The sequence below is a fragment of the Terriglobia bacterium genome (genome assembly GCA_036496425.1).
In the GTDB taxonomy this organism is placed as follows: domain Bacteria; phylum Acidobacteriota; class Terriglobia; order 20CM-2-55-15; family 20CM-2-55-15; genus 20CM-2-55-15.
Genome location: DASXLG010000159.1, coordinates 1 through 42,640, shown reverse-complemented (window position 1 = coordinate 42,640; position 42,640 = coordinate 1). Strand labels below are relative to the sequence as shown.

Below are 42,640 nucleotides of genomic sequence, written 5' to 3'. Positions count from 1 at the left end.
AATCCGCCGGCTTTTCTCCTCGTCAGCGGAAACCCCAATTTCAGGGCGGAGTCCGTCGTCAGTTACGAGATGGGATACCGGCGATTTCTGACCTCGGCGCTCTATCTCGACGTCACGCCGTTTTCCAGCCATTATCGGCGGCTGCAAAGTTTCGGCGTGCCGGTTGTCAGCCTCGAGATCACGCCGCCTCCGCCTCATATGTTGATAACGACCCCGTACCAGAATTCGATTGCCGGTTCAGCGAATGGTTTCGAGATCGCGCCCGTTCTGCAGGCCGCTTCCTGGTGGCGCATTGCGGGATCCTATTCGTTTGTAAATATCGACGTGCATGCCAACGGACCCTCATCCGACATCAGTGCCACGGGCTCCGTCCGGACATATGAAGGGTCGACGCCGCGGCATCACCTTGAAATGCACTCCTTCGTCAATCTTTCAAAGAAATTCGAATTCGATCAAATGGTCCGGTACGCGAGCGCTCTTCCGGCTCAAAACGTCAAGGCTTACGAAACCGCAGACCTTCGCCTGGGCTGGAATCCCAGGCCTAATATTCAAATTTCCCTGTTTGGAGGCAACCTGCTCCAGCCCCACCATCCCGAATGGGGAACCGGCGACCCCACTCAGGCGCCCCTCGAAGTCCGCCGCACAGCCTACATAAAACTCACTTTGATGCAATGAGGATGTAAGACGGTGCTTCCTGTGTTCCTTTCCCTTTTCTCACTATCTCGCGAGATCGTAACGTATCGCCTGCCGCTGGACAGGGCCGCTGTCGCTGATTTTTATGGAAACCGATTGAATCACGTCAAGCGTTGATGCCAGGCTGCCGATGTTGTCGGAAAAGAATGCGGAGTAGTTCGCCTGGTCCGAAAGATCGAGCATCCGCATCATCTTCAGATAGGGAGCAAGCTCGGCGCTGTGCGTATAACGCGCAAGGTAAGTTGCCGCCTGGTTGCCTGTGTTGGCGGGGGTGTTTAGAGCGGAACCCAGCAAGCCGGCGGTTCTTCCGATCCACAAAGTTTGACCATCAACATAGATGGTCAATGGGATGAGCCCGTCCCACTGCGACAACATACGGCTTCCCGACGTAACATTCCGCCACTGCAAACCGATGTTGTTCACGGTCTGATATGAAGCTGCGGCTGCCGTCAGGGCCGATCGGACATCGGCAGGGTTCCAGGACTTGGATGCGCGAAGCGCAAGGACCGCGTCGGTTCGAACGAACGTGGTGTCGTCCGCAGGCAGACTGGATTCCAGCTGCAGTACCGCCTGGATGCCACCAGACTCCACCAGTGCGCGCATCGGTTGCAGGGTCAAAGCTCCGGCAAGAGACGGTTTCGGCGCTTGATCGATCCGGGTCTGAAAATCACCTTCGGAGTTTGCGGAAGCATCCGGACTTATAGCCGGCGCAAAGCGCCTTTCATCCGCTTGCCGCGGTCCCGCGGCGAAGAACTTCTCGCGGATGAGATCCATCGCGAAATCCGTTGAGGTTGTGTCCCACAACCGGATGAGGCCCGCGTTGCCCGGCATAAATCGTTGGAGTTCGATCGTGGCTGCATCATGTGAGGCGGCGGAAGCCGCGGCGGCACGCACCAGTACGCGATCCTCTTGAAGTACACCGTTTTGCCGGGTCAGTTGCGATAACAAGGCGGAGTAGGGGCGGAGATCCGCGGTGTTTCTCTGTATCCAGTACGACCGGAAATACGGCGTCTTGATCACCGTGGGCAGGTCCATGACCAGCCGAAGCGCGACGCGATTGCCGGCATCCGGCCCCATGGCGCGAACCGCGTCCTGATACCAGGTTTCGTTGCTGATAGATCCAGTGGTGGTGTTGCCTTGAATGAGTTCGAGCGCTTCGGACAGCAAATCCTCACGCGTGCTGACAATGACGTAGTCGCCGTTAATCGCAAACGCCGCCGTTCGACTGCCGGACTGCCGGACGAAATACGATTGGCCGGCGACCGTTCTCGCCTGGTAACCGGGACGAACGCGAGTGAGCGCATTCTGAGCCAGTTGGGCGGCGGGCAGCCGCGATATATATATAAGGTCCAGCTTGCCGATGTCGTACACCGCGAGCGCCGTATCCGTCCCGGCAAAAGTTTCGAGCGCCGTCAGATCCGGCGGAAACCCGGCCGCGGCGGCAAACTCGCCGTAAGCATCGGTGAGCTTGAGCGCAAGCCGCGTGGTCAGGAACTGCTCATGGTTCTTGCTCGCGAGCCATCGCGTTTTCACTTCCGAGCGATCCCAATCCTGTAGTTGCGTGGCGAAATCGGCAGACTCCAGGTAGAACAGCGCGCCTCCCGGCATCCAGCGGGAAAGCGGTTGGGGAGAGGGCTGGACCTGGGCGACCGTCCACACACCGGCGGCGACAGCTGCGACTGCGGTAAGAAGGAAGAGCTTAAATCGAAGACGTTTCATGGCAGCCTCCTTCCGACGACGTTGGGTTGATCGAAGTCTGCCCGCATCACAGGCCGGCGGCGTTCGTTTTCGATCTTGCGGTCGTTTGCCGCCTGAGCTTCTTTTTCTTTTGCTTCCAGAGCCTGCCGCCGTCCTGCGTCTTTTTCCTGCACTGCGGCCATTTTGTAGAACCGGACGGCCTGGTCGAATTCCCCGATTTGCTGGTGAGCTTCGGCCACGCCTGCCGCCATTTCGGGATCCTGCGGATACCGGGCGGAGTCTACGGCGAGTGCCACACGATATTGCCGCGCGGCCATTGCAGCGGAGAACAGCGAGCGTTGAACGGTCATGTCATCCGGCCGTTCGGCGATCGCGTTGAGCAGCAATTGCACTTTCACGTTCGGATCGTTGCTCTGTTCCGCCGCTGCGAGCCTGGCCGCGAAGAAGAATGGAGCATCCGTATTGGCAGCTGTCCTTGGAGTTCTGTTGGAGAGGACGTCCAGCTCTCGGCTGCCCGTCGAATCCGCCGGCGCCGTGCCGTTTTTCGCCTGTTCCTGCGCCGCCTGAGTTCGAATGTCGTATGGAGCGGCGGACGCGCTCACGATCTTTTGCAGGTCATCCATTGCGAGAGTGAGCTGGTTCAGCGCTGCTTCCACCTTTGCCAATTCCAGCCGGGCCTCATAATCCCACGGTACGGCTTGAACTCGGACCTTCAGAAATGGCTGTGCTTCTGAGGGATGGGCGTTTTCTGAAAACACTCGGGCCGATGCGATGAGATGATCGAATGGTACGGCGTCGATCTGGCTGAGCGTTGTCAGTAAATCCGTTGCCTGATCGAGATGGCCCCGCTTCACGCGGATTTCCGCAAGGCCCAGATAAGCTGCCGGATTGGCGGAGCTCTCAATCTGCCGGGTGTACAGGAACTCCAGAACCTGTTGACTTGCATCCGTCATTCCGAGATGGATGAGAATTTCCGCAGTTTGTTGCAGCGCCGAATCCGCAGGCGCTTCCGCCGGGCTTTGCGTGTAGCCCGCGAGGACATCGGCCAGCTTGTTCTCTATCGCCGCCAGGCGGAGTTCGGCGACTTGCACGGTATCGACTCGCTTTTCTGCGTCGCTGAAAGAATCGAGAACCTTCCTGGCGCCAGCCGCATCGTCGTGGTCCAGCAGATATCCCAGATACTGCGCGCGTATTTGCTGGTACTGGAATCGTTCAAGCGGAGACGTAGCCAGCAGGTTCATCGATGTTTCGAACACCAGCTTCTGCTGGGTCTCAGAGAGCCATGGAGTCGAGGGATTGAGATTCAGCAAGGTCATCAACAACTGGCTCGGCGCGCGTGAAGACTGGATAATATCCACGAGTTCCTGATTGTCTGTTGAACCTTCGAAGGCAGCCTGAAGCAGCGGCGGAAATTCCCAGGCTTGCAGCCCGCGTGCCGCGGCGCGGAGGGCTTTGTCGATCTCGGGGTGCAGTACACTTTCCTGCTGCCGCGATCGAATATCGCTGAGGATGCGGGCGCCGTCTCCCGCATTGGGCCGGTTGGCCAGCTGGTCCAAAGCGCTTTTCCATTCCACCAGCGCTTCGTTGTGGCGGCCTGCATCCCATTCGACGAGCGCGATCTCAGAATGAACCGCCGGCTGATTCGGATTCAACTCCAGGGCATGGCCGAACTCGGTGATCGCACGCTCGGACGCTGCCGTTTGCCGGTAATATCTCGCGATCTGCAGGTACGCTTGCGGATCGCCCGGCCGGGCTTCCAGCTCCGACCACAGATAGTCGTCTGCCGCCTGCGGCTGATTTTCGCTGCGCAGGTACTCGCCGAACCGTTGTCCGTAATAGAACCAGATGCTCCCCGCCAGCTGGCTGTTGCGATCGACGGATTTGCCAAGGCGGTCTTGAATCAGAGGCAAGCCCAGCGCTTTCTGGAAAGCTGCCGGCACTTCCGGGGAGTTCAAGCCGAAATACACGCCGGTCAGACCGGTATAGGCGCTCGTCCAGACAGGACTTCTTCTTTGCCGCTCGATCGACTGAATGGCGCGAGACGAATCTCCGGCCGCAATCAACGCTTGGGTTGCCATCAGGCTGGACGTATCGGGACCTGAGCGGGCGGCGGCATTCAGGAGTTCATCCGGCCGCTGTTCCGCCAGAAGTCCATAGTAGCGCTGCTGGGCGTTGACTTGAAGTTCGGGATGTCTTTCAAAAAATTGAAGCTCGTCCGCCGTTGCGCCAATTCTTTCATACGACCGCATTGCGGACATCAGCAAGTTCAGCCTCACCTCGACGGCGGACCGCCCCGCCACGTCCTCGAGTTGGCGCGCCAGCTCCGCAAAGCGCATGCGGCGTTCCTGCAGGACTTCAAAGGTGCCGCCAAATCCGGGATTTTCATCCATCCGTAATGCAACCTCGAGATCATAGAGCCGCGCAGCGCTCGCAATATTGATCAGGAGCGCGCGCTGTGCCTGATTGGCTCTTTGCCGTCTTGGCTCCAGACGAGCGGAGAATGTCTGTCTTTCCTCAGGTGTGAAGTAGGTGGCGACCGTCTCTCCAAGAATGCGCGCGGCATTAATATCCTGGTTGTCGAAAACGCGTTGAATCGCGTCGTCGTACCTTCGTGCTTTCGCCATGATCCGCACATAGCCTTCACTGGCTTCGGACTGCCGCTGGATGAAATCCACGGCATTGTCGATCATGCCGGCTTCCTCCAGGATCGTCGCGACTTTTCCGTATTGCCGCTCCGGTTCCGGCCTGTTATCGATATAGGCACGTTGTAGGGTATTGATTGCTTCGCGATTCTGGCCGAGTCTCGCCTGAAGCTTTGCGACGTGTTCGAGCCAGATTGGATTTCTGTGGCTCAGCTCATAAACGCGGTTGTAGGTATTGATGGCATCCGCGAATCGCAGCGTGCGTTCTTCGAGGTCCGCCCGGGCAAGGGGCAGATCCTGCCTTTCGGGGCGCGCGGTAATGGCCTTTGCGTACGAATCGATCGCTGCAGGGTAATCCCGGAATTGGGTCTGAAGACGCGCGAGCACAATGAACCAACGCGGGTCTTTCGGCGAGTTCACAGACGTCTTCGTGTAGTAATCGATCAGCTGGGCCCGCAAATCGTGCTGCGTGGCAAAGCGTCCGGCCTCCGCCAGAAGATTCGTATCGTCGGGGAAGCGATTGATAATCTCGACGTACTGATCGATGGCTTCCAGGAATTTATTTTCGCGCGTTAACACCGGAATCAAACCGCGGCGCATGGCGGCAATGCGATCGGTTTTGTCTTCCGCCGCGATTTGGGCTTGCTGGATTTCCGAAATCTTCGACGTGTAGAGTTGTTGAATCTCCGCCTGCCTGCCGCCTGCCGACAGGGCGTCGGCCATCAACGCCACAAACTGTCCATCGATCGGATCGATCCGGAGAAGCTGCTGCGCCGCCTGAACAGCTTCGGCCGCCTCGCCGGCCTCGATCGATTTATGAATCGTTTCGACGAGGTAATCTTTCTTGAGAGCCGGGTGCGCGTGGTCTGCAGCCGTGGACAGCACACGAATCGCCCGTGGTTTGTCGTGCCTCCAGTAGTAGTCCACCGTGGCGCGCACGACTCCGGCGATGAGTGTATTCGCCCGATAAACAGAGTCGAGCTGCGCCTGGCCGGCAGCAAGATCACCGCCGGCTTCCAGGAGCCGGGCGAGCTCGATCCCCAGGCGCAATTTCTCCTTGGGATCCGTTTCGAGTTGGATTTCGCGGCGGAATATGGTGGCTTGAACGGTCTTCAAGCTGGATTCGTCTGCGACCTTCCGGACATATTGCAGCAGTTCGCGTGATGACGTGTGGGCGGCCGCCTGTGCCAGCAGGGGCTCGATTTCGGAATTGCGTTTCTGGGTACGGAGCACACTGAGACGCAGTTCGAGCACACCCGGATTTGCCGGTGATGCATCGAGCCTCCGTTTCGTCTGCTCATCAACCAGAGTCTTATAGTTTGGGCGCGGCGCAAGCGCAATCAGGCGGGATCGGGAGCGGTTATCGGAACCGCTCAGCGCCCCCTGCATGTATTCAGCGACGGCCTCCCGACGGAGATCTTCCGACTCGAGGATGGCGCCGACCTCGTACGACCACAGCGTTGGATTCTTCAGTTGCACGCGTCCGTGGCGGAGCCAATCGAGCGCATCGGAGGGTCGGAGGTAATCCCAGAAGACGGTAGCGGTTTCGAGATAGCCGTCCGGTTTGCCGGGTTCGATCGCGGGAATCCGTTTCCATGCCGTCGCAGCCGCTCCGGGCATGTCATGGTCGGCGTAAATCTCTCCGATGCGCGTCAACCGCTGCCGGTCTCGCGGTTCCGCGCGCGACAGATCTTCCGCGATCGCTACGGCAACCGCCGTGAGGTTTTTGTCGTAATCCGCCAGCGATCGATACAACTCCGAGGTACGTCCCGCAAATTGGACGTCGGACGGGTATGCCGCCGCCACGGCCTGCATGATGGTTGCTGCGCTCTCAAAGTGCGACTGCCAGGCCGTACCTTCTCCGATGAACCGCGTGATGAGCGGGTTTGCCGCTTCTGCGTCGCGCCAGTTGATCGCGCTTGCGGGCGGCAGCAGATTCGCTGCAGTTCGCAAGACAGTGTCGAGCGAGCCCGCCGCTGCCAGACGCTCGAAATACATCCGCCGGATGCTCTCATCGTCATACCAGTGCTCTCCGAGCAGCCGCATGAGCGCGGTGGGGTTCGCCGTTGCATCGCCGGAATAGAGTGAAACGAGGTTGTGGACGAATCTCAGATCGTGAGGAAAGCGGTTCAGCGCATACAGGTTGATGTCGACCTGAAGGCGGCGTTCCAGATCTCGATCCGCGATGACGTCGGACATATACGCTTCGACGTCGCTGCCGGCGAACGTGTCGATCATCTGATGGGATAGTGTCTGAAGCTCGCTGGTCATCCGGTTGCGCAGATAGAACCTCGCCAGCTTCTGACGCCACGACCGGTCTTGAAAACGTTGCATCGCCAGCCGGTAAACCTGCTCGACTTGGCCCGCTCTCTGGTGCGCTCCCAGAAAGCCTGCGAGTCCATCGTACAAACCCGGATCGTTGGGATTCCGATCGATTTCGGCGCGGTAAAGCGCAAGGGCTTCAGGTATCCGATTCAATTGGCTGAGCCGCGAGAGATACCGCTGTAGAACCTGGGCATATTCGGGAGAGCGCGGCTGCTGGCCGCTGCCGAGCGGAACCTGCCGGGCTTTCGCCGCAAGTTCGCGCAGCAGGCGGTCGTAAATGCCGAGTTCGTCGGCCACTTGCTTCCGCCGGGCATACGCATCCGCTACCTGGAGCGCAACCTTTGTCCGCTGTTCCGCGTTGGGGAACTCGGAGATAAAAGCGTTCCCTTGCCGGATGATGGCTTCATCCTCTCCATATCCGGCATAGCTTTCGATGAGCCGTGAGAGGAGTTCGGAACGCTGTGATGCGTTCGGAAAGCGATCCGACAGTAACTTATAGAGCTCGGCTGCTTTTGCCCGATGAAAGTAAGTTTCGCTTTTCCTTTCTTGTGTCCTGAACTGAGCGTCCGGGTACTGCGAATTGAAAACCAGGGAAAGGATGCCGTTGAGGAAGCCCGGAGACGAGTCGATCGTCGCGATGTCATGGTAGAAGGACAAGTCCCCTCGTCCGAATCGGATCGGCTGGTCCGGAGCCTTCAGCAGCACACCGATGATCTCAACGACCGCGGCTTCGGCGGAGGCGTTGTCGCTTCCCGGCAGCGAATACAAGGCGTAGGCATAGCGGATGGTTTCGTCGTAGTCATTCACCGAGTCGGACAGCCTGGCGAGGATGTTCAGTTCCGGCGCTTTCCACTGGGCTTTCGCCGCTTCTTTCCGCGCGCGGAATTCCGAGAGTTCCCGGCGCGCCGCGTTCATGTCACCCTGCCTTCGGAAGTAGTGAAACAAGCGTGTCGCCGGGTTCAGATCCAGCGGCCGGCTGATCGCGGCGCGGCGGGCGTTCTGGTAGAACTCGAAGGATCGATGTGAATCGTCGAGCAGCTTGAAATAGTCGTTGAGCAGGTCCTCGGGCCAGAGGGCGTCGTATGCGGTGTCGTAAACGGCAATCGCACCTCCCTTGGTGCCCCGCTTTTCGGCAAGTCGTGCCCGTTCGTGAACGATCGAGGACCGGTCATTGGGGAAGGCGTTCTCGTATTGTTTCAGGACCTCTTCGGCTTTGGCGATCATGCCGCTGCTCAACAGAAATTCGAAGTACCGGCGCTGCAGGGCTTCTGCGGCCGGATACTTTGCAATCCAGGATTCATAGTCCTGGATTGCGCTGACGGCGGGCATGGCTTCCGCCTGGATCAACTGCTGTGCGCGTTCGTGCAATTTCCAGGCGCGCTGCTCCGTTTCGGCCTTCAGCGGGTCATCGGTCGCAGGAGAAAGCATTTCTGCAGATGTCAGCGCCTGCAGTTCCGGTTCGGGTTGCAGGCGGCGATGGTAGTAATCGGCCAATTGGATCTGATTACCAGCTCGATCCGGAGAGACGGAGTCCAGCAGCTTCCAACGGGCTTCGGCATTGCTGAAATCGAGTTGAGCTTCATACTCCCGCGCCGAGAGCGCGATGACTTCGGTATCGGACGGATTTCTCAGGCCGATCAGCGCAAGTTGAGCCGCGGTTTCAGCGGGCGGGCGCCGCACCGGTACCGGTCCTGCGAGTGAGGGAACCATACGGTAGAGAATGGCCATGGCAGGCGAGCTTGCCGGCAGCCACTGGACCCAGGAGGGGGCTTCGGCGTATGCGGTGAGGGCGAGCAGCGCGATCAGCGCGGATACCCGAACAATCGATCTCGACATGGCGTGTGAGCGACCCCCTGCCGCTTCGCGACTGTCCCCCTTTCCAAGGGGGACAGTCAAGCGACTCTCCCCCTGATACAGGGGGAGAGCCAGCCGCGAAGCGGCGGGCAGGGGGTCGCTCACGACGACTTTTTGTGTGAAGCCTATCTTAAGGAAGGACCACAAGGTTCACCTCCTGGGTTCCGATATTGTGAGCAAAGTCCTCAGCCGAGACAGTCAGCGTGTATTGGCCGGCCGGCAGCGTATCCGGGATTCGAAATTCTCCGGTGTTGGACCGCGCTTCGGCGTTCCAGGTCAGCCGGACCGGCGCGACTCCATACACTCTCGCCACGATCGTGCGTGTCGTTGCTGAAGCGCTGACCTGCAACCGCACCCCTTCGCCCCGTCTGTAGCTCGCGCGGTCCAGCTTTGCCCGGACGATCGGAGGCTTGCTTGCGATAATGAAGCTCTTCTGTTCGCGGTATGCATTGCCGCGCGTGTCCCGCAGCACAAGCTCCACCGCGTGCGTTCCGTCCGGCGTGTCGGGAGGCGCCAGAAATCGCGTCTGCCAGATATCCTCATCCTTCAGGTACTTCAGCGGTTTCACCAACCCGAACGGAAAAACCGCCACCACCGATTGGATCGACGGATCCGTCTTCACCCGGAGGACCGGATCGCCGGGCCGGATCAATCGCGGCCGCAACAGCGATCGCGGTGCGGCGAGAAATGATGTGTATGGCGTGACGAACTTGTACTTCCGCGATAGGCGAATGATTTCATCTATAGATGCCTTGTCTTCGCCGTTTTGATTGATCTTTTCCAACAGGGCATCGACGCGCGCCTTTTGCCCAGGTCCGGGGAAGCAAGTCGTGATCGGTCGCATCCGCCGGCAGCGGCGCATTCGCGGTAAGCGTCAGGTTCTTGCCGTCCCGCTGCCCGCTTGCGGTGAACTTCGCGGACGACACCGGCTTTTTATACTCTCCGATCCATACCTGCTGGGAGCCGCCGAACACGGAAGGCTCGAGCGCATAAACCATATCGGTATCCGAAGCAGGCGCGACCGAAAGGCGCAGCGACGAGATCGGATACCGGCCGATCTTGGCAATAAATTGCTGGATCTTGAAATCAATCGGCTCGGAGCTTCGAGCCCATTCGAAAACCCCGTTATCGCTGCCCAGTTGCTTCAATAGCGGCAGATTCGCGTCATCGCCGACGGCGAACACGAACATGCGCGGCCGCTGAGTGGCCGGAACCTTGTTCCACTGCGCGTTAAATGCCGAAAGCAGCCTGGAATTCCGGATGGAACCCTGGGTCGCGCCGCCGTCGGTGAAGAGCACCACGTAGGAGTTCGGGCCTGCCTGCCCCAGCGCCCGTTCCAGCGCTGTTCCGAGATTCGTGCCGCCGCGCAGGCGGCTTTGCTTTACAAACGCGAGGGCATGTTCGATTTGATCCGCCGTCGCCGGCTGAAGCGAGGTCGCGAACAGCGATACATCGGAATTAAACAGGACCACGTTGAATTGATCCTGAGGGCGAAGAGCATGCAGCACCGTCTCGAACGCCTGAAAGCTGCTGTCGAGTTTGTTCCACTGCATCGAGAGCGACGAATCGAAAGCGAGGACGACCGTGCGGGGATTGGAATTTGCCGCATCCGGAGCATTTGCGCCGGAGCCGAAGAGTGAGGAGACCTGGAAAAACCCGGTCGCAGGCATATCCGAAGGATTCCGGTATGTCAGGACCCGAAGTGAATCCGCCGTGGCTGGATCGAAAGTGTACTTGACGCCGAGATCTTCAGTCAGCGCGACCCGGTTGCCGGAAAAAGACGCCCGAATGCGATTCGGAGTGCGTTCGTCGATCTTTAACGGATACGCCTTGGCGATACCTTCAAAGGTCTGGATCGGCCGGTCCGAAAGAACATTGATATTGATCTCCAGCCGTCCGGCGACCTGCGCCTGATAAGCGTCTGGCTTCAAAGGCACGGATAATACGCTGGACAGTTGTTCGACCGGAAGCCGCTCGTTGTACTCCATCTCGACCCGCTTGGTCCCTCGCGCTGGTATCGGCGTGACTTTAGCCGTGAATTCTGCACTGCGAGCCGCTTCCTCGGCGCCGCGTTCTCCCATTTCAAGGAGACCCGGGTCGATGGTTTGCGATCGAAGCTGGTCATAGATTTCGTTGGCCCGCTTCCGTTCGAGGATGACTCCGGGAATTCGGGTCAGCTCATCCCAGACCGCGAAGTCCGAAAGCAGCGCCCGGACCGGCAGAGCGAAACTGTACGTTCCTTCCTGGTTCTGATTCGTGTGATTCGCAAAGATTTCTCTCACCGACACACGCGCCGTGCCATTGTCGATCGCGATGTTGATCGTCATCTCTTCCAGAGACAGGATCGCAGGATCCGGAGTATTGCGGTTTCCAGGAACGAGCACGCCGGAGTCCGCCGCGGCCAGAGGCAAAACGAGCAGGAAGATAAGCCAGGCCCTCATGGAGTAAGCCTTTCGATCGGCATTCGAATGATGCCGTTGTCCGTTCCAATAAAGAGATTGCCCGAGGATTGGGCCAGTGCCGTCACGTTTAACGAAGGGAGCCCGTCCGTCATCGGAGTCCAGCGGTGGTCCGGGATGTTATAGACAAACAGTCCGCGATCCAGCGTTCCGGCCAGGACATGATTGCCGGCCACCAGCATAGCGTTCGGATTAACCACGATTTGAGCCGGAAAATCCGGGAATTCGGACCACTGTCCATGGGAATCAAGCTCCATTACGCCACCACCGTAAGTGCCGATAAACCAGGAGTCATTCACCCGGACGACCGCCGTAATCCAGTTCTGCTTCAACTGGGAATTGGCCGTTGTATAGCTCTTACGGACAAAACCGTCTTCGATAACAGATAACCCGCCGAGCGTCCCCGCCATCAACTGCGAACCGTTCAGCCCGAGCGTGTAAACGTGGTTATTCGCCAGGCCGTGAAATGCGTAGATGGACTCCGGGCCGCGAGCGTCCAGGAATGTCACGCCACCCGCCGTCGCCGCCGCGAGCCCGTCCGCCCGGACAGCGACATCACTGACGTGGTTAGAGATGAGGCCGTCTGCTTCGCGTATCCGCTTCAAGATCTTGCCCTGGGGATTGAACAGCGCGATCCCGTTCGCTGTAGCGACGACGGTCATGTTCCGGTAGGAGTCCTGGACGATGCGGTTGACGCAGAAGATCTGATCGTCTTCGACATGGGTGACATTCAGGCTGCCGTCCGTCCCGGCGATATCGATGCCACGGTCGAAGTAGCCGATCCACAGCCTGCCGTCCGGATCGACCGACAAGGCCGAGATGTTGCGGTCGGTCCAGCGCGACCCGGGAATGTTGATGCGCCGGTTCCATACCCCGGCGCCAGGTTCGCGTTCAAAAAGACCGCCGGCAGTCAGCGCGAAAGCCTTCCCGTCAGCCTCCATAAAATGCCGGACCGCGCGCGGCTCCAAGTCCGAAGCCGGAATTAAGGCTTGCGGCCGTTCGTTCTGAAGACGGACCTCGACGATGCCGGCGTCGACCGTTCCCACGAACAGACTGTTGCCGGCCGCCAGCAGCGATTGGCTGAAGATGCCATCGGCAAGTTTGCGGAGCGGCTTTCCGTCCTGGAATTCCGTAACGCCGACCGGCGTTCCAACGAAAGCCCGCTCTCCGAACACCGCTATCGAGAGGACGCGATTGTCCTGAAGACCCGTCTGGTCCTGGAATATTTCCGTGGTCCCCGCTTGCCGGTGCATGACTCCACGATCGCGAGTTCCAACCCACAGGTCTCCCTCGGTTCCGGCAAGAACCGTCACCGGGATGTTTCGAAGGTCCGGATGGAGCGGCGCAAGGGTCGCGCCGTCGTACCGGATGACGCCGCCTTCAGAGAAGCCGATCAGCAGAAGTCCTGTGGGCAGGATTAATAAGGATGTGGGGTTTCCCAGGCCCCTCACCAATCCATTGTTCTGAAGGCGGATTTGCGAGAACCGCTCCCCGTCGAACGAAAGGATGCCTGCATTTGCCGTCGCGAGCCAAAGCTTCGGCTCCGCGTCGCCGGCGACCGTCCCGACAGCCACGGCAACCAAGGGCGATGGAGGCAGATCGAGCCCGGTTTCATAGGTCTTCTGAAGATTTCCGGTGAGATCGTATATCCAAAGCCCGCCTGAACCCGCGATATAGAGTGAGTTATGGAAGAATTGCGCGGCGCGGAAATCCGGGGGCGCGGGCAAAGGATCGATCATCGCCGGCCTCGAAGCCGAGAACGGATGCACATCGAACGCGATCGCGGACCGCGTGACATCGGCCCGCGCTTCTTCGATGGCGCGCCGGGCGCGGACAATCGAGACGAGGGCAACACCCGTTACCACTGCCAGAATGATTGGAACTGTCCAGCGCAGCTTCTCTCGCATGACCGCTCCTCAGCAACTCAGATACCCAGGCGTGTGAGCTGCGTGTTGGGATAGTAATAAGCCAGAATCTGTTGATGGGTGAACCCTTGCTCGCCCATGACGGCCGCTCCGTCCTGGCATAACCCGATACCGTGTCCCGCGCCGAATCCATCAAAACGGAACCGGCCTTCGGAATTGTGAATTTCGTAGAGATCACTTCGGATCTTGTCCCAGCCGAGTTTCCTGCCGAACTCCAGACGGAACGCCTCCGCAGTCATGACCCGCGTCTCATTACCTGTGATCCGGAGTTTTTGAACCCGCCCCGAATTGGTTCGCCCGGCGATCTCGATCGCGGTTGCGCCGCTCAGGCCGAAAACGGATTGGATGTCCGCAGCAGTCAATTCGGCCGTCCACTGTTTCCTGCCGCGGGAAACGCAAAATGGATCTTTCAGCTGTTGCAGATATGGACCTTGAGCTTCGGTAATCCCGCCGCAATCCTCGTGATAATAGGCGGTAATCGGCTGGGAGTCGTACAGCAGAACTTCCCCGCGGGTATCGTTGGCAGCTTTGCGCAGCCGTTCCGTGACGGCCGTGATGCGAAAGTCCTGGCAATGCGTCGTATCGCAGAAGTTGAAAGCCTCCCGCTGGTGGCGGTTCAGAAAATGCGCGGCATAGGTCCGCACGGCGACGGCCATCGCCTTCAACGATTCATCCGACTTGAAACTGAGAGACTCCCCGGCGAGGACGGCAGCGACATACTCTTCGAACGGGATCTCATTGACGATAACCAGAACACCGTGGTCGGCCGTAATCTCCAGAGGATACTGAAGCCGGATCGGTTTACCACCGACGGTCTGAATCGTGACGGGACCCGCACTCCGGAAGGGAAGCGTTGTTTGACGGGCATTGATAAGGATGCTCTCTCCGCCGGCAGTCGTCAGGCGAAGCTCGGAGGGCTGGGTCGTCGAGAACAGGCGGACCCGAACGGTGTCCGGCAGACTCAAGGCCGCCTGTTGCGAAGCGGGCAAACATAAGAATGTCCCCAGGAGTAACAGGCACAGATAGAAACGGCGGCTCACGGTTTATGGCGCCTTTCCGCCGGCATAATAACTGTTGATCACGCGGCCGGCGATCGGGGCCGCATCCACTCCCCCGGTTCCGTGTTCGAGGAACACCACGATGACAATCTCGGGGGCTTCGGCCGGGACGAACCCGGCAAACCATGCGTGGCCGCCGGCGGTCCCGGTCTTGCCGGCGACCTGGACATACCTGGAGCTCGCGGCTTGTCCAGTTCCGGAATTCACGACGGCCTCGAGGCCCTTCAATACGAGTTGAAGCTCGCTTGTTGGGATTGGAGATTCTCTTAAAGGACGTGCCAGCAGGCGGTAGGCTTCGGCCAGACCCAGGGGAGTCACCTGAATGCCTTCTTCTCCGACGGCCATGAGTTGCATCGCTTGCGTGGATGGAGGCTGTTCGACGACGCCCGGCAATTCCGTGCCCCACTTGCCGGTCAGAGAGCCCAATCCCATACCGGAAAACTCCTGAGGTAGCGCGTTCAACGGAAGTCGACCGGACAGCGTAGCGAAAAAGTGATTGCACGAGTAGGCCAGAGCCTGGACGGCGTCGAGCGGATCCGGACTGACCGGATGCGAACAGTCGAGGACGTGGGTTCCGATCCGGAGCTTTCGCGGGCAAAACAGCGCCGTATGCTCCTGAACCAGGCCGGCCTCCATCAAAGCCATCAGCGTGAAAGGTTTTATGGCCGATCCTGGCGGCACGAGGCGGCGGGCCGCCACATCCATATGATAGGAAGCAAGTACCCGCCCGGTCTCGACGTCGAGCGCGACGGCGGCTCCGTTCCGGCGATTCATCGAGTCGTCGAAGGCGCGCTGAAGCCGGTCGTTGGCCGCCGCAGGCGCCCAAAGGAGCCGGGAAAGCAGCATAAGATAGAGGAGCAGCACCCGGCTAAGATATCGCAGCGGCGGGATTTGAACAAAAACTCGATTTCGAGATGGCGTGCGGCAGCCGCTTCCTCCAAGCTGCCGGAACCCGCGAGTGAAAGCAGAATACTTGCGCCGAAGCGGGAGTCTTCGCTTTTCGGCACGGCACAGAACGTGCAGCTATGTTTTTATAATGAAAATCAGACGGCTTCCCGCGGTCGGGCTTCTGCTGGCCGCACTAGTGGGAACCACATCGTTTGTCACGATGGCGGACACGACGCAGGCCCAACATCGGGTTGTGAAGCACCGTCACACCCGCCGGAAGAAATTGATAAAGAAAGGCGGGTGGGCAGGTGCCGGATTCGCTGCCGGAGAGGCCGCCGGGCCGGCAGGGAGTGCTGCCGTAGGTGCGGCCAAATATAGGAAAGATCTCAAGGCCGGCGGCACCAGGCGAACGAAAGCGGTCGCGAAAATTGCGGCGCCGATCGCGGCGGGGGCTGTGGCGGGACCGGCCGGCAGTGCAGGCGTTGAGGTGGTGGAGCACCGGAACTGGATCAAACGCCATATCTTTCACCGCAAACCGCACAAACCGCCGCGAAAAACTCCACACCGAAACGTGTGATTCCGGCCGATGCTTAACTGCTTGCCACGGGTTCTATTGCCGCATCTCATCCAAATTAATGGGGGGAGTTCTCCACGAAGCAGAACGAGGCCGGCAAAATCCTTGTCCAATGTGACCACACTCACGCACCAGGGTGGATGGCCAATCAGGATCGATGTGGGAAGGCGCCAGACGGACCAGCGGTTGTTTCGGCCTCATCCCCGAGGTCCATGGCTGCGATAAGACCACCGCTTATAGTGAATATGTGGATAACCTGGCTGTCCGAAAGAACATTCCCTTGAAGGTTTTTGACGAGTTGGTGCACCTTGACGCGGGTCTTGCCTCCGTCTTCCTCGGTCATTGCGAGCGGTTCGACATGGGGATCGAACTCAACCCATTGTCGAGTCCAATAGGCACGGATCTCTTCTTTTCCGATAATCTTGCCGCCCTCTGAAGCCTTGGGCCAGCTCACGTCTTGCGCCATCAGCGCTAATGCACCGTCAATGTCCCGGTTGTTGAATGCGGAATACGCCTGCTCAATTATGGTCTTAGTGTCTGCCATTAACCCTCCTACATATTAAAGGAATGGCACCGGCAAGCGCAGTGACGGAAATTCCGATCAAATTCCGCTACGGCTTGGTGTCGCTCGCCTCCACGAATTCGGTGTTCTGGCACCATCGCACGCAGCCGCCGCGCACGGAATCCGACTCGATGGAATCCGACTCGATGGAATCCGGCCGATTCTCAAGCAATTGAGAACTCTGGCCGGATTCCCCTTTTTTTTCGCGGCGGGCGGCTCCGCCAGGAGGCAAAAAAATCGAATCCCGGGAAAAATTAAAAATGTTGCCGAAGTTTCAAAAGTTCCGCTGAAAATTCAAAACAACTCGGGAAAATCGAAAACCGTGGCCGAAAATTCAAATCTTCGTCCGAACGCCGGGCGTTCCGCTGGAAATTCGAAACCTCAGCGGAACAATTCAAAAGCTAGGCGGAAAATTGGTTTTGTCGCCGAAAATCTGCGATGTCCACCGAAAATTGAAATCTTCCGGCGGAGGGCAAACTTGTCTGGTGAAGATTTGAATTGCCGCGCGAAAATCTAAATCTTCAGCGGACCGTCGACGGCATTTCCGGAAAATTGAAAAGTTCAGCCGAAAATCCAGGCCGCCGGCGGAAAACGAAGTCGTCGGCCGGAAAATCAAAACTGCAGCCGAAGTTTCGGCTTTCTGGCTGAAGATTCAAAACTTCAGCTGAAGATCTGAAACTTTCCGCACGAGCAGAAAAGTTCCGGGACTTCGGGGGATTTCCAGCGATTCTTTTGAATTTCCGGCTGACGATTTCCATCTCCAGCGAAAAAGGCGAAATGCCGCCGACAACTCCAGCACTTCCGCAGAAAAACGCGATTTTCAGGAGAACGTTTGACCGGCGGCCGGCAGCGGAGAAAATCCTGTCGAGGTTCGATATTTCCAGCGAATCTTTTCTGCGCGCAGCAGATAAACGCCGAATCTCGCGGACATTTTTCTTATGCATGAGCAGCATTTGTTTTCCAGCCTGCAAATCGATCGTGCCGGCGGAAGCTCGGATTTCCGGCCAAAGATTCGGCGGCCGGGCGATGGAATTCCAAAAGCGGCCGGCACCACGAAACAATCGATGAAAAACCTGCCGCCCAAGCGATGTCGAAAATCTTCCGGCGAAGATTTTGATTTCCTGCCACACAATTCGACACATCCGTGGAATTGGCACATCTTTATCAGCAAAACCAGGTGCCCGACGGATGTCAAAAATCTCCCGGAGTTGCCAAGAATATCGGGCTCTTAATTCACAACAAAGCTCCGCACAGCGCGCATATTTTATTCCAGCTCAGTTGTCCGCCGGCTTTTCTTCGATGTGATCGATGACCAGGACGGGCACGGGGCGTTGGCGTCTTTCGAGCTTCAGCCCAAGTTGCTTGCTGATTGCATCCTGGAGTGAGATCGCGCCATTCGCGTCGGGCGCGTTCTCGCCCATGGCTTGGCTCGATAAGAACTGCGGGCTGCTGAAACTAAGCGTGAAATCCCACGCCCCCTCGAGTTTCGTGGCGTTCTCGGCGGGCGTTTCCAGTTCGATGGGAGCGAGTCTCTGCAGGCCCGCGGCGAACTGAGTCATGGTGACGTTTTGACACGTGAGGAGCCGGTCGAGCCGCGGATTCGAATCTCTCGGGTCGTTGGCGATCACGCGGGCTTCCTTGCAGCTCGCGCGATGTGACGGGTCGGCCTTCTTCATTTTCGGTTTCGCCGAGACCAGCGTATACGCGGGGACGGGCCGGTCTTCGTAGTGGAATTTGATCCCGAATCGTTCAATCAGCAGGTTGCGCAGCATCAGCCGCAGATCATCGCTCCACGCGTCCCCCGCGGGCCCGATCATATCGTCGGGAAGTTTTGCCGTAATGTCATAACGCGGACCGCAATCTGAACGATAGCAGACCCACTTCGGTGTACCGGCAATCAGGTCCGACGTGTACATCGGCGAGCCGGGGATATCGAACGCGTCGATGATCAGAGGGCCCAGCGTGCGAGCGCGCAATTCATAACGGTCATGAAAAACCCGCGAGGCGTTCACCTGGCCGGGCGGGCTCGGCTTGAGGTCCGCGACTTCGAATTGAACCGCGCGCGGCGGCAGCAGTTTCTCGGTATCGGGAGGATTGGGGATTGGCTTCTCATTCACGCGATCGACCACAAGCACCGGCGCGGGCGCGTTTTTCGGAGCGAGCTTCAGCCCGAGTTGTTGATTTACGGCATCGAAGATCGTCGTGCGGGTCGCATCCGGCTGCGGAATCCGGGACCGGGTGTTCCATTTCAAGTCGAAATCCCAAGTGCCCTCGAGACCCGTCTCATTCACGACAGGAGCGGCCAGATAGTCCGGCGCTATTTGCCGCAGCCTTTGTGCGAGCGCGTCCATGGTGATGTTGCGGCACACGTTAACCAGGAACCCGGAGACCGCTGGTTGGTACTGGCATCCCGGAACGGTCGAACCGTTCGATTCCGTCATCTTCGGTTTGTCTTCCCCCACCGTCAGCGCGAAGGCCGGCAGCGGGCGCGTGTCTTCGTGAACGACCAGACCGAAGCGGTCCCGGAGCAGCGCCTGCAGCATCAGCCGGATGGTTTCCGGCGGCGTCTCGGGCGGCGCTTTGGTATAGATATCGAACCGGTCGAACTCCAGCCAGTTCGGTCCGCCAAAGACGGTATCCGGATCGACGTTCCAGGCCATTTTGATCAAATCCAGCATGGTGGCTTTGCGCAGATCGTAGCGCTCGCCGCGCAACACGCCGCCCGAGGCATAGTTGTAGGGATTGTTTGCGGGCGGGCTGAGGTGGACGTCCGCCGCCTCGAAACGAGGCTGACTGCGCGTCACTTTTTGTGAAGCGACCGGAGCCTGCGCCAGAACCTCGGGGGCGCTCCACATTGCGATGAAGATGAGGAGACCCGCTGTCGCAGCCCCAGCGAGGCACACAAGGGCCTTCTTCGAACTGCTCAATCGGTTCCTCTTACGTTTCGATCTCATTTCTTTTGATGCTGAATTGGAGAACCTTTTCGATGAGAACGGACAATAACGCGGAAAGCCGCGCGAGTCGTCATCAGTACGTCCGCTGTTTGCACTTTTTTTGTAAAGCGATTGTCATGAAATTACATGTGAGGGAACTCGCATCGGAGGCCGCAAACAGCGGCCGGAATAAGCCTCAATGGCATGGCATCGTCGGTTTGAAACTCTGATGATCTACTTCTGCACTACGAATGCTGGACGATGTCGTGCCCACAAGAACTGAACTTCTGGATTGCGGATCTGTACCTCAACCTGATGGTAGGTGGTGTTTGTGTCCTGCGATTGAAATCCCAACACGTATGATGTGCGCAAATCCGCACTTATGCGCATGGCTAAATCGCGGCTTTCAGTTGTGCTCTCCATCGTGAAGTGACGACCGCCTGTACGCTGCGTAAACTCATCCAGGCTTGCGCGTGCTTGTCCCTCTCCGGGCGCTAAAGCAGAAATACCGGTGAAATTTCGGGTGATGGTGTAGATCGCAGCGTCCGTCGTACTCGCCAGAGCATCGATCTCATCCCTTGAGTACACCCGGGTATGCGCATTGCCGTCCGAGACGATAAGTATGAACTTGCGTGGATTGTGAGCTTGCTTGATGCGCTCTGTGGCGAGGCGCATGCCGTCCTTTAGAGCCGGAAGTTGTTCCATGTGCGGAGCGGCCAGCACTTTTGTCACTTCATGAAGGTCCTGCTGGAAGTTGGTCGCAATGGCGGAACCATTCTTAAAATCAATGACGGAGAACTCATCACCTGGCCGCGCTGCGTTAACGAGTTGAGTGGCTACCTCCTCAACTCGCTCATTGCCCTTGTCGCCGTAAAGATCCATGACGAAGGCTACTGAAATCGGACCCTGAGCCATTGCCGTGAACTCGGTCACATCGCGTGGCAGGCCGTTGTCATAGACGACGAAGTCCTGTTTCTGAAGGCCGCTGACGTAGCGATCTTTGTAATCGGTGACGGCTACCGGGATAAGAATCTGTGAAGGCGATTGCTGTGCGCGAGTTTCTGCGAGCGTCGTGAAGGAGGCTGCGATACAGGCAAGCAAACACGCAATGCGGAATGTGCGCATGATTACGCCCTCTGGCACTGAGATCTTCCGAAAGGATACTCATGCTCTGAAGTGATAACAAAGGATATTCGCTAGTCTCCGACTTGTAGCAGCAATCTCAGTCTCCGTTGTTTCGAAGACGGCCTTTGTTTTTCTATTTTCCGCGCAGCAGCGGGAGTATGATGGGCGGCACCCGGAACTTCTTATGCATATGCTGGATCACGACTATTCTGCCGCTTGTATCCATCCGGATGCGAAACGCCGCCTCTCATTTTCAGTCATAACGGGAATAGCCATGGTTGTGGCTGCCGTGATGCCGATTGCATCGCAAACGGCAGGTGAGAAGCCCGTGTTCGAAGTGGCTTCCGTCAAGGCGAACACTACTGGACGAGATGGGCGAGTGGCCCCAATCCGTGTTGAACGAGACCGCTTTATCACTACGAGCGCAAGCATCACCTCGATATTGCAATTCGCCTACAGGCGGTCCGATGCAAGCACATTGAGAAACAGTGACATTATCGGAGCACCGGCTTGGGCGGATGACGATGGCTTTGACATTCAAGCCAAAGTGGGAGGCAACGGCGCGGCAATCTCACAGGACCAAGTACGGCTCATGGTCCAATCGCTTTTAACGGATCGTTTTCAATTGAGAGTCCACTTTGAGACGCGTGAGTTGCCTTTATACAATCTCGTCGTCGCGAAGGATGGTCCGAAGATGAAATCGTCCGCTGACGAAGTGATCGGTAAGCAACAACTTTTAGGGATGCCTTCCCCCTCGGGCGGCATGACCCTCAAGCTAACGAATACTCATGAATCGCTGCCGAATTTAGCAAATTTGCTGCAGTCTTATGCCAGGCGTCCCATTGTCGATAAGACCAATCTGGACGGATTCTTCGACATCACTCTGCAATGGGCTTTTGAAACGCTATCGGCTACATCCACCGCAGGTCCGCCATCGGCGGAAGAACCATCTGGTCCTTCCCTGTTTACCGCGCTTGAGGAACAACTTGGATTGAAACTAGAAAGCGCCAAAGGTCCGGTTCAGGTTTTAGTTGTGGATTCCGTTCAAAAGCCGACAGAGAACTGATTCTATGACGAACATCCGCAGGATCTCAAAATACATGTGGTACGCAACCACGTCAGACAATTCTCCGTTCAGTTCAGTCCGGACTCGAAATACCTCTACGCAAGTTCACAGTGCATCTTCCAATGGGACGTCTCTGGGTTGAACTGAATCCGGGCTTCACGACTTGGATCTCCGGGCCTTCAGCCAAACGTCGCCGCCCTTCAGGTTGAAAACCTTTGCATCGATGAATTTCATTCGTGTGAGCCGATCATTCTCGGGCGGACCGAAGAGATTATCAGATATGTACGCGTCCTTGACCCCGCGGGCAATGACCTGAGTTAAAGACCATACCTCGTTCAGATGCGCCGGCCGCCGGTCTTCCGGGAGTTCATACGATAGAATGCAGCCTTTCAACCGCCGCCAGGTTACGCGTTGTCCGTAGACGTTTGTATACGGCTTCTTAGTATAGCGGTCCGCATCCTTGTCCGCTATTGCCATGGCGCGTTCATGGTCATGCGCACGGACGAGAATGACACGTTCTTCAACTAGAGTGACGGCGGCATCGTAGTCCGGCAGATTTCCTTTGGGTTTGCCCTGGACCGAGGTGCGATACGCAGTCTTGACCGCGAACCATTTCAGTTTCGCTGTTCGTTTCACGGCGCCAGGATAGCAAGCTTCACGGCAGCGGGGGATCTGGTTTGATTACTTGTTCTTGCGGTGACGGCGATGTTTCTATCCCTTCGCCCCGGTTCCCCGACGACAGTTGTCTCATAACGCGCCTGTGGGATGCGTAATTATCGGATTGCCGGAAGGGTTCAAATCACCGCTCCCGTTTTTCCGTTAAGCGTTCAGAAAATGCTCAATCTGTCGTCCGAATTGCCTGGCGCCTCGCAGTCCGCTTCGTCATAACGTTCTTTCAGGTTAAGATACGGGCCGTCACAGAATCCAACATTGAGGTGATGACGATGCGCCTTCGAATGGCGATAGCCGCCGGTACATTGCTGCTTTGCATGCCTGTTGCAAAGGGTTTCGGCCAAAACTTCTCGCGTGCGATTACGGCCAATTACCGCATTGCTTCGGATGTCACTTATATGAAATCGGGTGCCTGGGAAGGCAAATTGGATCTCTACGCCAGGCGAGGCGCCGGACCGCAACCCACCTTGATCTGGATCCACGGCGGATCGATGACCGCCGGCACAAAAGATGGTCAACTGTTGTCACTGATGCCGTATCTGGAAGCGGGTTGGAGTGTCATCAACCTTGAGCCTCGCCTCCAGGGTGTGACTCTGGCGCCGGCGACGCTGCAAAACACATGGTGCGCTCTGCGCTGGGTTGCTCACAATGCAGGCATGTATGGATTTGATCCGGCGAAGATCGTCATATCCGGCGCATCGTCGGGCTCATGGTTCGCCGTGACAGCGGCAATGACGCCGCGATTTGAACACTGGGACGAGGCCTGTCCCGGAAATGAAATTCCGAAAGTTGCGGCAGTCGTGAATTGGTATGGCAATTGGGATTTCGCCGATATCCTGCAGGGTCCGAATCAAAAAGACTACGCCGCAGGTTGGGTTCAAAATCTGCCGAATCCGCTGGACATCGCGCGAATGCTCGCGCCGGTGGTGAACGCCTCTACGCCCCCGACGATTTCGATTCACGGTGATGCCGATCCCACGGTCCCCTATACACAGTCGGTACGATTGCATGAAAAGTTGAAAGCCGCTCATGTGAAAGAGCAAATGATCACCATCCCCGGCGGCAAGCACGGCGGCTTCAGCCGCGCGGAAAATGAGCGCGCCTTTGCCGCCATCGAGGCTTTCCTGAAGAGCCAGAATCTGTGGCCCGCGAGTTAATGGGTTTATAGGTCACTCGCGTCAAATCTTTCACGACGCGGTGTCGGCAAATCTTACGGAAATCAAAAATATCAAATCGTTTTCTTTTTCTATCGTTTGTCGTATCTGCTACCGCGGAGTGTCGGAGATCTTTACAAAAATCGAGTGCAAGCGGGCTATTCCACGAAATGAGGTCTTCAGGTGAAATCACTATTCCCTAAGAGTTTAACGATCTTTGCCGCCATAGCTATAGGAGTGGTGCATCGGTTGCTGAAGTTGCTCTGTACTTCCGCGGCGCAACATAGAAGAATATTTACCGTCGAGCTAAGGAGTGGCGGGCAAGGAGAAGTCAGGCCTATGTCCAAATCGTCTCTACGGCTAGTTTTTGGTATTGTATTCGCATTGTTTTCCTCGATACCCGGCCGGGCATCGATCATGACGTTCTCCGGTATCGACGCTAACCCCGGCGACATGAGCGTACGCATCGACCATCCGAATTCAGATGCCGCACTCGCTCATTTTCTGCCGAATCTGACCGGCGTTGGCACCGAGGATTTCGAAAACCTTACTCCGGGCCCGATATCAAGCACCCTGACATTTCCGGGCGCCGGTACCACGGCGACGCTGACCGGAAGTGTAACTGTTCAAAATGTGCCGACTGGGACCGACTCGAATGGCCACTACCCGATTTCCGGTAACCAGTACCTGGAAGACGACGCGCCCTCGTTCTCGCTCAGTTTCTCGCAACCAGTGGATGCTTTTGGTTTCTATGGAGTCGATATCGGCGACATGGGCGGTATCCTGACCTTGCAACTGGCGAACGGTAGCTCCACTTCGTTAATGGTACCGTCCGGGCCCATCCCAGCCGAGGATAATTCCTCGGTGTTGTATTTTGGTTTCTACGGGACCACGGCCGCGGACGAGTTCACCAGTATTACGTTTACCAACTCCAATACCGCTGACGGGTTTGCCTTTGATGACATGTCGATCGGCACGTTCGCAGAGCTTGCCTCGGTTCCCGAACCGGGAAGCCTTACACTGCTCGCGCTTGGCGTCGCCGGTCTGTTCGGATACAGATGGCATCGGCGCAGAACCACTGGCGCATAGGGCGGCAATAGCCGGGACTCCCGCCGTCAAGGCATAATTCAGAGGTGCGTCCTCCCGAATTCCCGCGCAACATTCATTCTCGATTCTCATACGAGCGGAGGATAATGTGGGCCTTCAAGGAGGCCTATGAAGATCGCCCTTGGTTTGCTGCTGGCGGTTTCGATGCTGGCGGCTCAGACGACAAACGATACGCCCGAAGCACACTTCGCTGCTGCGAGGGCCGCAGCCGGTGACGATTTCCAGAATCTGCTCAATTTCCAATGCTACGGACCCGGGCCCGGCGGGCAGAGGGCAGCTGCTGGCGCAGGAGCGCCCCGCGGGCAAGGCAGCGGACGGGGAGCTGGAAGCGGGCAGCGCGCGGGTGGGCAAAGGGGCGCGCCGGACCGCTCGACCTGGCATATGGAGCCGGCGAAGGTCTTCGACAACCTCTATTTCTTCGGCCAGACCGAGTATGCCGTGTGGGCGATCACGACGTCGCAGGGCATCATCGTGCTCGACACGATCTTTGATTATTCCGTCGAGGACGAGGTCGCCGGCGGGATGAAAAAGCTGGGCCTGGATCCGGCCAACATCAAATATGCCGTCGTCAGCCATGCGCATCCGGATCATGCCGGCGGCGCCCGGTTTCTGCAGGAGCATTACGGCACGCGCGTGATCATGTCGCCCGCGGATTACGACATGCTCGACCGTTCCAACGGTACGAAACCGAACCGCGACCTGATCGCCACCGACGGAGAGAAACTCACGCTCGGCGACACCACGCTGACTCTTTACATCACTCCAGGTCATACGCCGGGTACGATTTCCACCGTGTTTCCGGTGAAGGAGAATGGCCGGACGCACATCGCAGCACTCTGGGGCGGTGTGGGATTGAATTCGGACAAGGCGTCGCTCCAGAACTACATCGATTCGGCCGAGCGATTCAGCGGCATCGTCCGGCAGGCCGGAGCGGACATTATCCTTGCTAATCACACGGACTGGGACCACACCAAGATCAACGTCCCGCTGCTGGCGAAGGGCTCCGTCACGCCGAATCCCTACGTGGTGGGCAATGCGAAGGTTTTGAACTTTCTCAAAGTGGCCGAGGAGTGTGCCAAGGCCCGCCTTCCACTGGCGAACTGAGGCTTTCCAACAAGAAATCGACTTCAATATGGTGTGTGGAATTTTGTGCAAAGCGGGGCGTTTGATCACTCGTATCTCAGGCATTCGACGGGATCGAGCCGGGATGCTTTCTGCGCCGGCCAGACTCCGAAAAGCAATCCGACGGCGATCGATACCAGAAGCCCGGCGATTACCGCCCAGATCGGCACGGACGCGGGCAGCGACGGAATAAAAAACATGATCACCTGGCTGGCGGCCATCGCGAACAGGACGCCGGCCAGCCCGCCAAGAAATGTCAGCGTCATCGCTTCGCATAGAAATTGCATCGTGATATCGCTTTTGCGCGCGCCCATCGCTTTGCGGACGCCGATCTCCGGCGTTCGTTCCTTGACCGAGACCAGCATGATATTCATCACGCCGATCCCGCCGACAAGCAGGCCGACGCTCGACATCGCGATGGCGATCAGGCCTGCCAACTTCGTGATGTTGTCGAACTCCGAGATGAACCGGTCCGCCGTGCCGAGATCGAAGTTATCGGGCTCATTGAACTTCACCCCGCGCTGCCGCCGCAGGATACCTTCCACCTGGCCCAGGGCTTCGTGAATCTGCCCGGACTTGGCTTGAATGGTGAGCAACATCCAATGCCGGCCGGGAGATATCTGCCGCATGGTGCGGAACGGGATATAGATCGCGTTGTCCTCGTCGTTTTCACCGAGAAACGCGTTCTTTCGCTTTTGCAGGACGCCGGTGATTTCGAAGGTGTGCCCGCCCATTTTGACTTCGGCGCCGATGGCGCTCTGATGATCCAGAAAAAAGGCATCGGCGACGCTCCACCCGATCACCATGGTATTGCGGCGGTGTTGATCGTCGAATTCCGAAATGAAACGGCCGTTGCTGGTCGCTACATTGGTGGTCTCGGCGTAGTTGGCGGAGACACCCTGCAGGTTGCCCCTTTTGTAAGTGCGTCCGCGATAGGTGAGCACTGAGCTGAGACCAAAATCCGGAAACTCCGCCAGCGCGACACCCTGGACGCTCGGCGCCTGCGCGCGGACGGCGGCTGCGTCGTCTTCCGTGAGCGGTTTCCGCGTCCGTTCATCGCGTTCCTGGTTCTGTGTGAAGCCGGTCGAAAGATGGAAGGCATAAATATTGTCCGTTCCATATTCTTCGATCACTTTGACGAGGTTGTCGCGCAGGCCCGTGAGGATCGAAGCGATCGCGATCACCGTAGAGACGCCGATAACGATACCGAGCACCGTCAGCACACTTCTGAACTTGTGTGCCCGGAGGCTGTCGAGCGCCATCGATACGATTTCTCTACGCGGAACGGTTGCCATTCTTCTCCTGAGCCTCAACTCTTCGTCAGCGCGACAATGGGATCGAGCCGCGCCGCCCGGTAAGCCGGATAAATCCCTGCGATCATTCCGATGCCGCCCGACACCACGAGCGACAGAACAATGTAGGCGGCCGTGATGGTCATCGGAATCGGTGTCGTCGCCGCGACGACCCAGGAAATACCTGCCGCGAGCGCGAGGCCCAGCATTCCACCCAGTGCGGAGAGCAACGCGGACTCGATCAGAAACTGAAGCATGATCTGCTTTCGCCTCGCTCCCAGGGCCTTGCGCAAGCCGATCTCGAAGGTGCGCTCGGTGACGCTCACGAGCATGATGTTCATGACGACGATGCCGCCGACAACCAGCGATATGAGCGTAATCGGCGTCACGACGGCGGCAATGCTTCCGGTGAACTGATCGACCTGATTGTTCACCTGCTGTACGTTGACAGCGCCGAAATCGTCGTCCTGATTGCCTTTCAGCTTGTGGCGTATCCGCATCGAAAGCCGGCCCTGTTCGAAGGTCGCGTCGAACTGCTCGCGATCGCGCGATTTTCCATGAATTTGAATGCTGTCTTGCCGGCCGAACATTCGGCCGTAGGTGGTGATGGGGATGTAGGCGTGGTTATCGAGCGAGTTCCCGAACAGGGAGCCGCGTTTTTGCTCCACGCCGACGATCTCCATTGGAAATCCCGCAATCTTGACCGTCTTCCCGATGGGATCGAGGCCGGGGAAGAACTTCTCGCGCAACTCGTCGCCAATGACGACAACGGGAGCCGCTGTATCCAGATCGTTTGTGCGGATGAAGCGCCCGTCGTCGATCGTCTTGTCCTCGATGTCGGCTACGTTGGCCGTGACTCCGATGATACCCGTGCCGAAGAGCTCTTCGGTTCCGTGTTTCAGATCGACGTTTCGATCCACTTCGGCCCCGACTTCCTGGCACAGCCTGCAGTTCTGCAGGACCCACTCGAAGTCGTCCAGGGTGAGGCGCTTATTTCGCCGGTTTCGAAGGTCCCATTCCTCGTCGCTCAAAGGTCCGACATTGGCCATCCGGGCGATCATGAAATGGTTGACGCCGAGTACCCGCGAGACGCGGTCGATCACATAGGTATCCAGGCCGCTGATGGCAGCCCCCACGACCACGACTGAAGCGACGCCGATAATGATGCCGATCAGCGTCAGAAACGCCCTGAGCTTGTGCGCAAGAATAGCCTGCAGCGCAATGCGAAAGGCTTCGGTATAAAACGTATATACGGTTTTCATCGGCCCTTTCATTGTACGAGGCATCCCGCCGGTATGTTCCGGGAACCGGCAAATCAAACTCATTATGTGAAGCCCGTGGCCGTTCCCGGCACGACTCTGTTCGTCGCGAATGACGTTTTCAGCGGGGACAAAAAGGGGGACAGTTAAGCAATTTCTACGACACGAGAAATTGCTCACTGTCCCCGTTTTTCTTTTTTCCGTTTTTGTGTCGGACGCCTATTTGTGCATCACATGGCCGTGCCCGTCGCGCATCTCATTCCCCTTGAAATGTTCGATTCGGGTAACGGACTTTGACGCCCTTTCCCCGTGGTTCGGGTACGGGCCTTTGTAGCCGTGCTCCGGATGAAAATGATTGTTCACATGGCCTCGAAAGTGCTCGGAGCCATGGAACCATGGGCCAACGCCAAGAAAGGCGCCGTTGTCAAACCACTCTGGTCCATAGTAACCGTAAGGTGCGCAATTGTAAGGCGCGACGTCGTAATAACCGTATGGGCAAACGGGGGCCGCTCCAATACCAACACCTACTGAGACTTGGGCCTGGGCGTTAGGAGCTGCAAGAGCTACACCCAGCAAAACGGCGACTGCAGCCGTTAAAAATAACGATCCGCGCATGATTTCACCTCCTAGAGTAGAAGGGCAGTTCCCCTTCCAAGAACCATCGGAGGAGGGAAGGAAGCACAAGAAGCACAAAAGGCACAAGAAAAACCGTAGTTCTTGTGCCTCTTGTGCTTCCTTCCCCTCGTCGCTTTGCGCGCCGAATAAGAGGACATTTTTCCTACTGCCGCCTCCCGGCTACTTCTTTGCCGGGACCTTAAGTTGCTTTAACTTATCCACCAGGACCTGGCCGGACGTTGCAGGATTCACCGTCTTGTCGATTGCTTCGATTTTTCCATCCGGACCGATATAAAAGGTCCAGCGGTTGGCAAGCTTTCCGAGTTCGCCATAATCCCGGAGCACACCGTATTTGTTGGCTGTCTGTTGAGTGGGGTCGGCGAGAAGGGGGAAGTTCGCATTTTCCTGCTTTGCGAACGCTGTGTTCTGTTCCAGCGTATCCACGCTGATCATGAAATAGGCTACGTCGAATGCTTTGATCGAACTGCCGCTCTCACGGAGGGCTTGGCACTCGGCCGTTCAGCCACCGGTAAACGCCTTGGGGAACCACGCCAGGACGACGGTCTTCCCCTTCAGCTTCGACAGCGTGTACGTCTGGCCGTCGCTGGCTTTCAGAGTGAAGTCGGGCGCCATGTCGCCCACCTTCAACTCCTGAGCCCAGGCGCCGGCGGCGCAAACGCCGATCGCAGCCAGGACAAGAATAATTTGTCGGATGCTTTTCTTCATTCAGGTCTCCTATGCTGCGTAGAATAGCACCTGGGAGACAACTCATGACGTTTGTGTTTGTCTTTTTTTATTGACGATCCGGCTGATCAATTCAAGAATTTGCACAGATGCTTTTTTGCTCAAGGCTGGCGTTAACAGTGGTTGGTTTCAGTATCGCGACAGCCGCCTTTGCAGCCCGGCAGGATCTGGGTGCGGGCCCACCGGAGCCCGACGACTTGCCCGCCGTGCATGCCATGCTGCTGCCGGATTTTCTGAAGGACGTCGATAAATTCAGCCAGCTCAGCCGCACTCTCGCGGCATACCGGACTCGTGGGATCCCCGACCGCGGAGCCGAAAGACAGATCAACAAGAGTGCCAAGGCCCTCGAAGACCGTGTCGATCACATGCTCGACTACCTGCTGGACGGGGCCGAGGCTCCCGGCTTGCAACAGTTCCCTAAGACCAATGACAAATCGCTTCCGGACCGTCTTATGGTGTTGGACACCACGGCCTCGTCGGTCGTTCGCAAAGTCCAACAGTACGTCGCCGGACAGCGCAAAGATGAAATCAACGCGCGTCTCGCCGCCGACCTGATTCAGGATCTGCAGACGATCAAAGTCATCGCCCGTGATTTGCGGCGCGCCGCTCCATTAAACAGCCGCGCTGGATTCACGCCGCCACCGACGGCAAAAAATGCAGCCACTGGAATGGAGTTCGTCCATATTCCGCCGGGAGAATTCACAATGGGGTGCTCGGGCAGGCAGAATCAGTGCGATTTCGATGAACTGCCGCCAAGGCACGTCCGCATTACGAAGGATTTCGAAGCCGGAATCTATGAGGTGACGCAGGCGCAATGGCTGGCGGTCATGCCATCCAATCCCAGTCACTTCAATGGTCCGGACCTGCCTGTCGAACAGGTCAGTTGGAACGACGTCCAGCAATTCTTCCAGAAACTGAACGCGCTTCAGGACGGTTATCAATATCGTCTGCCCACCGAAGCCGAATGGGAATATGTGGCGCGCGCCGGTTCCGGCGAGGCGCGCTCGGCTTCTCTCGACGAGATTGCCTGGTATGGAGGGAACTCGGGATCGCATACCCATCCCGTGGGCCAGAAACAACCGAACGCCTGGGGGCTGTACGACACGATCGGCAACGTCTGGGAGTGGGTACAGGACTGGTACGACGCCGAATATTACCAGTACGGTCCCGATACCGATCCCTCCGGGCCGCCAACCGGACAGAGCCGGACACTTCGAGGCGGTTCCTGGTTCTACCTTCCGCTCAACGGCCGTGTCTCATATCGGGACGCCATCCAACCTGACGGCGGCTTTGATGCGATGGGCTTCCGCTGCATCCGAGAGCGAATCGCTGAAGGTGACGCCGTAAAGTAAAGGCGAAGGGTCATCGATTTCAAGACGACTTGTGACAGTCCACTCTCCCCCTGATACAGGGGGAGAGCCGGCCGCGAAGCGGCCGGCAGGGGGTCGCTCACACACCATGTTGAAATCGGCGCTTTTGTGCAAACGAGAACTACTTCGCCTTGCAGGCCCAGTTTGCCGCGTCCTTCAGGTCGCCGCTTCCCTTATACTCCGCCGCTTGCGGATAAGGACAAAGCGGACGCGTCAGACCCTGCGCTCCCATGCCCATCATCTGATCCGGAGCGACGCCTTTCTCAACCCACTTCTCTAAAGTGCCGATCGAGTCGAATGTATTCACACCAGGCCCGCCGCCGCAATGCGCCATCCCGGGCACCATGAAGAGGCGCATCCATTCGCTCTGGTTTTTGCCCATCTTTTTGAGGACGGAGTCGTAATACCAGAGGGTCGTTTCGGGAGTGATGGTCGTGTCGGACCAGCCGTGAGTGATAAGCAGTTTGCCGCCGTCCTTCTTGAATTTGCCGAGATCCGGATTCACGGCGTCGACGTAACTGAGTTGCTTGTCAACGAGGGGCATGTCCCGGTCGAGGTCGAATTTGTGCCAGTCGAGATTGGCATCATTCAAGGCAATGCGAACGATGTCGAATGTGCCGCCCGGCGCCTGGCCCGTGCTGCGCTGCGCCCCGATGGGATTGCCGAGCGCCTGGCCGGAAAAGATCAGTTCGCCTTTCGAGTTCTTCACTCCGCCATAGTAGGTCTCGACTGTTTTCAACTGCGGAGAAGTCAGGCACGTGTTGTCGTCCTTGCCTGCGGGACACATCAGTTTCCTGAAGTCCACTTTGCACTGGTTCGGGTTGTTGAGGAACCCTTCCTTCAGCGTGTCGCAGGTGCCCATGACCGTCTTGTTTACCAGCGCCGCTTTTTCGGCGGAGAGGGCTTCCTCGGGATGCCGCGAAAGCTCGATGCTTCGCGCAACACCGGAGGTCCACATATGGATGTGCCGGTTTGCCAGCGAGCCGGCGATGATGCCGTTGTAGTCTTCAGGATAGCGCTGAGCTTCCATCAGGGCCATGCGGCCGCCGGTGGAGCATCCTTTGAAATAGGCGTATTTCGCCGCTTCGTCGTAATATGCTTTGACGAGTTGCTTGGACTTCAGCGTCATTTCATGCGTGGCGCGGTATCCGAAGTCGATCATTTTTTCCGGATGGCCGATCGCCCAGTCGCCGCCGGGATCCTGATGGCCGGTATCTGTGCCTGCGGTCGCATAGCCGAGCCTCAGCGCCTGAGGCATATCGTTCGCAAGCCCCTGAATGGAGCCTGCGAAACCGCCGTTTCCGACGCCCATGAATTTGCCATTCCAGTTTTGAGTCGGCAACCAGAGCTCCATATTGATCAGCGAGTCGGGAGTCGGCTTGAGAACCATCTGAACCCGGCAGTGCTCCGGAATATTTGCAGGAGGCGCGGCCGCGCGCTGTCCGGCCTGCGGCGCAGATCCGTTACCCCGTGGCGCCCCCGCTCCGCGGCCCCCGGCTCCGCGCGCCCCGCCGCGCGCACCGGCTCCACCCCCGCCGCCCCCGCGCGCCGGAGGCGGTCCTTCCGGAACGACGGTGGCGCTGGTAATGGTGGCATTGTCGAGCTTGATGCTGGTGAGACTGTCGCAGGGCGCCGGGGCAGCGGTTGCTGCAGCACCGAACATCATCAAAGCGATGGTGGCAATCATCGTGGGCTCCTCGAAAGAAACGGTTGCAATAGTGCACTAGCATCTATTGGATCAGTGCGTGGTGCAATAAAATAAGATGTGATTTGCCGCCACTTCGGGGTCTGCGGAGGATGCAGCATCCAGGATCTCCCTTACGCGCAGCAGCTGGCTTCAAAGGAAGCGGCGCTCCGGAAGCATTTATCCATTCCTGTTCCGTCTCCTGCGTTTATCCCTTTCGCAATGGATTCCGAAACGCCATCGGCTTTCCGCCAGAAAGTCGCATTCGTTTTTGGTCCGGCATCTGGCGGACGCGGGCTTGTGATGGGACACTACGAGCGGGGTAGCCGGCGGATTGTCCCGGTCGAGGAATGCCCGGTCCACAGCACGCGCGGCAACCGGATCGCTTTCGCTCTGCGCGATCATCTGGTTCGTGCCGGAATCCACCCGGGTCTCCTTCGCCACCTGATTATCCGAACAACGCTCGATGATCGTGAAGCCGTTGCGATGCTGGTCGTTACCCGCAACGATAAATCCCTGCGACGGCCCGTGCGCGCCTTGCTGGATTCCACGAATCGGCCAGACGGCTTTTTCATCAATATCAACGACAGCCCGGGCCCATTCATGACCGGGCCGCAAACGATCCGAATCGATGGGCGAAGTCAGGTTCGCGAAACTGTCGGCGGGTTCTCTTATCTGATTTCGCCGGACGCGTTTTTCCAGACGAACGTCCGCGCCGCCGGTGCGCTCCAACGATTCGTTCTGGAAGGTGTTGCCGGGGCTGAACGCGTGCTCGATCTGTACTGCGGCAGCGGCCTCTTCTCACTTCCACTCGCTGCCGGAGACGCCCGCGTGACGGGTATCGACGAAAACCGCCAGGCGATCCGCGACGCCGAAGCCAACGTCCGGCTGAACCGCATTCCCGCGGGCCGCGCTCGCTTTATCTCCGCCCGTGTCGAAGACGGGCTTGCAAGGGTCGCGCGAGAGCCCTGGCACGCCGTCATTCTCGATCCTCCAAGACAGGGCTGTCCGAAGCCTGTACTGGCGGCTGTCTTCGAAGGCATTGCTCCGTCGCGCGCGGTCTATGTCTCGTGTAATCCCGATATGCTGGCCGCTGAATTGCCGGTTATTTTGAGGGCCGGATACGGCGTTGAGCGCCTCGGCGCCGTCGACATGTTTCCGCATACCGATCATATTGAAACGGCCGTGCGGCTGGTACGGAGTTAAGGGAAGGAACCACAAGAAGCACAAAAGGCACGAGAAAGGCGGGCCTTTCTTGTGCCTTTTGTGCTTCTTGTGGTTCCTCCCCCTTTTTCGTGCAGAAATGCTGCTCTATAATCCGGATACCATGCGAAAACAATTCATCGGCACGATCGCGATAACCGCAGCAATTGCGTTTACCGTCGGAGCCGGACCATGTCCACTACAGGCACAGCAGACGGCCCAATCTGCCGCGCGTGGGCAGACAGCGAGTCCCAGATCCCCGGCGCGACCGGCGCGAATCGCGGGGCACCCGAATTTGAACGGCATTTGGCAGGCGCTGAACAGCGCCAACTGGAATCTTGAAGCGCATTCCGTCACCGGCCTTTCCCGATTCTGGCAGCTCGGAGCAATCGCCTCGATTCCGGCGGGAAAAAGTATGCTTCGCGGCGGCGGCATGATCCCGTATACGGCAGAAGCGCTCAAGCAGCGCGACGAAAATCGCGCCAAGTGGCCCGAGTCGGACAATGAAGCGAAATGCTACATGCTCGGCATCCCGCGTTATACCTACCACAATATTCCGTTTCAGATTTCCCAGGGCGATCTCGACATTCAGATGATTTATCCGTTCGCGGCCGGAAACCGATTCGTTCATATGAGGGAGAACGATCATGCCCGTGACCCCGTCGATTCCTGGATGGGACGCTCCAATGGTCATTGGGAAGGCGATGTTCTCGTTATCGTGACCACGGATCTGCTGGCCGACACCATGCTGGATCGTGCCGGCAACTTTCACAGCAATGAGTTAAAGGTCACCGAGCGATTCAAACTGATCGACTCGACCCACATTCAGTACGAAGCAACGCTCGACGATCCCAAAACGTACACGAAACCCTGGACGATCGAAATGCCCTTGTATCGTCTGATTGACGACAATGCACAAGCATTCGAACACAAGTGCGTCCCATTTGCAGATATGCTTCTGTATCATGATTTGATCGGCGACAAAGCGAAACCGTGATCCAGGGGCGTGGGGAACCGGCCGAACCGATCATGGAGTCCGTACCGACAGAGGGACGGCCGTTGGGCCCGACGCTAAATCGAGGAGAAAACCATGCGCAACAAACTGATCACTGTTATGGCGAGTGCCGGCATCCTTCTGGCAACGGTTTTGCCGTTGCTTGCTCACCATTCTTTTGCCGCCGAATTCGACGCGTCGCAGACGGTCACACTCGAAGGAAAGGTTGCCAAGCTGGAGATGGTCAATCCCCATTCCTGGCTGCACTTCGATGTCACGAAGCCGGACGGCACTGTTGAACACTGGATGGCGGAAGGCGGATCGCCTAGCGTGTTGCTTCGACTCGGATGGAACAGAGACACGCTTCCTGCGGGCACAAAGATAAAAATCACGGGCGCCCGAGCCAAAGATGGCAGCCTTCGCCTCAACACACGAAGCATTGAGTTCGCCGACGGAAAAAAGCTCTCGATGGGCGGGTCCAATCCGGATGCAGAACAGCCGAAGTAAAGGTCTGAACTTATGATGAAACATAATTTACTGGCTGCGCGTTATCTTGAGGCTGCGCGCTATTGCGCTTGCGCTTCGCGTCGGGCTTGCATTCGCTCCGCTCATGTTCTTAGTCTTGCTGGATTGAGCATTGCCGCCGTCCTGATGCTGGTTGCCAGCCCAGGCACTGTCGCGGCACAGCAGCAACAACCGGCGAAGGCGCCGCAGCCGGCCACGTCTGCCGCAAAGCCCGCAACGTCTACACCAAAGCCTGCGGCGGCGGCTTACAAGCCACGACTGACGTCGTGGGGTGAGCCCGATATTTCCGGTATGTGGCCGATCAACCACCTGGTCACGACGCGCCTGGAGCGCGACCCGAAATATGGGGATCGTGCCTTCCTCACCGATGAGGAGTTCAAGGTGGCGGAAGCCCGTGCCGAAGCACAACAGAAGCAGCGAACGCAGGGAGCTCTGCCCTCCTCGGAGTCCGGCGCGCAGATACGGCAGACCTCATTGATCGTCGATCCGCCGAACGGACGTTTTCCGGCTCTGACACCTTACGGTAAGGAGCTGCAGTCGAAAATGAACAGCACCTACAAGCCGGGTAAAGACGCCGAAGGCTCTTATGACGGCATTGAAGACTTCGGTCCGTGGGATCGCTGCATCACGCGCGGCCTGCCGGTTTCGATGGAGCCGCGCAATTACAACAACGGCATCCGCATCACGCAGTCTCCCGGCTACGTCATTATTACAACGGAGATGGCACACGAATCCCGCATCATTCCCACAACCCCGCTTCCCAGGCTGGATCCCGCGATCAAGGAGTGGCTCGGGGAATCGCGCGGGCACTGGGAAGGCAACACGCTTATTGTCGAAACCACGAACTTCAACGGCCAGACCGAGCTGACAAGCGCCGGCGTTCCCGGTTCTCCCGGCCCGCTTCAGCCGTCAACGGTCAACATGAAGACCATCGAGCGCTTCACCCCCACCGGTCCGGGCAGGATGGACTACTCGATCAAGGTCGACGACCCGACGGTCCTGGCAACGGGATCTTTCACAGTGGCGTACCCCATGATGCTCGACAACAGCTATCAGATGTTCGAGTACGCCTGCCACGAAGGCAATACGGCCATCCGCAACTATATTGAAACAGCGCGTTTCGCTAAAGCGCATCCAAAGCCCGCCACTGCCGCTCCTGCCGGCGGTGGCCGAGGTGGACGTGCGGGCCGTGGAGGCGGTGGAGGCGGCGCAACACCTCCCGTACCAGCCACACCTCCCACTCCCGGCCCGCGGTAGATTCCCGTCCACGAATCGACGGGTGGAACCAAGTCCAATCCCCTGCGGGCAACCGCAGGGGATTTTTTATCTCGTGATGGCAGAAATCACAGCTGGACATCCCGTGTGTAAAGCCGCTCGCGGTGGAAGCCATTGCGCGATAGACTTCGGCCGATGCGCATACCGAGAGCCCTCGCCCTCGCAGCAGTTCTTGTCGTCCTCGCGTTGATGACGATCTTTAACATGATCATTGCTGCCAGGTCTCGTCACCGCGGACGGGAAAATCGCGAACAGTGAGCCGTTTCCGCGCGGATGAAGGCCATGGGCTGCGCCTTATTCCTGGCCTAATTCTGCTTACCGTGGCTGCCGTCGCGATCCATGGTTACTCGATCGGTGTGGAGGATCAGGACGTCTATCTCGCCGCCGCAAAAAAGTGGCTCGATCCTTCGCTATATCCGGTAAACGCCGAATTCTTCACCGAGCAGATGAAAGCTTCGTTGTTCATTCCTGCGCTCAGTCTGACGGCGCGCGTTGTGGGAATGGAGTGGGCTCTGGCGCTTTGGCACGTCACATCCATCTTTCTGGTTTTGCTCGGATGCTGGAGGTTCGCGGCATTGTGTTTCAGCGGCAACCATGCGCGCTGGGCCGCAGTCCTGCTCGTCACCGTGATGCTGACGATGCCGATCGCGGGAACGGCGCTCTACCCCGTAGATCAATATCTGCATCCGCGGGCTCCCGCTGCCGCCGCAATTCTGCTTGCCATCGCCGCTTCGCTGAGACGGCGATGGACGCGAACTGCCATCTGGATGGCGTTTGCTGCGGCGATGCATCCGCTGATGGCCGCTTTCGGAATATCGCTGCTGGTGTTTCTGTGGATACCATGGCGATCGCCGACGGTAATAGCTTCAGCGGTGTTCGCGCTGCTGCCCTGGGGCTTGTTCGAAAAGGTTTCACCTGCCTGGAAAGAAGCGACGCTGGCCAGGTCTTATTACTTTCCGCTGCGATGGGAATGGTACGAGTGGCTCGGGATGGTGGCGCCGGTTGCTTTCGTCTGGTGGGCCGGACGGGTTGCCCGGCGGCGGGGATGGCTCGCGCTCGATCGCATCGCCGTCCGACTGGTGGCGTTTGCTGTCTTTCAGTTTCTCATCGCGATGGTGATGACCGTGCCCGCCTCCACGATCGAATTGGCTGCTCTCCAGCCGATGCGCTGGCTGCACATTTTTTATTTCTTCTTCCTGATCATTGCCGGAGGCCTCGCCGGTGAATTCCTCCTGAAGCGCCGCATCTGGGCCTGGTTTCTGATGTTCGGCGGGTTGGCCTGCGTCATGTTCGGCGTTCAGTTGAGCCTCTTCGCGCACAGCGACCACATCGAGTGGCCCGGCCGGGCGCCACGGAATCCTTGGGCGCAGGCTTTTCTCTGGATTCGAGCGAACACGCCGCGGGATGCGGTATTTGCGCTCGATCCCAAATATATGGATTTGCCTGGAGAGGAAGCTTACGGTTTTCGCGCATGGGCAGAGCGCAGTATTCTCGCCGAGGATCAAAAGGACCCCGGTGCAGCTACCGTCTTTCCTGAGATGGCGCCGAAATGGCTGCAGCAGGTTTCAGCGCAGCGCGGGATTGAAAAGTTCACTGCCGGTCAGTTCGAGGACCTGCGCAGACGTTTCGGTGCGGATTGGGTTCTACTTCCCGGCGGCTCGAAGGTCAGTCTCGACTGTCCGTTCCGGAACAGCGCGGCCGCTGTCTGCCGAATTCACTGAGGGCCCGCCTGTGGTGTCGAAGACGTAAAGCACGTGATCCAGGATCGCTTTGCGCGGATACGTCAGCAGCCAGCGATACGCATCGTGGTCCTTCAACAGTTGTCCGGAGAGATGTGTCGCGCTCACGATGACAGTTCCCGAAGGATGGTCCGATTCACCCAGCCGCGTATAGCGGATTCCGTAGAAGGCCGGATCCACCTCGCCAACAGGCGCGAGATAAATGTTCTCCGCCGGATGTTCGCGCTGATATTCACGTAACGCGAACATTCCCTGTCCCCAGTCGGTATTACTGTCGCTCAGGTACTGCCAGCTTTGTTCAGATGGGACGGCCGCGTTGAAGTAAGCCAGGTAGTCCGGTGCATAGCGGGCGATATCGGCAGCCTGCACGATCACCAGCGCGGCGAGTAGTACCCGGAGGGAGCGCCTCTCCCTGGCGAATTCCCAAACCGCCGCGGCGAAGAGAAGTACGAAAGGGTAGAGCGGGAGGACGTGGCGCACTCCGATATCGATGCGCGTCAAGATCGCGAAGCCAAAGTACACCACGGGAAACAGACTCATCAGAAGCAGATCCCGCCGCTTCGGCATCCGCCGGATACACCAGGCGCCTGTGATGGCAAGCAGAATGGTGATCAGCGGCCACTTCAGAAGCATGGCGGCGGGAAAGTACAGTTTCCATCCGTTCGGAGAATAGTGGCCAAGCAGGAATGCGCGATGGCCCTCGATATCGTGAAAGACAACCATGCCCAGCCCCGTCATCCATTCGCAAGCCGGCAGGAAGATCGTAATCGGATTCGCCAGCGTCGGCATTTCCTGCACGAGTTGCTTCATGTACCCGGCGAAGTGGATCGTGACCTTCTGGCCGGCGAACACCACTCGCGAAATATGAAAGAAGTACCCGGCCCATACCGTCAGGCACGCGATCGTCGACAACGCAGCGGCGCGCCGCCAGCCACCGCGGATCAAGACCAGAAGAACCATAAGCGCGGCGATCGGCGGGCTGTTGAACTTCGAAATAAGGAACAGCCCAAGGACGAGGCCAAGCAGCATCGCATTCGTCAGTCCGGGTTTGCGCCACCATCGAACAAACTGGAGGGCGGAAGCGAAGAAAAGGAGCGTGCCCACTCCGTCGATCGTCGTCAGCGAGAAATGCGCGATCAGGTCGGGGGAAAAAACCGCTAGGGCGACAGCGAATGTCGCGGCCGATTCCGAATAGAGATCGGCGGCGGCGGTCCAGATCAGAATCAGCAATACCACGCCAAGCAGCATGTTTAGTGGCCGTGCGCGGTACAGCCAGACCTCGGCAGCGGGACGGTCCAGGCGGACCTGGTCGTCTGAGATGTGATACGCCCAATCCGTGCGGAGCAGCGGCAGTGAGAAAAGAAGCCGTGCCAGAGGCGGCTGATCTTGCCAGCGGGCAAATTCGCCGTAGCTCCATGCTTCGAGGCCGGCGACCAAATGTTCGGGTTCATCATTCGTAAACGACTGTGTCCGTATGAACCACACGCATTGCGCGATATAGATCAGGATCAGCAACGGAACCAGAACCCGATGACTGCGAAACACGCCTTAGTGTACTGCAACCACTGTTAACATAAGACCTGATGCTCCGAAGCGAACTGTGGAGAGTTTCGTTCGACGCGCTGCGCGCGAATAAGCTGAAGGCTTTTCTGACGATGCTGGGCGTCGTCATCGGCAGCGCCTGCATCGTTCTTGTCGTTACGATTTCGCTGCTCGGCCAGAGCTACATCGTGAAGCAGATTGAAGGTGTCGGCTCGAATATTGTGTGGGCGGAATTGCACCACAGCCAGGCCTCAACGTTAAGCGATGAGATCACCGAGGCCGATATGGATGCCGTACGCGGCGAGGTGCCGAATGTGGTCGAGGTTGCGGGAACACGCGAGGTACAGATGTCGGTTGTTGCCGGAGCCATCGAACGGCCCGTGACGCTTGTTGCCGTCACGGCGGGATTCCAGAAGATTCGCAATCTCCTCGTTGTTGCCGGGAGGTATTTCGATATCGACGATTTTCAGACCAAGAGCAAGGTCTGCCTCCTTACGGACGAGCTTGCCCGCGTCGTATTTGCCGGAACGGATCCCGTTGGCCAGGTCATTCGAGTGGGCGAATTGAGATTTACCGTGATCGGCGTCTTCAAGGAACGCATCTCGACGTTCGGCCAATCGGAGATTACGCGGGAGACCATCATCGTTCCGTTTGGACTTTTAAAGAGCTATGCCGACACCGGCAGTATCAAGACCTTATATGCTCAGGCGGCCTCCCCCGACGATGTGCCCGCTGTTACCAGAGGGGTCAACGCGACTCTCCTCGGCAGGCATCGGCAAGGGTCCCTGTACGATGTCGACAACCTGACCTCGATTCTCGATGCGGCGCGGAAGATTACCTTCGCTCTCCTGCTTGTGCTTCTGGCCGTCGGCTTGATCACTCTGATCATCAGCGGCGTCGGCATCATGAACATCATGCTGGTCACCGTCAGCGAGCGGACGCGAGAGATCGGCGTGCGCAAAGCCATCGGCGCGGCGAAGCGTGAGATTCTGTTTCAGTTCCTTCTCGAAGCGCTGATGATCAGCGGAACGGGCGCGGTTCTCGGAATTCTGATCGCGCTGAGTATTCCGATTCTGGTTCAGCCGTTCCTGCCGGAGGGTTTGACGATTCCGATTTCCGGAGCGTCCGTGATCGTCGCCTTTGTGGTCTCGTGCCTGACCGGAGTCATCTTCGGATATCTCCCGGCCAGCCGCGCCGCGAGGCTCCAGCCTACCGAAGCATTGCGGCATGAATGAGTTGAAAGGGGAAGGAACACAAGAGGCACAAGAAGCACAAGAAGTTGCTCCATGATTCCTGTCTTGTGCCTTTTGTGCTTCTTGTGTTCCTTCCCCTCCCCTCGGGTCCTGGTATATGATCCGCCAATTATGAAACCCATACTTTTCGCTCTGCTTGTGCTGTGCATTGCATGCCCTTTGCTTGCTCAACTTCCAACACCGAACGCCGATGGCGTTACCGCGGGGCATCACATCTTCCGCGCGAAGGATGTGGACGCCGCAAACAAGTTCTGGATCACTCTCGGCGGCGAACCGGCGGCGCTGGCGAATATCAAGCTGATGAAGTTCCCCGGAGTTCTGCTGTTCATCAGCGCTCCGCGAGGCGCGAACCCGGCGCCGTCGCTCGGCGGCAACCACGGCACGACGGTGGAGTACATCACCTTCAAGTCGAAGGACCTCAAGGCGACCCTTGCAAAGCTGACTGAAGCCGGGATCGCGGCCAAGAGCGAGAAGGGCGCCATCACGCTGATGGGACCCGACGATGTTCAGGTCCGCATCACCGAGGATAAGAAACTGGCAATTCCGATTGCTTCCGACGGCCTTGTGATGAAAGTTGCCGACGCGGCGGAAGTGTCCGCGTGGTATGCGAAATGGTTTGGCGCCAAAGTCAGCAAGAATGGCCAGGACACGATCGGCGAGATTCCCGGCGCCAGGATCGTTTTCCGCGCGACAAAGGATTCCATCGCTCCGACAAAAGGTCATTCGCTCGGCCTGCTGGGTTTCGAAGTGAGCGACCTCAAGACTTTCGTTCAGAAGTATCAGGACGCCGGCGGCAAATTGGATTCTCAGATTGCAACTGCCGCTGCAGCCAACCTGTCGGTGGTGCAACTGACCGATCCGTGGGGAACTTCCATCGAAGTGAGCCAGGGGCTAAAGGCTGTTAAGTAATATTGGACCATTGAATCATTGCAAGTTTTTTCATTGCTTCATTTGAAGCAATGAAAAAACTTGCAATGATTCAATTTGAATTAAATTTCTCTGCTATTTAATGTCTTTCCCTTCGAGAGCGCCGAGTTTCTGTAGCAGGGCCACGGTGCTCTCGTGTGGGATCGGCAGCTGTGCGACCGAGTTCCTTCCCAGCGCGTAATCCAGGGGAGTCCATTTCTGTCTGTCCCGAACATTCATCGGAGCGCCATGATCCGCCAAGTACTGGACGATGCTGTTGGCTCCGCGTTCGGCGGCTCCGTGCAGCGCGGTTACGCCTTTGGAGTTTGCTTGCTTGATATCGAGTCCCGCTTCGACGGCGATCTTCAGCGCTTCGAGGGCT

Annotated in this window: 34 protein-coding genes; 15 read left to right on the top strand and 19 right to left on the bottom strand. The window is 58.0% G+C overall.

Annotated features, from left to right (window positions below):
- Positions 1-675, top strand: a 675-nt coding sequence (locus VGK48_11340; GenBank protein ID HEY2381761.1) for a TonB-dependent receptor, incomplete at its 5' end; no start/stop codon positions are given.
- 42 nt (positions 676-717) lie between these two features.
- On the opposite strand, the gene VGK48_11335 is transcribed toward VGK48_11340, so the two are convergent.
- The 7 genes from VGK48_11335 to VGK48_11305 form a co-directional block, all read right to left on the bottom strand.
- The gene (locus tag VGK48_11335) at positions 718-2,412 is read right to left on the bottom strand and encodes a hypothetical protein (protein HEY2381760.1); all 1,695 of its coding nucleotides are present in this window, start codon (positions 2,410-2,412) and stop codon (positions 718-720) included.
- Complete coding sequence (locus VGK48_11330) at positions 2,409-9,194, bottom strand: hypothetical protein (GenBank protein ID HEY2381759.1); 6,786 nt, start codon at positions 9,192-9,194, stop codon at positions 2,409-2,411. Before VGK48_11330 ends, VGK48_11335 begins: the two co-directional genes overlap by 4 nt.
- Positions 9,195-9,342: 148 nt before the next feature.
- Positions 9,343-9,996 carry a hypothetical protein gene (locus tag VGK48_11325; GenBank protein ID HEY2381758.1) on the bottom strand — a complete coding sequence of 218 codons (654 nt, stop codon included), beginning with the start codon at positions 9,994-9,996 and terminating at the stop codon, positions 9,343-9,345.
- Positions 9,950-11,653 (bottom strand): VIT and VWA domain-containing protein, encoded by a 1,704-nt coding sequence (locus VGK48_11320; GenBank protein ID HEY2381757.1) that lies wholly within the window; start codon positions 11,651-11,653, stop codon positions 9,950-9,952. Before VGK48_11320 ends, VGK48_11325 begins: the two co-directional genes overlap by 47 nt.
- A complete protein-coding gene (locus VGK48_11315) occupies positions 11,650-13,578 on the bottom strand; it encodes a two-component regulator propeller domain-containing protein (GenBank protein HEY2381756.1) in 1,929 nt (642 codons plus the stop codon). Before VGK48_11315 ends, VGK48_11320 begins: the two co-directional genes overlap by 4 nt.
- Positions 13,579-13,595: 17 nt before the next feature.
- On the bottom strand, positions 13,596-14,636 hold the full coding sequence (locus tag VGK48_11310) for a SpoIID/LytB domain-containing protein (GenBank protein HEY2381755.1): 1,041 nt from the start codon (positions 14,634-14,636) through the stop codon (positions 13,596-13,598).
- Between the two features lie 3 nt (positions 14,637-14,639).
- Positions 14,640-15,518, bottom strand: coding sequence for a penicillin-binding transpeptidase domain-containing protein (locus tag VGK48_11305; GenBank protein ID HEY2381754.1), 879 nt, complete (start codon positions 15,516-15,518; stop codon positions 14,640-14,642).
- Between the two features lie 172 nt (positions 15,519-15,690).
- On the opposite strand from VGK48_11305, the gene VGK48_11300 reads away from it, so the two are divergent.
- The gene (locus VGK48_11300) at positions 15,691-16,119 is read left to right on the top strand and encodes a hypothetical protein (protein ID HEY2381753.1); all 429 of its coding nucleotides are present in this window, start codon (positions 15,691-15,693) and stop codon (positions 16,117-16,119) included.
- 145 nt (positions 16,120-16,264) lie between these two features.
- Here the strand turns inward: VGK48_11300 and VGK48_11295 are convergent, their stop codons facing one another.
- A complete protein-coding gene (locus tag VGK48_11295; protein ID HEY2381752.1) occupies positions 16,265-16,660 on the bottom strand; it encodes a nuclear transport factor 2 family protein in 396 nt (131 codons plus the stop codon).
- A 67-nt stretch (positions 16,661-16,727) separates the two neighbouring features.
- On the bottom strand, positions 16,728-16,850 hold the full coding sequence (locus VGK48_11290; GenBank protein ID HEY2381751.1) for a hypothetical protein: 123 nt from the start codon (positions 16,848-16,850) through the stop codon (positions 16,728-16,730).
- Between VGK48_11290 and VGK48_11285 the strand changes: the two genes are divergently transcribed.
- Positions 16,851-17,195, top strand: a complete 345-nt coding sequence (locus tag VGK48_11285; protein ID HEY2381750.1) for a hypothetical protein — start codon at positions 16,851-16,853, stop codon at positions 17,193-17,195. It abuts the gene before it with no gap.
- A gap of 757 nt (positions 17,196-17,952) precedes the next feature.
- Here the strand turns inward: VGK48_11285 and VGK48_11280 are convergent.
- Together VGK48_11280 and VGK48_11275 are read right to left on the bottom strand one after the other, a co-directional pair.
- Complete coding sequence (locus VGK48_11280) at positions 17,953-19,605, bottom strand: TIGR03435 family protein (GenBank protein ID HEY2381749.1); 1,653 nt, start codon at positions 19,603-19,605, stop codon at positions 17,953-17,955.
- A 240-nt stretch (positions 19,606-19,845) separates the two neighbouring features.
- Positions 19,846-20,736, bottom strand: a complete 891-nt coding sequence (locus tag VGK48_11275; GenBank protein ID HEY2381748.1) for a VWA domain-containing protein — start codon at positions 20,734-20,736, stop codon at positions 19,846-19,848.
- A gap of 190 nt (positions 20,737-20,926) precedes the next feature.
- Here VGK48_11275 and VGK48_11270 point away from each other — a divergent pair, with 190 nt between their 5' ends.
- Complete coding sequence (locus VGK48_11270) at positions 20,927-21,802, top strand: TIGR03435 family protein (protein ID HEY2381747.1); 876 nt, start codon at positions 20,927-20,929, stop codon at positions 21,800-21,802.
- 156 nt (positions 21,803-21,958) lie between these two features.
- On the opposite strand, the gene VGK48_11265 is transcribed toward VGK48_11270, so the two are convergent.
- Positions 21,959-22,438 (bottom strand): DUF4288 domain-containing protein, encoded by a 480-nt coding sequence (locus tag VGK48_11265; protein ID HEY2381746.1) that lies wholly within the window; start codon positions 22,436-22,438, stop codon positions 21,959-21,961.
- 308 nt (positions 22,439-22,746) lie between these two features.
- On the opposite strand from VGK48_11265, the gene VGK48_11260 reads away from it, so the two are divergent.
- From VGK48_11260 to VGK48_11250, 3 genes are all read left to right on the top strand, one after another.
- Positions 22,747-23,631 (top strand): alpha/beta hydrolase, encoded by an 885-nt coding sequence (locus VGK48_11260; protein ID HEY2381745.1) that lies wholly within the window; start codon positions 22,747-22,749, stop codon positions 23,629-23,631.
- A 381-nt stretch (positions 23,632-24,012) separates the two neighbouring features.
- Positions 24,013-24,717, top strand: coding sequence for a PEP-CTERM sorting domain-containing protein (locus tag VGK48_11255; protein ID HEY2381744.1), 705 nt, complete (start codon positions 24,013-24,015; stop codon positions 24,715-24,717).
- A 126-nt stretch (positions 24,718-24,843) separates the two neighbouring features.
- Positions 24,844-25,839 (top strand): MBL fold metallo-hydrolase, encoded by a 996-nt coding sequence (locus VGK48_11250; GenBank protein ID HEY2381743.1) that lies wholly within the window; start codon positions 24,844-24,846, stop codon positions 25,837-25,839.
- 65 nt (positions 25,840-25,904) lie between these two features.
- On the opposite strand, the gene VGK48_11245 is transcribed toward VGK48_11250, so the two are convergent.
- The 4 genes from VGK48_11245 to VGK48_11230 form a co-directional block, all read right to left on the bottom strand.
- The gene (locus VGK48_11245; GenBank protein ID HEY2381742.1) at positions 25,905-27,152 is read right to left on the bottom strand and encodes an ABC transporter permease; all 1,248 of its coding nucleotides are present in this window, start codon (positions 27,150-27,152) and stop codon (positions 25,905-25,907) included.
- Positions 27,153-27,166: 14 nt separating this feature from the next.
- On the bottom strand, positions 27,167-28,411 hold the full coding sequence (locus VGK48_11240; protein HEY2381741.1) for an ABC transporter permease: 1,245 nt from the start codon (positions 28,409-28,411) through the stop codon (positions 27,167-27,169).
- A 216-nt stretch (positions 28,412-28,627) separates the two neighbouring features.
- Positions 28,628-29,023, bottom strand: coding sequence for a hypothetical protein (locus VGK48_11235; GenBank protein HEY2381740.1), 396 nt, complete (start codon positions 29,021-29,023; stop codon positions 28,628-28,630).
- A 180-nt stretch (positions 29,024-29,203) separates the two neighbouring features.
- Positions 29,204-29,656 carry a peroxiredoxin gene (locus VGK48_11230; protein HEY2381739.1) on the bottom strand — a complete coding sequence of 151 codons (453 nt, stop codon included), beginning with the start codon at positions 29,654-29,656 and terminating at the stop codon, positions 29,204-29,206.
- 230 nt (positions 29,657-29,886) lie between these two features.
- Between VGK48_11230 and VGK48_11225 the strand changes: the two genes are divergently transcribed.
- Positions 29,887-31,119 carry a formylglycine-generating enzyme family protein gene (locus VGK48_11225; GenBank protein HEY2381738.1) on the top strand — a complete coding sequence of 411 codons (1,233 nt, stop codon included), beginning with the start codon at positions 29,887-29,889 and terminating at the stop codon, positions 31,117-31,119.
- Between the two features lie 139 nt (positions 31,120-31,258).
- Here the strand turns inward: VGK48_11225 and VGK48_11220 are convergent, their stop codons facing one another.
- Positions 31,259-32,824 (bottom strand): tannase/feruloyl esterase family alpha/beta hydrolase, encoded by a 1,566-nt coding sequence (locus VGK48_11220; GenBank protein ID HEY2381737.1) that lies wholly within the window; start codon positions 32,822-32,824, stop codon positions 31,259-31,261.
- 78 nt (positions 32,825-32,902) lie between these two features.
- Between VGK48_11220 and rlmD the strand changes: the two genes are divergently transcribed.
- From rlmD to VGK48_11195, 5 genes are all read left to right on the top strand, one after another.
- Positions 32,903-34,027: a 23S rRNA (uracil(1939)-C(5))-methyltransferase RlmD gene (gene rlmD, locus VGK48_11215; GenBank protein ID HEY2381736.1), complete on the top strand. Its 1,125-nt coding sequence runs from the start codon at positions 32,903-32,905 to the stop codon at positions 34,025-34,027.
- A 121-nt stretch (positions 34,028-34,148) separates the two neighbouring features.
- Entirely contained in the window at positions 34,149-35,021 is an 873-nt protein-coding gene (locus VGK48_11210) for a hypothetical protein (protein ID HEY2381735.1), read from the top strand.
- A gap of 93 nt (positions 35,022-35,114) precedes the next feature.
- On the top strand, positions 35,115-35,525 hold the full coding sequence (locus VGK48_11205) for a DUF6152 family protein (GenBank protein HEY2381734.1): 411 nt from the start codon (positions 35,115-35,117) through the stop codon (positions 35,523-35,525).
- Positions 35,526-35,537: 12 nt separating this feature from the next.
- Positions 35,538-36,800 (top strand): hypothetical protein, encoded by a 1,263-nt coding sequence (locus VGK48_11200; GenBank protein HEY2381733.1) that lies wholly within the window; start codon positions 35,538-35,540, stop codon positions 36,798-36,800.
- A 272-nt stretch (positions 36,801-37,072) separates the two neighbouring features.
- Positions 37,073-38,539 (top strand): hypothetical protein, encoded by a 1,467-nt coding sequence (locus tag VGK48_11195; protein ID HEY2381732.1) that lies wholly within the window; start codon positions 37,073-37,075, stop codon positions 38,537-38,539.
- Here the strand turns inward: VGK48_11195 and VGK48_11190 are convergent.
- Complete coding sequence (locus tag VGK48_11190; GenBank protein HEY2381731.1) at positions 38,462-40,102, bottom strand: glycosyltransferase family 39 protein; 1,641 nt, start codon at positions 40,100-40,102, stop codon at positions 38,462-38,464. The genes VGK48_11195 and VGK48_11190 overlap by 78 nt on opposite strands.
- 38 nt (positions 40,103-40,140) lie before the next feature.
- Here VGK48_11190 and VGK48_11185 point away from each other — a divergent pair, with 38 nt between their 5' ends.
- Positions 40,141-41,334 carry an ABC transporter permease gene (locus VGK48_11185; GenBank protein HEY2381730.1) on the top strand — a complete coding sequence of 398 codons (1,194 nt, stop codon included), beginning with the start codon at positions 40,141-40,143 and terminating at the stop codon, positions 41,332-41,334.
- Between the two features lie 129 nt (positions 41,335-41,463).
- Positions 41,464-42,261 (top strand): VOC family protein, encoded by a 798-nt coding sequence (locus VGK48_11180; protein HEY2381729.1) that lies wholly within the window; start codon positions 41,464-41,466, stop codon positions 42,259-42,261.
- 93 nt (positions 42,262-42,354) lie between these two features.
- Here VGK48_11180 and VGK48_11175 read toward each other — a convergent pair.
- Positions 42,355-42,640 (bottom strand): ankyrin repeat domain-containing protein (locus tag VGK48_11175; GenBank protein ID HEY2381728.1); only part of this gene is annotated, 286 nt, incomplete at its 5' end.

Excerpts from the sequence above, each read along its gene's own strand:
- VGK48_11335 (HEY2381760.1), bottom strand. The coding sequence starts at position 2,412 with ATGAAACGTCTTCGATTTAAGCTCTTCCTTCTTACCGCAGTCGCAGCT.
- VGK48_11330 (HEY2381759.1), bottom strand. The coding sequence starts at position 9,194 with ATGTCGAGATCGATTGTTCGGGTATCCGCGCTGATCGCGCTGCTCGCC.
- VGK48_11320 (HEY2381757.1), bottom strand. The coding sequence starts at position 11,653 with ATGAGGGCCTGGCTTATCTTCCTGCTCGTTTTGCCTCTGGCCGCGGCG.
- VGK48_11315 (HEY2381756.1), bottom strand. The coding sequence starts at position 13,578 with ATGCGAGAGAAGCTGCGCTGGACAGTTCCAATCATTCTGGCAGTGGTA.
- VGK48_11300 (HEY2381753.1), top strand. The coding sequence starts at position 15,691 with ATGAAAATCAGACGGCTTCCCGCGGTCGGGCTTCTGCTGGCCGCACTA.
- VGK48_11295 (HEY2381752.1), bottom strand. The coding sequence starts at position 16,660 with ATGGCAGACACTAAGACCATAATTGAGCAGGCGTATTCCGCATTCAAC.
- VGK48_11275 (HEY2381748.1), bottom strand. The coding sequence starts at position 20,736 with ATGCGCACATTCCGCATTGCGTGTTTGCTTGCCTGTATCGCAGCCTCC.
- VGK48_11270 (HEY2381747.1), top strand. The coding sequence starts at position 20,927 with ATGCTGGATCACGACTATTCTGCCGCTTGTATCCATCCGGATGCGAAA.
- VGK48_11260 (HEY2381745.1), top strand. The coding sequence starts at position 22,747 with ATGCGCCTTCGAATGGCGATAGCCGCCGGTACATTGCTGCTTTGCATG.
- VGK48_11250 (HEY2381743.1), top strand. The coding sequence starts at position 24,844 with ATGAAGATCGCCCTTGGTTTGCTGCTGGCGGTTTCGATGCTGGCGGCT.
- VGK48_11245 (HEY2381742.1), bottom strand. The coding sequence starts at position 27,152 with ATGGCAACCGTTCCGCGTAGAGAAATCGTATCGATGGCGCTCGACAGC.
- VGK48_11240 (HEY2381741.1), bottom strand. The coding sequence starts at position 28,411 with ATGAAAACCGTATATACGTTTTATACCGAAGCCTTTCGCATTGCGCTG.
- VGK48_11235 (HEY2381740.1), bottom strand. The coding sequence starts at position 29,023 with ATGCGCGGATCGTTATTTTTAACGGCTGCAGTCGCCGTTTTGCTGGGT.
- VGK48_11220 (HEY2381737.1), bottom strand. The coding sequence starts at position 32,824 with ATGATTGCCACCATCGCTTTGATGATGTTCGGTGCTGCAGCAACCGCT.
- VGK48_11210 (HEY2381735.1), top strand. The coding sequence starts at position 34,149 with ATGCGAAAACAATTCATCGGCACGATCGCGATAACCGCAGCAATTGCG.
- VGK48_11205 (HEY2381734.1), top strand. The coding sequence starts at position 35,115 with ATGCGCAACAAACTGATCACTGTTATGGCGAGTGCCGGCATCCTTCTG.
- VGK48_11200 (HEY2381733.1), top strand. The coding sequence starts at position 35,538 with ATGATGAAACATAATTTACTGGCTGCGCGTTATCTTGAGGCTGCGCGC.
- VGK48_11185 (HEY2381730.1), top strand. The coding sequence starts at position 40,141 with ATGCTCCGAAGCGAACTGTGGAGAGTTTCGTTCGACGCGCTGCGCGCG.
- VGK48_11180 (HEY2381729.1), top strand. The coding sequence starts at position 41,464 with ATGAAACCCATACTTTTCGCTCTGCTTGTGCTGTGCATTGCATGCCCT.